Source organism: Rhizobium sp. BR 317 (assembly GCF_047445835.1).
Lineage (GTDB): Bacteria > Pseudomonadota > Alphaproteobacteria > Rhizobiales > Rhizobiaceae > Rhizobium > Rhizobium paranaense.
Genome location: NZ_JARWLB010000032.1, coordinates 1 through 46,706, shown reverse-complemented (window position 1 = coordinate 46,706; position 46,706 = coordinate 1). Strand labels below are relative to the sequence as shown.

General features: G+C 57.1%; 43 protein-coding genes and 11 pseudogenes. 27 read left to right on the top strand and 27 right to left on the bottom strand.

Annotated elements, in window-relative coordinates:
• The 6 genes and pseudogenes from QD357_RS29910 to QD357_RS29885 form a co-directional block, all read left to right on the top strand.
• A partial coding sequence (locus QD357_RS29910; RefSeq protein WP_414125700.1) for a hypothetical protein occupies positions 1 to 245 on the top strand: 245 nt, incomplete at its 5' end.
• On the top strand, positions 242 to 778 hold the full coding sequence (locus QD357_RS29905; RefSeq protein WP_414125699.1) for a TniQ family protein: 537 nt from the start codon (positions 242 to 244) through the stop codon (positions 776 to 778). The genes QD357_RS29910 and QD357_RS29905, both read left to right, overlap by 4 nt.
• A gap of 67 nt (positions 779 to 845) precedes the next feature.
• The gene (locus QD357_RS29900; protein WP_246451661.1) at positions 846 to 1,187 is read left to right on the top strand and encodes a hypothetical protein; all 342 of its coding nucleotides are present in this window, start codon (positions 846 to 848) and stop codon (positions 1,185 to 1,187) included.
• A 1-nt stretch (position 1,188) separates the two neighbouring features.
• The gene (locus QD357_RS29895; RefSeq protein ID WP_414125698.1) at positions 1,189 to 1,758 is read left to right on the top strand and encodes a type II toxin-antitoxin system VapC family toxin; all 570 of its coding nucleotides are present in this window, start codon (positions 1,189 to 1,191) and stop codon (positions 1,756 to 1,758) included.
• Between the two features lie 992 nt (positions 1,759 to 2,750).
• Positions 2,751 to 2,870 (top strand): annotated as a pseudogene (locus tag QD357_RS29890) (HU family DNA-binding protein); the annotation flags it as partial.
• A gap of 226 nt (positions 2,871 to 3,096) precedes the next feature.
• Complete coding sequence (locus QD357_RS29885; RefSeq protein ID WP_210319028.1) at positions 3,097 to 3,618, top strand: DUF2188 domain-containing protein; 522 nt, start codon at positions 3,097 to 3,099, stop codon at positions 3,616 to 3,618.
• Here the strand turns inward: QD357_RS29885 and QD357_RS29880 are convergent.
• The 7 genes and pseudogenes from QD357_RS29880 to QD357_RS29850 form a co-directional block, all read right to left on the bottom strand.
• Entirely contained in the window at positions 3,615 to 4,178 is a 564-nt protein-coding gene (locus tag QD357_RS29880; protein ID WP_414125697.1) for a hypothetical protein, read from the bottom strand. The two genes, QD357_RS29885 and QD357_RS29880, sit on opposite strands and share 4 nt — an antisense overlap.
• Positions 4,179 to 4,204: 26 nt before the next feature.
• A complete protein-coding gene (locus QD357_RS29875; protein ID WP_183941059.1) occupies positions 4,205 to 4,657 on the bottom strand; it encodes a transposase in 453 nt (150 codons plus the stop codon).
• 361 nt (positions 4,658 to 5,018) lie between these two features.
• Positions 5,019 to 5,545: pseudogene (locus QD357_RS29870) on the bottom strand (aldehyde dehydrogenase family protein).
• Positions 5,546 to 5,552: 7 nt separating this feature from the next.
• Positions 5,553 to 6,806, bottom strand: coding sequence for an ATP-binding protein (locus tag QD357_RS29865; RefSeq protein WP_414125696.1), 1,254 nt, complete (start codon positions 6,804 to 6,806; stop codon positions 5,553 to 5,555).
• A gap of 504 nt (positions 6,807 to 7,310) precedes the next feature.
• Positions 7,311 to 7,646 (bottom strand): annotated as a pseudogene (locus QD357_RS29860) (group II intron reverse transcriptase/maturase); the annotation flags it as partial.
• 642 nt (positions 7,647 to 8,288) lie between these two features.
• A pseudogene (locus QD357_RS29855) lies at positions 8,289 to 8,387 on the bottom strand (VapC toxin family PIN domain ribonuclease); the annotation flags it as partial.
• A 254-nt stretch (positions 8,388 to 8,641) separates the two neighbouring features.
• Positions 8,642 to 9,532 (bottom strand): LysR substrate-binding domain-containing protein, encoded by an 891-nt coding sequence (locus QD357_RS29850; RefSeq protein ID WP_414125695.1) that lies wholly within the window; start codon positions 9,530 to 9,532, stop codon positions 8,642 to 8,644.
• Positions 9,533 to 9,634: 102 nt separating this feature from the next.
• On the opposite strand from QD357_RS29850, the gene QD357_RS29845 reads away from it, so the two are divergent.
• From QD357_RS29845 to QD357_RS29830, 4 genes are all read left to right on the top strand, one after another.
• Positions 9,635 to 10,357, top strand: coding sequence for an SDR family oxidoreductase (locus tag QD357_RS29845; RefSeq protein ID WP_183940973.1), 723 nt, complete (start codon positions 9,635 to 9,637; stop codon positions 10,355 to 10,357).
• Between the two features lie 137 nt (positions 10,358 to 10,494).
• Positions 10,495 to 10,770: an Atu4866 domain-containing protein gene (locus QD357_RS29840; RefSeq protein WP_183940971.1), complete on the top strand. Its 276-nt coding sequence runs from the start codon at positions 10,495 to 10,497 to the stop codon at positions 10,768 to 10,770.
• A 368-nt stretch (positions 10,771 to 11,138) separates the two neighbouring features.
• Complete coding sequence (locus QD357_RS29835; RefSeq protein ID WP_414125694.1) at positions 11,139 to 11,429, top strand: CopG family transcriptional regulator; 291 nt, start codon at positions 11,139 to 11,141, stop codon at positions 11,427 to 11,429.
• 229 nt (positions 11,430 to 11,658) lie between these two features.
• Positions 11,659 to 11,913 carry a hypothetical protein gene (locus QD357_RS29830; protein ID WP_414125693.1) on the top strand — a complete coding sequence of 85 codons (255 nt, stop codon included), beginning with the start codon at positions 11,659 to 11,661 and terminating at the stop codon, positions 11,911 to 11,913.
• Between the two features lie 147 nt (positions 11,914 to 12,060).
• Here QD357_RS29830 and QD357_RS29825 read toward each other — a convergent pair whose 3' ends face one another.
• Positions 12,061 to 12,447, bottom strand: coding sequence for a response regulator (locus QD357_RS29825; RefSeq protein ID WP_414125692.1), 387 nt, complete (start codon positions 12,445 to 12,447; stop codon positions 12,061 to 12,063).
• Positions 12,448 to 12,849: 402 nt separating this feature from the next.
• On the opposite strand from QD357_RS29825, the gene QD357_RS29820 reads away from it, so the two are divergent.
• From QD357_RS29820 to QD357_RS29800, 5 genes and pseudogenes are all read left to right on the top strand, one after another.
• Positions 12,850 to 13,929, top strand: coding sequence for a sensor histidine kinase (locus QD357_RS29820; protein WP_414125691.1), 1,080 nt, complete (start codon positions 12,850 to 12,852; stop codon positions 13,927 to 13,929).
• Positions 13,930 to 14,464: 535 nt separating this feature from the next.
• The gene (locus QD357_RS29815; protein WP_183940967.1) at positions 14,465 to 14,635 is read left to right on the top strand and encodes a hypothetical protein; all 171 of its coding nucleotides are present in this window, start codon (positions 14,465 to 14,467) and stop codon (positions 14,633 to 14,635) included.
• Positions 14,636 to 15,027: 392 nt separating this feature from the next.
• Positions 15,028 to 15,353 (top strand): annotated as a pseudogene (locus QD357_RS29810) (CHASE3 domain-containing protein); the annotation flags it as partial.
• 159 nt (positions 15,354 to 15,512) lie between these two features.
• Positions 15,513 to 16,887: pseudogene (locus tag QD357_RS29805) on the top strand (methyl-accepting chemotaxis protein); the annotation flags it as partial.
• A complete protein-coding gene (locus QD357_RS29800; protein WP_414125690.1) occupies positions 16,887 to 17,363 on the top strand; it encodes a chemotaxis protein CheW in 477 nt (158 codons plus the stop codon). The pseudogene QD357_RS29805 and the gene QD357_RS29800, both read left to right, overlap by 1 nt.
• Positions 17,364 to 17,911: 548 nt before the next feature.
• On the opposite strand, the pseudogene QD357_RS29795 reads toward QD357_RS29800, so the two are convergent.
• Together QD357_RS29795 and QD357_RS29790 are read right to left on the bottom strand one after the other, a co-directional pair.
• Positions 17,912 to 18,406 (bottom strand): annotated as a pseudogene (locus QD357_RS29795) (GNAT family N-acetyltransferase).
• 1,031 nt (positions 18,407 to 19,437) lie between these two features.
• A complete protein-coding gene (locus tag QD357_RS29790; protein WP_414125689.1) occupies positions 19,438 to 20,382 on the bottom strand; it encodes an aldo/keto reductase in 945 nt (314 codons plus the stop codon).
• A 133-nt stretch (positions 20,383 to 20,515) separates the two neighbouring features.
• Between QD357_RS29790 and QD357_RS29785 the strand changes: the two genes are divergently transcribed.
• The 3 genes from QD357_RS29785 to QD357_RS29775 all read left to right on the top strand — a co-directional run bounded on the left by QD357_RS29785 (position 20,516) and on the right by QD357_RS29775 (position 22,391).
• Positions 20,516 to 21,397, top strand: a complete 882-nt coding sequence (locus QD357_RS29785; protein WP_414125688.1) for an AraC family transcriptional regulator — start codon at positions 20,516 to 20,518, stop codon at positions 21,395 to 21,397.
• A 423-nt stretch (positions 21,398 to 21,820) separates the two neighbouring features.
• Complete coding sequence (locus QD357_RS29780; protein ID WP_414125687.1) at positions 21,821 to 21,982, top strand: FCD domain-containing protein; 162 nt, start codon at positions 21,821 to 21,823, stop codon at positions 21,980 to 21,982.
• 211 nt (positions 21,983 to 22,193) lie between these two features.
• Positions 22,194 to 22,391 carry a hypothetical protein gene (locus tag QD357_RS29775; RefSeq protein WP_183940961.1) on the top strand — a complete coding sequence of 66 codons (198 nt, stop codon included), beginning with the start codon at positions 22,194 to 22,196 and terminating at the stop codon, positions 22,389 to 22,391.
• A 275-nt stretch (positions 22,392 to 22,666) separates the two neighbouring features.
• On the opposite strand, the gene QD357_RS29770 is transcribed toward QD357_RS29775, so the two are convergent.
• Positions 22,667 to 23,053: a hypothetical protein gene (locus tag QD357_RS29770; RefSeq protein ID WP_414125686.1), complete on the bottom strand. Its 387-nt coding sequence runs from the start codon at positions 23,051 to 23,053 to the stop codon at positions 22,667 to 22,669.
• A 425-nt stretch (positions 23,054 to 23,478) separates the two neighbouring features.
• A complete protein-coding gene (locus QD357_RS29765) occupies positions 23,479 to 24,504 on the bottom strand; it encodes a LysR family transcriptional regulator (RefSeq protein ID WP_414125685.1) in 1,026 nt (341 codons plus the stop codon).
• A 40-nt stretch (positions 24,505 to 24,544) separates the two neighbouring features.
• Here QD357_RS29765 and QD357_RS29760 point away from each other — a divergent pair, with 40 nt between their 5' ends.
• Positions 24,545 to 24,994, top strand: coding sequence for a cupin domain-containing protein (locus tag QD357_RS29760; RefSeq protein ID WP_414125684.1), 450 nt, complete (start codon positions 24,545 to 24,547; stop codon positions 24,992 to 24,994).
• A 488-nt stretch (positions 24,995 to 25,482) separates the two neighbouring features.
• Here QD357_RS29760 and QD357_RS29755 read toward each other — a convergent pair whose 3' ends face one another.
• Entirely contained in the window at positions 25,483 to 25,926 is a 444-nt protein-coding gene (locus tag QD357_RS29755) for a threonine transporter (protein WP_414125683.1), read from the bottom strand.
• 236 nt (positions 25,927 to 26,162) lie between these two features.
• A complete protein-coding gene (locus QD357_RS29750) occupies positions 26,163 to 26,327 on the bottom strand; it encodes a hypothetical protein (RefSeq protein ID WP_183940953.1) in 165 nt (54 codons plus the stop codon).
• Positions 26,328 to 26,393: 66 nt separating this feature from the next.
• On the opposite strand from QD357_RS29750, the pseudogene QD357_RS29745 reads away from it, so the two are divergent.
• Positions 26,394 to 26,612, top strand: a pseudogene (locus QD357_RS29745) (hypothetical protein); the annotation flags it as partial.
• On the opposite strand, the pseudogene QD357_RS29740 reads toward QD357_RS29745, so the two are convergent.
• The 8 genes and pseudogenes from QD357_RS29740 to QD357_RS29705 form a co-directional block, all read right to left on the bottom strand.
• A pseudogene (locus QD357_RS29740) lies at positions 26,604 to 26,848 on the bottom strand (alpha-ketoglutarate-dependent dioxygenase AlkB); the annotation flags it as partial. The pseudogenes QD357_RS29745 and QD357_RS29740 sit on opposite strands and share 9 nt — an antisense overlap.
• 201 nt (positions 26,849 to 27,049) lie before the next feature.
• Entirely contained in the window at positions 27,050 to 27,319 is a 270-nt protein-coding gene (locus QD357_RS29735) for a hypothetical protein (protein WP_183940949.1), read from the bottom strand.
• Between the two features lie 520 nt (positions 27,320 to 27,839).
• Complete coding sequence (gene rbsK, locus QD357_RS29730) at positions 27,840 to 28,769, bottom strand: ribokinase (protein ID WP_183940947.1); 930 nt, start codon at positions 28,767 to 28,769, stop codon at positions 27,840 to 27,842.
• Complete coding sequence (locus QD357_RS29725; protein WP_414125682.1) at positions 28,766 to 29,227, bottom strand: RbsD/FucU family protein; 462 nt, start codon at positions 29,225 to 29,227, stop codon at positions 28,766 to 28,768. The genes rbsK and QD357_RS29725 overlap by 4 nt, the downstream gene beginning before the upstream one ends.
• Positions 29,228 to 29,272: 45 nt before the next feature.
• Positions 29,273 to 30,298, bottom strand: a complete 1,026-nt coding sequence (locus QD357_RS29720; RefSeq protein WP_183940943.1) for a LacI family DNA-binding transcriptional regulator — start codon at positions 30,296 to 30,298, stop codon at positions 29,273 to 29,275.
• A 17-nt stretch (positions 30,299 to 30,315) separates the two neighbouring features.
• Positions 30,316 to 31,227, bottom strand: coding sequence for a carbohydrate ABC transporter permease (locus QD357_RS29715; protein ID WP_183940941.1), 912 nt, complete (start codon positions 31,225 to 31,227; stop codon positions 30,316 to 30,318).
• On the bottom strand, positions 31,227 to 32,345 hold the full coding sequence (locus QD357_RS29710) for a carbohydrate ABC transporter permease (protein WP_183940939.1): 1,119 nt from the start codon (positions 32,343 to 32,345) through the stop codon (positions 31,227 to 31,229). The genes QD357_RS29715 and QD357_RS29710 overlap by 1 nt, the downstream gene beginning before the upstream one ends.
• Before the next feature lie 65 nt (positions 32,346 to 32,410).
• On the bottom strand, positions 32,411 to 34,051 hold the full coding sequence (locus tag QD357_RS29705) for an extracellular solute-binding protein (protein ID WP_414125681.1): 1,641 nt from the start codon (positions 34,049 to 34,051) through the stop codon (positions 32,411 to 32,413).
• Positions 34,052 to 34,403: 352 nt separating this feature from the next.
• Between QD357_RS29705 and QD357_RS29700 the strand changes: the two genes are divergently transcribed.
• Positions 34,404 to 35,471 carry an ABC transporter ATP-binding protein gene (locus tag QD357_RS29700; protein WP_414125680.1) on the top strand — a complete coding sequence of 356 codons (1,068 nt, stop codon included), beginning with the start codon at positions 34,404 to 34,406 and terminating at the stop codon, positions 35,469 to 35,471.
• 612 nt (positions 35,472 to 36,083) lie between these two features.
• On the opposite strand, the gene QD357_RS29695 is transcribed toward QD357_RS29700, so the two are convergent.
• Positions 36,084 to 36,698 (bottom strand): hypothetical protein, encoded by a 615-nt coding sequence (locus tag QD357_RS29695; protein ID WP_414125679.1) that lies wholly within the window; start codon positions 36,696 to 36,698, stop codon positions 36,084 to 36,086.
• Between the two features lie 1,205 nt (positions 36,699 to 37,903).
• Here QD357_RS29695 and QD357_RS29690 point away from each other — a divergent pair.
• From QD357_RS29690 to ligD (QD357_RS29675), 4 genes and pseudogenes are all read left to right on the top strand, one after another.
• Positions 37,904 to 38,514 (top strand): annotated as a pseudogene (locus QD357_RS29690) (SLC13 family permease); the annotation flags it as partial.
• 543 nt (positions 38,515 to 39,057) lie between these two features.
• Positions 39,058 to 39,954, top strand: coding sequence for a Ku protein (locus QD357_RS29685; protein ID WP_183940933.1), 897 nt, complete (start codon positions 39,058 to 39,060; stop codon positions 39,952 to 39,954).
• A 12-nt stretch (positions 39,955 to 39,966) separates the two neighbouring features.
• A complete protein-coding gene (locus QD357_RS29680) occupies positions 39,967 to 40,785 on the top strand; it encodes a Ku protein (protein ID WP_414125678.1) in 819 nt (272 codons plus the stop codon).
• 4 nt (positions 40,786 to 40,789) lie between these two features.
• Positions 40,790 to 41,854: a non-homologous end-joining DNA ligase gene (gene ligD, locus QD357_RS29675; RefSeq protein ID WP_414125677.1), complete on the top strand. Its 1,065-nt coding sequence runs from the start codon at positions 40,790 to 40,792 to the stop codon at positions 41,852 to 41,854.
• Between the two features lie 200 nt (positions 41,855 to 42,054).
• Here ligD (QD357_RS29675) and QD357_RS29670 read toward each other — a convergent pair whose 3' ends face one another.
• Together QD357_RS29670 and QD357_RS29665 are read right to left on the bottom strand one after the other, a co-directional pair.
• Positions 42,055 to 42,306: a hypothetical protein gene (locus tag QD357_RS29670; RefSeq protein ID WP_414125676.1), complete on the bottom strand. Its 252-nt coding sequence runs from the start codon at positions 42,304 to 42,306 to the stop codon at positions 42,055 to 42,057.
• A gap of 54 nt (positions 42,307 to 42,360) precedes the next feature.
• Positions 42,361 to 42,828, bottom strand: a complete 468-nt coding sequence (locus QD357_RS29665; RefSeq protein ID WP_414125675.1) for an Hsp20 family protein — start codon at positions 42,826 to 42,828, stop codon at positions 42,361 to 42,363.
• Between the two features lie 467 nt (positions 42,829 to 43,295).
• Between QD357_RS29665 and QD357_RS29660 the strand changes: the two genes are divergently transcribed.
• Both QD357_RS29660 and QD357_RS29655 read left to right on the top strand, forming a co-directional pair.
• Complete coding sequence (locus QD357_RS29660) at positions 43,296 to 43,607, top strand: hypothetical protein (protein WP_414125674.1); 312 nt, start codon at positions 43,296 to 43,298, stop codon at positions 43,605 to 43,607.
• On the top strand, positions 43,532 to 43,831 hold the full coding sequence (locus tag QD357_RS29655; RefSeq protein WP_414125701.1) for a YidB family protein: 300 nt from the start codon (positions 43,532 to 43,534) through the stop codon (positions 43,829 to 43,831). Before QD357_RS29660 ends, QD357_RS29655 begins: the two co-directional genes overlap by 76 nt.
• Before the next feature lie 72 nt (positions 43,832 to 43,903).
• Here QD357_RS29655 and ligD (QD357_RS29650) read toward each other — a convergent pair.
• A pseudogene (gene ligD, locus QD357_RS29650) lies at positions 43,904 to 46,459 on the bottom strand (DNA ligase D); the annotation flags it as partial.
• Positions 46,460 to 46,475: 16 nt separating this feature from the next.
• Positions 46,476 to 46,706: ISAzo13-like element transposase-related protein (locus tag QD357_RS29645; RefSeq protein ID WP_414124880.1), on the bottom strand; the 231-nt coding region annotated here is incomplete at its 5' end.

Genomic DNA, 46,706 nt, shown 5'->3' with positions numbered 1-46,706 from the left:
CACTGGTCCTCGTTATCCGGGAGACACATCAAGATCAGGATCGCTGGAACGGCGCCGGGGCCGCGGCCCGCGAGCTTGTTGTACGCCTTGGACTTCATGCTCCATTGGACGTCGTCGCCGGCTACCTTGCGCTCAATGATCGTTCCGCATCCATTCTGATCGAACACCTTCGGGAGGCGGTGCGCACGAGGATCCGTCCGGGAGACGGCTTCGACTATTTTGGCTACAAGGCACCGCTACAATGAGCGCCCGCCCGTTTACGTTCTGGCGGGTTCTCCCTCTGCCCGGCGAACCGGCGAGCAGCTACTTCAGCCGCCTGGTGATGGACGAGTGCTCCTATCTTCCAGAAAACTACGCCTCCGAGATCGGGATCAATCGAATCTTCCGGTCAGACGAGCTGCTCGAGCTGATCTTCCTTCTGCCTATCTCCGAAGAGTACAAGGAGCGGCTTCGGTGGTGGACGCCTGTCGAGGCGAAAGGAAGCGTTCGCCTGGCAGGCCAGATATTCGCACGAGGCCAGTTTCGTTGGGCCCGGAATCTTCAGTGCCGAGAATGCGTAGCCGAGACGCCCTACCACCGCGTATGGTGGCAGCTCGAATGTTTCAGGACCTGTCCGGTTCATCATTGCGTGCTCGAACCCCTCGCCTACGCGCGGACCACGTCGGGGCGCCGGTGGCCGCGCTTTGATCGCGTCTTGCAGGAACGCGTCGCCCACGTCGAGTCGGGGGCCGTCCACATATGGGAATCGAACCGCAGAAGAATATCGCCAATGCCTTGATAAATTGGCCCTTTGGTAGTATGTTAGACAAAATTACATTCTGTTAGACAGCGGGAGCCGTGTGATCATGAAGAAAACTCCAGCGGAAAAAATCATTCGGGCAACATCGCGTGTTGCTTCGAAGGCAGGGCGAAAGGCTCATGCCGGCGAATTCGTGACCGTGAAAGGCCGCGTTAATGCCGTTATGCAAGCTGCTGAGCATTCCGGACTACTCGGTGAAAAGAGCAAACGCATTGGCGGCCGCATTAGCTCAGCGTTGGTTGAACAGGCTAAAAAGCACACCGGGATCGAGACGGATACGGACCTGATCGAATTTGCGCTCGCGAGTGTTGCTCTCGAAGATAAATTCGCCGAAACATTTCGTAAGACGCGCGCCACCGTCGATCCCACATTGAAGCTCGGGTTCTAACTTGTCAGTTTTCGATGTCGACTCTGCGTTACGATGGGCGCGCCTCGATCCGGGAAAGACGCTCGCCCGACGAACGGACGAGGACCTCCCCTTCCTTTCGGACGCAGCCGAAGCGGGATACGAGCTTCTTTTGGATACCTGTGTTTACATCGATGGAATGCAGGGTCGATCCCCCGACGCTGTCGCGGATCTCTTGGACATTCGTCAGGTCAATCACTCAACGGTCGCAATCCAGGAATTGATGCATACTGTCGGGGTTCTGGATCCTGGGCATCCCGGAACAAGGGGTGCTATTGGGCAGATTAAAACAACCATCGCAGCAATGCCAGAACATCGCATCTTCACACCGGATGCCGATATTCTCGGCCGCGGCGCAATGCTCTCGGGCATATTGTGCCGAATTCAGGGTTATCACCAGGATGCACGCTTGAAAGCGCTTCACGATTGCGTCCTTTTCCTCCAAGCACAAAAGCTCGGCTTAACTGTTCTCACGGCGAATGTGAGGGATTTTGACTACCTGCTGCAGTTGATGCCGACCTCAAGGGTTTTGCTTTATCGGGCGGTTGCATGACGAACCTCACTCTTGCTCTTGAAGGGAGTCGAACCGGCGGCCTGTGATTTCAAACGATCAGCAACCACCCGGCTCGTGAAAATTCCGGCTCTTGATCTTCAGCGTGTCAATATGCAAATCCCGCACTTATCCCAAGCCGGACATTATGCCGAGCACGTTCCCTAAAGCCCTAGATTTCCGGTAATTCAAGATCGAAAGCTCGGGATAATTCGAACGTGTTCGCAGACCGGGTTTGGACCCAGGTTGGACTTTAGACTGATCAGAATTGGGTCAAGGGGGTATATCCAAGGGAAAGGAACATACGTCAGCCACGGCGTAGTGCGGTGATTGACCTGAACGAAGACGAATACAACGACAAAGGGAAACCAACACCGGGAACGATCAATCTCGCACCCCTTGGGCCGAAACGCAGTGAAGGACGGCTAAGCCGAAGCTTTCTTGATTTCGCGAGGAATGACGGCGAAGCCGGCAGGGGAAGAAAACGAGCCGGCCTTTGCGGGAGCCGATCGAGCCGCGCTGAGAGGCGATTTCCGGTCAGACATGCCCCATCGAGAACGCGGTGGCGAGCCATTGCATGGGGAAGGACCGCGATGGGCTGAGCGCGACCTGCCGCGCATCCTCGACAAGTGCGGCGTACCGTCGGTCACATTCGCGTCGCTGTTGGCATAGCCAGCTCGCGAGCTCCGACGCTTCTCTTGGCTAGCCTTGGCAGGTTAAAAGCAACGGCAAGAGAGCCGGATCCATCAGCATCATGAATCGAACGAAGCCAATCGATTCAAAAGTCTCGTTGGACGAACATAGGCGGTGCGACGATGCTTCGCCTACCCTTGGAAACTACGGATCGGCCCGGTGAGACCGCACACTCTGCCGATCAACTGGAACTGGCGGCTCTGGTCACACAGGGCTTCGCGGAGGCTTGAGCCGTATGCGGGGAAACTCGCACGTACGGTTCTTAGGGAGGAGCGACCCGGCGACGGGTCGTTCCTACCCGACAAGACACGCCGGAGCGTGAAGCGCGCAATCCGGCAACCAGCGCGACGATCAAAGTGGCAGCGGCAAAGAAGCTCACCTTCCAGCCCGCCAAGGCGCTGAAAGATGCGCTGAACAAGTGACAACGGAAAAGCCTTGCTCGGTCGAGTAAGGCTTTTGGCTCTTGCTTATTGGCAGATGTGCCTGCTTCGGCCGCCGAACAGCTTTTGCCTCCTCAAGGCCGCGCGTTTGCCGTMAATCGGCTGTCAGGCCGAGATGAATGATGTCTCCCCTCGCCCAGCTTTCGGCGAGGCTCATCAGAAACTCCATCTCCCGTCTTAGCGTGACGGTCCGACTGACATCGCCTGCATGTTCGTTTTCGGCGCGGACGTGATAAAATTCACCGACCGCAATTCCGGCCGCTTTTCGCTTGTCCTCGAGCGAAGACTTCAAACCTGCAAGCTCCTGTTTGATCGCGAAGTAACGCCGCATAACGGCGATCAAACGCAGGTCGTTTTCTGCTCCATCCATATTAGCGCCTTCCAAAATGCTTTCATTAGGAAGAAGCAGATTCGCTCTCTCCTGTCACGCCTCGACCGCCAACGGTCAACATGGTACTTTAGTACGATGCAATATAAAGAGGGTGTGAGCTTCATCGCAAAACGGGAAGTCTTCCATTCATCGCCCTCACAGGAAGGCTGGAAAGTMACGTCAGGTGGAAAGACCATTTCCACCCATAAGACGCAAGCCGAAGCCGAAGGCGCCGCAACGGCTGCCGGCCGCGCTGCTCATAACAAGGGTGCGCTGGCTCAGGCCGTTTTGCATAGGAGCGACGGGACGATCCGTGAAGAGCGAACCTACGGCGATGATCCGCGAAAAACGCCCGGCTAAGCGACACCAAACCGTCGAAGCATTTTCATCAGCCTGGCGTTCTCAGCTCTGAGCTTCTCAGCCAACATTGCTTTGAGCCATTTGTTTTCAGCATCGAGTTCGGCGAGATCGTCCTCGGTGACGATATCCGGTCTAGCGGTTTCAGCGATCGGTGCGATGAATTCTGCTGCAGCGGTGCCCTTCGGCCGTCGGACAGCCTTTCGCTGAGCGCGTCGAGGATTTGAATTCTGCGTCAAATCGATGGTMGGCAGCACCGGCGGTTCGCTCGCGCGTGCCGCCTCCGCGATAACCTCGTCCGGAGGCTCGGCTTTGTCATCGCTGTCGGCCGGACCAATCTCGTCAACGATTGGCACCGATACAGCCGGTCCCATCGGAATTTCAGAGGAACCTACCGATCGCGTTTCCACAGCCAACGGCGCGCCAGATGTAGACGACGTTTCACTCTCGATCTCCTCCGCCAACGCTTTGAGATCGGTGTTGCCCCAGATTGAATTGGATTGGGTCTTGAGCGGCCGTCGATTGCTTTTGTATTCGACGACGAAGTTGCGCTTGGGATTCATTCGCTTCTTGGCATGACCATGTCGAGTCACTTCAGCCCGAGGCGCCGGCGAAGTTCCGCATTCTCGGCACGCAGCTTCTCAGCCAGCAGCTTTCGCAGACGGGCATTTTCCGCCTCAAGCTCTGTGAATTCGGCGAGATCATCGATCTCACCGGCAGGCGCCGCCTCGACCTTGTCTGCAGGCTTGGCTGCCTTTTTCCACTGATAATAGGTCTGATCGGAAATCCCGAGGCTCTTTACGGCATCCTTCAGCGTTGTGCCCGTTGTTAGCTGGGCCTCGATCTGGGCGAGCATCTCGAGTTTGTCTTCGTCGCTGAAACGCCTCGATTTGGTTGCGGAGGCTTTTCGAGCGGCAGGTGGAGGTTCAATGCTGGCCTTTTTCCGCCGAGGCTTGGTTACTTTCGTTGTCAAAGGTGCGGGTTCAGATATTGCTTGCACTGTTGCCGTTTCAGGGGTCGCAATCTGTTCTTCATTAGCCATGGGTGTTTGCTCCAGCAGACGACGTTCTTGTCAGCTGTTACCCATCGCAAGTCAAGTGAAGCAAAGGCCGCATCGGCGATCCGAGCTCAAAGCTCAAAATCGTGGTAGGTMATTCAACGCCGCTTTCACAGCTTCTGATTTATCTTTGCTTTCGCCTCTGTTACTTAAAGGCGGTGAAGGGACGGCTTTTCACCGAACAGCTTGTTCTTGGGTGTCTTTTATCACTTCTCGATCTTCTGGTAGGCCAAGCCTCATCATGCTGACTATGGCGCCGGGACCGGACACAGCGCCCTACCACGATCGGCAGATCGTCAACCAAGCGGCTCATGGGATCGAACTTGGCAAAGACAGGAGGGCAGGATCAACTGACGCCGTTTAATACCACCATCTTGTCGTCGGCCGTCTCTTCCATCGTCCATGGAATACCCCCGACACCATATCCCGACTGCCTGCGTCCGGCAAAAGGCATCCAGTCGGTGCGAAAGGAAATGTGGTCGTTGACGAGCACCGCGGATGCATCGAGATCCTTGCAGCCTTGAGAGCGACCGCTATGTCGGAGGAAAAGACACTCGCCTGAAATGCATACGGCAGCGAGTCGGCTATACGGATCGCCTCGTCAACCTCGGTATAGCCATAGACACAGGTCAGCGGTCCGAAGACTGCGATCCGCGATACCTCGGCGTCCGCCGGCGGATCGAGCAGGACGGAAGGCCGGAAAATGCAGCCCGGTCGCAGATGGACGCTTTCAATTGGCCGCCATATAGATTTCAATCGGTCATCTCTGCCATCCTTGCGCTCGCGATATGCAAAACTGGGCTTGCCGTACTGGTACTCCTGGCGATCAAAGATCGAACTGGGATGAGCGAATAGTCGCCCGACGCTCCTCACTTGCGGTTCACATTGTCCATAGAAGAGATAGCGGGGCGGCTTGGAGCTTTTCTCCAAATGGCGTCACTCGGTCGTGGTCATGTAAGACGAGCCCTCGCACGAAACGATCGCCGACAGCATCTTGCAACTGGCGCAACCCGCGAAAATCGTCAGATTTCACCGTTGCTGACGCCTTTACTTCTATCCCAACGATCCGGCCGCGACGATCCTCGATGATGACATCGACCTCATCTTGGTCTCTCGTCCGGTAGTGCGAGAACAATAAGCGCCGGTCTGACCAGGATGCCAACTTCAGCAGTTCTGACACCACGAAGCTTTCAAGCAGGGCGCCAAAACGACTTTTGTTGTCGCGCAACACATCCGCCTCATCCTCTCGCAAAGTGGCAAGCAACCCCGAGTCCAGAAAGTGAAGCTTTGGTGTCTTGACGAGTCGGCTCAAGCGGTTGTTGGACCACGGGACAAGTGTCCTGATCAGAAAGAGGCGCTCAAGGATAGCAACGTATTTCTGTGCAGTGATGCTCGACAATCCGAGCGCCGCACCGAAACTGCTATGATTGACCAATTGTCCGGCGTGCTCCGCTAGGACATCGAGCAGCCGCGGAAGCCGGTCCAACTGATCGATGTTGGCGATATCACGCACGTCGCGGTCGAGGATCAATTTCACGTAATCTTCCAGCCAAGCAGTCCGCCGGCCGGGCGTCGGCCGACGCAATGCTTCTGGATAGCCCCCCTGTAGCACCGCCAACAGCAGGTCGTCGCCGATGACGGCGTCCTCCCCGGCGGAAGGCTCCTCGCCGGCGAACAGCCGATCCAGGAGACGACCCGGGGTGGATCGGATCTCAGATTGGGCAAATGGCAACAATGGGACAACCGCCATACKACCGGCGAGCGAGTCTGCAATCGCCGGAACGGTGGCCAGATTGGCTGAGCCCGTGAGCAAGAACCGTCCGGGCTCGTCATCGCGGTCAACGCTTTCCTTGATCGCCAGTATCAGTTCGGGCGCCCGTTGCACCTCGTCGATCACGGCCCGTTTGATGCCTCGGATAAAGCCGATCGGATCGGTCCTTGCTGCGTTAAGCGTACCAACATCGTCGAGAGTGATAAATGGACGATCGGTGCCAGAGACCTGTCGCGCGAGGGTCGTCTTTCCGGCTTGCCGCGGGCCGGCGATGAGCACGACTCGTGTATCAGCCAGCGCGGTTTCCACAATCGGTCGGGCTTTTCGTTCAATCAACTTTTTCGGTGGCGGCGAGTCTGTCATCGGCTATCGTTAACCGAGTTCTCGGCCAATTTAAAGTGTAAGTTTGGCTAATTTTAATCTATGTTACGGCTAGTTAAAAGCGCGGCATTCATGTCAAAGCTGGTTAGAGGAGCGACGTGTTCAGCCAGATAGAAATGCGACACTGGTTCTGCCGGTAGCCCCCGATCCGACCGGCTGGGCCGGGTTATCGTTCCCACGCGTAGCCGGTGAAAGAGAGCACAACGAAGAACCCAAGCCGTTCGTCTGGAAAGCAGACCCTGACGACATCATCGCGGCCGTCAGACGTGGGCACCAAGTGTTGGAATCAAACCACTCTCTATCCACTCATCAGCATCGTTCACGGAATGGCGGGAACCGGTAGTCGGCAAGCCGTCAGCCTGTGTCGGACTATCGGGGAAGAAACCGTCGACCACGGCGAAGGTCTGAAATACGAAGCGCTTGCCTCCAGAAGTTGCCGGAACAGCAAATCATAGTCCCCATGCGCACGCTGCAGTTCTTCGGGCGCGTGTCCGGTTTGAAGATCTGATCGAGTTCCGGTTCGATGAGCCGCTTGACCACCATCTGCGCGATTCTGTCGCTCACGGTGGGCACACCCAAAATCCGCTGGCCTCCAGTCTTCTTGGGAATTGGGACGGCGCGCACCGGTGGCGGAAAGTAGCTTCCCGAGCTCATCCTGTTCCAGATCCTGTAAAGGTTCCTCCTCAGGTCGGCTTCGAATGCCTCGATCGTCTGCCCGTCCACGCCGGCCGCACCACCATTGGATTTGACCGCTTTGTAGGCTTCGTACACCAGCCGCTTATCGATCATAAACGGCTTGTCTGTCGCATCCGTCGACGTCATCCTGTCTCCAGTTATTTCAAAAGATACGACCACCTGACCCGACCCCTTCGCTCCACCGTCATTACAGCGCTTTCATCACTACTACGGGTCGGTCCGCCCCAGCCTCCTGCATCGGTACTCTCGCCTTGCGGCTTTCGGCCGCTTGTACTTCTCCCTTGGCATCAGCAAGCTGGTTCCTGCAGTTCCGCGCAAAAGCCTGTGTCCAACTCACGCCCCCTATACGCCGTCCACTGTCGGCCCAGTCATCAGGCTCCCGACCGACTTGTCCCAAGAGATCCAAACGCCCTTGGTTTTAGTGGCATCAAAGAGTGATAACGACGCGTCATCGAAGGGTTTGCTTGCGCTMATCTTCCGGATGCCTACCTGCCCCGGCCTGCTTGCTGCAGCACACTTTGGACGGGCACTAGCTAGTTTCGCCGCTCGCGAATAACATGTGCTGCAGCTTGTCTCGTGCATCTGGAGGGCAGCCATGCTGGGACATCTCCTCGCGGTACCTTACACAAACAGGGGTCGCAAACTTTTTTTGCCATTCAAGCTCTTGAATGGAAACGACCTTCGACCCTTAGTATCCTAGCAAAGTGGCTGAGGCGATCCCAGGAATTCTCCGAAAAAGACATCGGCTCGCGAAGCGCGCACCCGATGTTATTCCCGCCATGGATCGACGAGGATCACGCCGGTACCATCGAAATCTTGAACATTCCGTGTGACCACCGTTAAACCGTGAACCAGCGCTGTCGCGGCAGCAGGCTGCGGAGTAAGGCGTCGATCATATAGTCTCAAAGCTAAAGCCGAAGGGGGGTGCCCCACCCGCCCCGATCTGATCTTGCAACCCGGATCCGCTCAGATCGGGGCAGCTTGCCGTGTGGACGCCCAAACGGACATTTCTACTTTGCACCACAGCGGACATTCCAACTTCTCCGCCACATAGCTGTAGGGGGGTGGGTTCAAGGTTGAAGTGCGATTTGGGAATGATACCAATTGGTTATCAATTGCACTCAGCGAATGCCGCGCAAATGCTCCACCAGAGCTCTGAGTTTCGGCGCCATGTTGCGGCGGCTTGGATAATAAATATAAAAGCCAGGGAAGCGCGGGCAGAACTCGTCCAGAACCGGTACGAGTTCGCCACGTGCTATCGCCGGACGGAAACTGTCTTCCATGCCAAAGCTGATGCCGGCACCCGCAACCGAGAGCTTGATCATCAACGCCATGTCGGTCGTGGTGATCGTGTCCGGCACCGCCACCGAAAACTCTTGTCCGTCCTCTGAGAACTCCCACCGATACGGCGCAACATTTGCCGAGCGGCGCCACCCGATGCAGCGGCGGTTTGCAAGTTCATTTGGGTGCCGAGGTATTCCATGGCGTTCTAGATAGGCGGGCGATGCCACGGCCAGTTGGCGTTGTTCACCCGAAACCGGCACAGCGATCATGTCTTGTGCAATCACCTCCCCCAGCCTCACCCCGGCATCGTATCCCTGAGCAACGATATCGAATTCCTCGTCGGTAACGGTGATATGCATCTTCACGTCCGGGTACCGATCCAGAAAGGATGTKAGCAGGGGACCAGACAGAAAGCTTTCGGCAATAGACGACACCGCAAGTGTGAGCCGACCGCGCGGCGCTCCGCCCAGGCTTGCTGCTGCCTCAAGCGCGGCTTGCATTTCAAGCAACATCGGCGCGGCCTCAGCATAAAGCCTCTCGCCCGCTTCCGTCAGCGCCACGCTGCGGGTCGTGCGGTTTACGAGCGCTATACCGAGCGTCTCTTCCAGCTTACGGATCGTCTGACTGACGGCGGAACGCGTCACGCCTATGCGATCTGCGGCAGCGCGAAAGCTGCGTTCCTCTGCGACAAGGGCGAAAACCGCGAGCGCATTGAAATCCGGCAACATTGGTTAGCCTTTCTTTCCTCTGCGTGAACGAAAAGGTGACTTATCGCAACAATGTCGCATGGCTACGTTCCGTGCAATCGTAAAACAGCGAAAGGAAACGTTATGGACAAGGTCGTCCTCATCACCGGTGCATCCAGCGGCATCGGCGTCGGCATAGCCCACGAACTCGCGAAGGCAGGCGCAACCGTCGTGCTCGGCGCCCGTCGCACCGACCGTTTGGAAAACGTCGCGGAAGAAATCCGGCGGTTCGGTGGCAAGGTCAGGACCCACAGGGTCGATGTGACCGACCGTGCGGATGTCGCAGCCTTTGCAGACGCAGCACGCAGGCAACATGGTCGCATCGACGTCCTCGTCAACAACGCGGGCGTGATGCCGCTGTCGCTCATGTCGTCTGTGAAGGTGGACGAATGGGACAGGATGGTTGACGTCAACATCAAGGGCGTGCTCTACGGTATAGCTGCCGTGCTTCAGGACATGAACGAGCGCGGTTCCGGCCATATCGTCAACATTGCTTCGATCGGCGCCCTATCGGTCTCGCCGACCGCAGCTATCTACTGCGCGACCAAATTCGCTGTCCGTGCAATTTCCGATGGGCTCCGCCAGGAGAACGACAGGCTGCGCGTCACCTGCATCCATCCGGGTGTCGTAGAAAGCGAACTTGCCGACGCCATAACCGATCCGGTCGCGGCCGAAGCGATGAAATCCTACCGCACGATCTCGCTCACCCCTGACGCCATCGGCCGCGCCGTCCGCTTTGCCATCGAACAGCCTGAGGATGTCGATGTGAACGAAATCGTCGTCCGCCCGACACGGACAACGTTTTGATACGCAGCGCAGAACACGGTGAGACAAACCAGGGGAGGCTCAGCATGAACAATCGTCTCCCTATCACCGTGCTTACAATTATTGCCACTGCCACGTTTCTGCGCGCACTGGCCTAAATCGCGAAAGCAGAGGACGAAATGCCCGCCCAATCGACCATCCATTCTCAAACGCAGAACCATCCTTATGTCGGCCTATGGGTTACAGGGGACGGCCACATCCGTCACGAACTCCTACCAACAGGCCGCTATGATGAAGCCCGCGGCAATCGCCAAAGCGCTTATCAGGGCCGGTACGCCATCACTGGCAACCACATCGATTACTGGGACGACACCGGCTTCACCGCCGACGGCACGTTCGTCGATCATGATACGCTGCACCATGCCAGCATGATCCTATACAGGCAGAAACCCTAGCTTGGGCACGCACACGGTTATCACCTCCACCCGCCGCTTGCGATGAGAACTTTGCCTGGACCACACAAGACACCGACCTCTGGAATGAGCCATTGCCTTCATGCGCGCGATTATCTGAGGTGCCTTGATCGCTGCCGTTAGCTACAATCTTGATGGGACTCAAATGTCCGACTCTGCAGTATCCAGGGCGAGCGCCTTGAACGGAGTCGAATCGCCGACCTGTATATATTTAGTTTCTTCACGCAGTCGCAGGCAAGGGATGATCAACGGCCCCAAATACCTTCCTAAAGCAAGGCCCAGTGGAACAATCTTCATAGCGCATATGTTCCTCCATCGTTTGGGGCATGCACGGCGGAAGGAGAGTTCCGATGACGACGCGCGATCACGCCGCCCTACTTGAAGATGCCGCCAAGCACATCGCCGATATCTCGCGCGCAGAACTCCAGATTATGTTGAGGCGAACTGCGCCGATGCTCCGAAATTCCGCCCTGGTCGTTTTGGACGGCGATATGGAAGATGCGATAGCCGGCATCGGTGACGAAGTCGGCAAAACGAGAAACGAAATGATCCGATACGTCGTCCAAGAGTGGCTGGAGACGCACGGATATCTGCCKGCACGTCGGTTCGACGACGACAGCGAGGTAGATAGACAGGCGTAGAGCGGGACGCCTGCGCAGATTGCCTGATGCGAGTGCATTTCCAGGTCGTGCTGTCGATCGAGTGTGGCAGTCCCCAGGAACTCGCCGGGATTCTTGGCGCACCAATTCATTCTTTGCCCGGACCTAACGGTTCGCGCTATAGTCGTACACCTGTAGAAGCCTCGGAACGGAGGCTCGAGCTCCTAAAAAATCTTATTGTCCCATGCTCTGTTTGACGGAGAACGATAACGTGCGTCATCCGCTCAACGAAGGCATTTTCCAGCCTGGAGAAGTTGCCGCGTTGCGCGACATTTATCGCTATGTCTCTCGCCAACCTTGGTTCGCTGCCGATCGGGAAATGAAAAAGCAATTTGCCGCCTTCATCATCAGGATGTATCGCCACGGAGAAGTCGACATCGATAACCTGCGCAAGCTCTCCATAATGGCCGCGTCAAGGCATCTCGTAAATCGACGGAGTAGCTTCAACATTAATAGGGTGAAGTGAACAGGTCTTTTGCCAAGGAGCCGGCGTACAGATTTCGCCACATAGAAAATGATTGGGGGGCCGACTTTGCCATGGTTGCTCCTCGTGGATATGGTCCAATCGCAGCCTGATGCAGGTCATCCCGCATCAGAGCGCCGAGATTGATGTTTAAGCGTGTTTGAGACAGGTGGGTGGCACGACGGCTTCACCCTTGCGGCAGGCGATGGCATACTCGATCGCGCTGAGTAGATCAGGGCCATAGATGGGCTTGGGAAGCACACCGATTGCATGCGGATGCGCGACGACCATCTCCGGATTGGCAGTCGTGAATATGACGGTGACACCGTGCATTTGGTTCAAATAGGCAGCCGATGCGGGGCCGGTAGGTCCATCGCTGAGATTAACATCGATAAGGGCGATATCAACGTACGCGCCAAGCCGCAGAGCATCGGCGGCGTTGTTGACGGGCCCAGCGACGTCGTAACCCCATGAGCGCAAGGTGTACTCGGTATCAACTGCAATAAGAAACTCGTCTTCAACGACAAGGATTCGCATGGTTCTCTCAAAAAGGGACTGTGGAGTTTGTCAGAATTGCTACTCGTACTAAGGTCCGATCGCCGGCAGTCGGCCCCTATCTGCACTCCAAAGCCCAAGAAAAGGTTGCGGATACTGGAGCACTCGAACACTTCGCCGATAGAAAAGTTCCGCAGCGTCACTCGCTTGAATACCAGACGCTCCGTGCGCAACACCAGCTATGGAGGTTCGTAAAATTGGCGGCGCTCGATCACCTCTATGCGCCTTAGACTGGACTCCCAATATTCAACGCGTACGATAAGCTATCGCAGCCGTCGATCTTTCAGGCCAGCAGCTAGCCGCTGCAATGTATTGCGGAGAGGCTGCCATTGAGGCTCATTAGAGTTGCGTATCCTCTAACGAACAAAAAAGCAGGAGGAAGAATTGTCGCAAGAGCCCAAAAACGCGGATCCCGCGTGCACTGCCTCAGAGCCTCGTGTCAATGAGGCCCAGACCGGACGTCCGGCGATCGGTCTATTGTCGGCTGAGGCTTGGCTCGCAGCAATTGTCGAAAATTCCGAAGATGCCATCATCAGCAAATCCGTGGATGGCATTATCACAAGCTGGAACAACAGCGCCGAACGAGTTTTCGGATTCGCCGCGTCGGAAGCAGTCGGTCAGCCCATCACCATCATTGTTCCGCCCGAACTTTTGCATGAAGAAGCGACCATCATTGCCCACATCCAAGCCGGTGAGCGGATTGAACATCTTGAGACAGTGAGGCGCCGCAAGGATGGGACCCTGGTCGACATTTCGCTCACCGTTTCTCCTGTCCGAGACAAGGATGGCACCATTCTCGGCGCGTCTAAGATCGTGCGCGACATCTCGGAGCGAAATCGGTTGGTTGAGCGGCAGGACCTTTTGCTGCGGGAAATGAACCATCGCATAAAGAATCTCTTTGCTGTCATGAATGCCCTCGTTTCCTTGAGCGAAAGGACTGCAACAAGCGTCAAAAGCTTGGCCAGCGATCTGCGCGCCCGCATCAGCGCCTTGGCCGCAGCCCACAGTCTTACTCTGCCGGGCGCGGACAGCGTTTCGGAGTCGAGTGGTCCGGTACGCCTTTTTGCTCTTGTCGAAGCTATTTCCGCCGCTCATCAGGACAAGGGGAATGAACGCATTGCCGTGAAAGGAGATGACATTTCCGTGGATGTTTCCTTGCTTACTCCGCTCGCGTTGCTTCTTCACGAGTTCGTCACCAATTCGATAAAGTACGGAGCGCTTTCGACAGCCGAAGGCTATATCGAAGTTGACGTGCGGGAGGAAGATGGTCTCTCGTTGGAATGGAAGGAGACGGGCGGACCTCCCATTAAGGTCCCCGCCGGGCCGAACGGTTTCGGGTCACGCCTTGAGCGTGCGGCCATCGATACCATCAAGGGTTCAATCACGCGCGACTGGAAAACGCATGGGCTTAGTATAAAACTAAGGCTTCCGCAGCAATCGGGTGCGGAAAAACAATGCAGCTAGAGACGCGTCATTGCAGAGTGACTCTAAAGGAAAGCTGATCACTGCTTATTTTCGGCCCGGTAGACAGCCCAAATTCCGCCGTCGTTCAATCGCCACAAAGCTCAAGCGTTACGGCTGCTCCATCGATCAGGTCAGCTTTGTTGACCCCGACGAAAAAGTAATTCTCATAAGGCCTTGGATCGGGCCAAGCTTTATACGCCCTAGCCTTGATAACCGGTCTACCTGGAACATGAATCTCGGCTCGAAGCTCTTTTCCAATTGGAAGGTTTGATCTCCCTTCCAGGATCGCAGTGGCACCGAGGCTATCATCGATCGAAAAAACACCCAGAACACTTCGCATGCTGTCCTCGAGACTTGCATCTGCCTTGTTTCCGAAGACAGGTTAGCTCGAAACTTCTTCAACAACTTTGCTACTTAAGGGCGCATTTTAATCAACTTCTTGCCAGGCAAGGTTCGACGCGCCCAGGATGTGGAGAATGGAACTTTTGCGCGCCGCAGTATTTTTGGAGTCTTTCAACCGCGAAAGGATGAGGCAATGTCAGATGCTAAAATCGGCGAACCGAGTCCGGTCTGCGGTGTGCTCGGCAAGACGGTGCAGGTTGCCCTCGAGGGGATCAGTCGAGGCCACTCAAGAGTTCCGGATCGGGTGCATTGGTCAGCGCTCGGCTCGGGCTCGGCGCAGCCCTGGCCAAACGCGCTAGAGTAGGCATTCCTTTCAACCTTCCCGACCGACAAGACGTCGATCTCGCTATTCAGATGATCGATAAAATCTTCGGTGCTGTGGTAATGCGGCCGGCCAGGACCTTACTGTTGAAGATCTACAAAGATTCCACCTGTGCTCATCTCCGCAGCCGGCTGGTCCATGTACGAACTACCTGGAGGCGCTGTGCGCGCAAGCACTTCGTGAAACCAATTCCACCACGAAGCTATCGGCGACTGTGATCGAAAGTTCTCATCTGGGGGGTTCATAAAGCCTGAGCCCCGCTGCCGCGCAGGTTCTTCCTTATGATGAACCTCTGCGGACCTAAACTCTACTGGGAGTATTGACCGCTGGAATAATTCCTTCCGCAAATTTTAGATCCGCCGCTTCGAGCTTGCATGATGCTCTCCCTCAAAACTATCCTGCTGAGCATGGTCAATCAGGAGACCGGCGTTCGCGGTTATCTCGTCTCAGGCAAGGACGATTTCCTTGCGCCGTATCACAATGGCATCAAGGATTACGAAGCAGCTTTGCGCAAGTGAAGGAACTTACGGCCGATAACCCGGCGCAACAGACGCGGCTTGCGGCTTTGAACGACCGTGCACTGGGTTGGCGCAATGATGTTGCCGAAAAAGTTATCGCGCTCACGCGGGATTCCAAGACGGTCGAGGAAGCGCGAGCGATGGAAGCACGAGGCGCCGGCAAAACCTATATGGACGGCATGCGTGGGCTGATCAACGAAATTCAGGATGCGGAGCGTTCTCTCATGATTGAACGCAGCGCCGCCGGAAAGGCCGCAGTCTCTTCTTCCGATTGGATTAGCATTGGTGGTCTCGTGGGCATGTCCGCTTTCGCGCTGATCGCCGGATTTGCTCTCTATCGCGGGATCGCAGCGCCAATCGCTAATACGACGCACACGATGCGCGCCCTCGCCGACGGCAATCTCGATGTCGCGGTTCCATTCACGGATCTCAGAAATGAACTCGGTGAAATGGCGCGTGCGGTTGAGGTATTCAAGCAAAATGGCATCAAAGTGCGCGAGATGAATGCGCGGGAATCGGCACTGCAGGCCAAGAGCGCCGATTCTGCAATCAAGCATGGGGCAAGTTGTTTCTGCGGCGGTTGCCGGCGATTTTACCCGCCGCATTTCCAAGGATTACGACAATGCCGACCTCAACCGTTTCGCCGCTCAGGTGAACGAACTGGTAAGCTCCGTCGATCGCGGCGTTGCTGAAACCCGCCGGGTTATCTCGGCGCTGCCGGAAGGGGATCTGACGGAGAGCATGAAGGGCGAATTCCAGGGCGCCTTCGGCGAATTGCAGCAAAACGTCAATGCAACGATGGCCAATCTGAGGACGGTGCTCGGCGAAGTTCGTGCCGCGATCGACACGATCAACAGCGGCGCCGGCGAGATGAGAACAGCGTCCGGGGATCTGTCCAAGCGGACCGAGCAGCAGGCAGCATCGCTGGAGGAAACCTCCTCGGCATTGGAAGAGATCACGGTAGCGGTGAAGAGTTCGACGGAGCGGGCAACGGAAGCCAGCCACATGGTCGATGAAGCACGGCGCAGCACCGAACAATCKAGCCCCGTCGTCAAGGAAGCGGTTTCGGCGATGGGTCGCATCGAACAGGCCTCCGGCGAAATCGGCCAGATCATCAATGTCATCGACGAAATCGCCTTCCAGACAAACCTCTTGGCGCTCAACGCTGGTGTCGAAGCGGCCCGAGCCGACGAGGCAGGCAAGGGATTTGCGGTCGTCGCTCAAGACGTCCGTGAGCTGGCGCAGCGCTCCGCCACTGCCGCCAAGGATATCAAGACGCTGATCTCGCGTTCGGGCGGCGAGGTCGAAGCCGGCGTCAAGCTGGTGACGGCGACCGGTGAGGCGCTGACGCTGATCCAGGGCCATGTCGTCAAGATCAATGAACACGTGCATTCGATCGCTACCGCCGCCAAGGAACAGTCTACGGGACTTTCAGAGGTAAGCACGGCCGTCAACCAGATGGATCAGACGACGCAGCAGAACGCGGCCATGGTGGAGGAATCGACGGCGTCGACCAACCGGCTGGCCGATGAAGCAGCGAACCTTGCCCGGTTGATCGCCCGCTTCCAGCTCGAAGCTGGCCAATCGGTGCCGCGCGCTGTCACCTCCAGCAACCGTCCGATCGCCTCGCCGGCGCGCGCACTTGGCCGCAAGCTCTCAAGCGCCTTCGCCGGAAACACGGCACTGGCCGCCAAAAGCGACTGGGAGGAGTTTTGATGACCGGCACAGAAACAGTGATGACTGATCAGGAGACCATGGAAATTATCGCCTTTCACCCTGGCGATCAGCAATTCTGCATCAGGACCACTTCAATCCGGGAAATCCGGGGATGGGCAGCGGCAACGCCGCTGCCCCATGCGCCACCCGAGGTCATCGGTGTGATGAACCTTCGCGGCATGGTCATCCCGATTATCGATTTGGCCGCCAAGCTCGGCATGCGCAGCCATACCGACGCGAGCCGCAGCGCCATCGTCGTTGCCGAAGTCGGAAAGAGTACCGTAGGCTTAGTGGTCGATCAGGTTTCCGATATTTTGTCGATTTCCAGCGGCGACATTCAACAATTGCCCCTTCTTGCGCGGTCCTTCGATGCCAGTTACGCCTACGGCATCATCCCGCTTGAGCAGGGAATGGTCTGCTTCCTCAATCTCAATCAGATGTTCGAGGACATTGAAGGGCCGGTTGCGGCGGCCTAGCTCAACGTGCACCACACGCTGGATGTCTCCTCGGTTCGTCGCGAGATGAGCGACGAACCTATGTCCGGGACGGGTCGAGGTTGTACATAAGTGGGCGGCGGGCGTACATCGCAGGGCAAGGGCAGCGTCGCTCTGATCGAAGCCGCTTGAGAAAGCCGCTATTCGTGTGCACCGGCCACTCGGCCGCATTCAGCCGGCCTTGGCCAAACCTGGTGCTTCGATCACATATCCTCCAATTTGCCCTTGTTTAGCTAAGAAGTTCAATAAATTAATTCGAAATATTCGTTGAAGCTAAAATATCGAGTGATATCATCCAATCGTAGGCATTCCTTTCCGCCTACGTGGCTGCTCCTGCAGCCGGACTGGGTCGCCCATCCCCCCAAAGGCGGCCCAATTTTCATGAAGATGAATCGTCAATAATAGTTGTCAGGATACGGCAAACCATAGGCATAACAGTCGGCAAGCCTTGCTTCCGACGTGAAGAAGCGCAGCGGCTTTCCTGACGCTTCACACCAAGATCGGCCCCAATGTGAGAGCGAGCTGACGGGTCAGGAATTCAGCGCGCCGTTGAGATCATGCAGTCCAGCTATTAGCATCATCAGGCCGGACGGCGAAGGCAGGAAACCGACCGCCTCATAGAACGCTCGCACATTTTCAGAGAGCGCATGCACCAGTACGCCGCGGATACCGAGAACTTCAGCGGCATTGAGCAGGCGTAGGCCCGCGTCGCGCACCAGTGCCCTGCCGATACCGCGCCCGTGATAGGCCTGATCGATGGCGAGCCGGCCGAGGACGGCAACCGGAATCCGGTCGGGCATGTTGCGGCGGAAACGGCCCATTGCTTCCGGCAGCTTCGCTGCGGAAGGCAAGCGCATAGTAGGCGGTGACACGCTCGCCCTCGCACACGACGAAGGTGCGGGATGCGCCGCCTGCCTGATTAGCGCGGGCGCGACGACGCAGCCAGTCATCCAATTCAGGAATGCTGGAATTGAATTCAGCCAGTTCGTGATGGTCGCAAGTGGTGCCGGTGCGTTGAGGGTCACGCCTCATCCCACCGCGCTTTGGCCATAAACCTCCTCGGAGGGTCATGGCCTTCGCTCAACTATGTTCATCGGGCGCTTCAAAGTTGTATGGGAACATCTCAAGGGCAAGGACGTTGGGTTTTTGCTATGAGAGCAAGAAAGAAACCCGATCGGGAAAGCTGATCCCTTCCGCTTGAAAGTTTGCCGGAAGCCATCAGCGATCCGATCAAGGATACGAAAATGGAATCTCCAATCACGGTTCGCTACATCCTGCGCCCTGAACGACACAAGCTTTGGTCGGTCTGGGACACTAGCAGCGGCAAGCCCGCTGAGTTCAAGAGGATCGTCCTTACGGGCCTAGAGCGGCGCGCGGCCGGCTCCATGCTCAATGCGCTTATCAGCGAAGGCTCGCCCCGAGATCTATTCAACAAAGCCCGGTAATAGGATTTTAAGTCTCACTCCGTCTGTAAGACTTGGAGGCCTCGTGTTTGTCTGGTCCTCTTATGGACACCTTTGTTCCCTGTTAGTTTGTTTCATCTTAGCACGTCTTGACGCGACCGGCGGATGTGCTGCCTCGTGTCGGTGACGCAAGTAATCGGGTCCGTTTCGATCGATATTCCCTCAAACTCGACCCCGTACAGAGGCCCACCCGTACCTCGGCGCACACGCCGCCGGATCGGCAGCCGGCCGATGGCAAGCTGCATCGAACGGGATCGCGGCGGAGAGTTCGACCTTGCCTTTGAGCCCGCCGGAGTGGTTTTGCCGCATGTGTAGACCTTCTAAGCTGGCCCTGGGCTTTGACAAGAAGGAGGTTTTCTGGCGGCAGCAAACAATTTCTTTGCCACGACGTGATAGGAACAGCGAGAGGTCGCCAAAATTGCCAACCTCGTAGCGAAGGACAATCGGAGATCTTAATTGGGCTCCAGCTCGTCTGTCTTACTTCCGCTGTTTCCACAATGGATGACGTAGAGGTGCTTCCAGCTATGCCGCATTTGCGCTCGCTTCGAGGATATTGGCGAGCTCACCCCATCACAAATCGACTAACATGAATATTATTCACCCCAGACTAGTCCGCCAATTCCTCCCTTAGGAGCGATCTCATCAATCCGTTTGAGGTCCGCATCGGTGAGTACGAGTTCGGCAGCAGCAATGTTCTCCGCCACACGTTGAGAGTTACGAGAGCCTGGTATCGGGACGATGTAGTCCTTTCGTGCCAATAGCCAAGCCAACGCAAGCTGGGAGAGGTTGACACCTTTGGCCATGGCGAGTGAGTGAAGCTCCTCCGCGATCTCCACGTTCTTGGCGAAATTCCCCGGTGCCCACCATCCGAGATTCTGCCGAAAATCATCGGCGCTGTACTGGTCGCGAGACTTGACACCCCCGGTAAGGAAGCCACGCGCCAGCGGCGAATAGGCAACCAGGCCGATGCCCAGTTCTTCAAGGACAGGCAGGAGCGACTCCACCTCCCGGGCGAAGATAGAATACTGATATTGCTGAACTGAGATCGGGGCGACGGCACTGGCGCGACTGATGGTGTCCTCGTCCGAGTTGGAGAGACCGAGATATTTCACCTTGCCGGCCTGGACAAACTCCTGCATCACGCCCACTACGTCTTCGATCGGGACGTTGGGGTCGGGGATGTGCTGGTAGAGCAGATCGATTGTCTCGACGTTCAGATTCTTTAGGCTGGAGTGCACGATCCGGCGGATGGTCTCCGGCCGGGAGTCGGGGGCGTAGCTTTCAGTCAGACCGAACTTCGTTGCGATCGTCACCTGATCGCGAATTGGCCGCAGGGCAACACCAAGCAGCTTCTCACCTTCACCCCAGCCGTACATGCGGGCGGTGTCGAAGTGGGTGACGCCGAGTTCATGGGCGCGGCGGATCGCATTGATCGATTCCTGGTCGTCGCTGGGGCCGTAACCGATGGCGGTACCCATGGCACCGTAACCGATGGCGCCGACCGTAAGGCCGTGCCGCCCAAGCTTGCGTTGCTGCATTGTAATATCCCTCCGTATGCGATACCCCAATGTGACTGTCGCGTGTCAGCGAGACGATGCTCGATTCTGCTGATTGCTTGCCTAATCCTGCCGATCGCTTGACGTTTCCAGGCGCACGGCAGCAAATGGTCTCATGACCGATCTTGCTCAACTCCAAGCCCTTGTTCTGCGCCATATCGGCGAGTCGCAACCCATTTTGCCGCGGGTCAGAATCAGCACCTTCGACCGACCCTCCGAGCCCGGATGGCTAGTCTACGATCCCGTAGTCTGCTTCGTGCTGCAAGGCTCCAAGCAGGTCTTCATCGGCGACCAGGTGCTAGATTATGGTGCTGGCGATTGCATGGTGGTTGCAGCCGAACTTGCTGCCATGGGGCAGATCAGCGAGGCTTCACCGGAGCGGCCCTATATTGCGCTCAACCTTTCCATCGATCCGGACGTCATTTCGGCGCTGCTCCAGGAGATGGGCGGCATGCCGGCACCACCACTGGATAAAGGGTTCGGATATAGCCCCGCTGGGCCGGCATTGATCGAGGCGTGGCGGCGCTTCGCGGAACTGCTCGACCATCCAGCTGAAATCCCGGTCATGGCGCATCACAGGGAGCATGAACTGATGTTCCGCCTCCTCATGGGGCCACAGGGCCCGCTCCTCAGGCAGATTGCCGGCACCAGCGGTCACCTGTCGCATGTCCGCAGATCCATGGCTTGGATTCGGAAGCGCTACACGGAGCATCTGAGCATTGAAGCTATGGCCATGGTGGCCGGCATGAGCGTGTCGGTGTTCCATCGCCGCTTCAAGGCGATCAGCGGATTGAGTCCGCTTCAGTACCAGAAGCAAATTCGACTGCATGAAGCACGTCGGCGCCTCATCGCCGATCGCTCGGAAGCCGCGAGCGTGGCGTACGCGGTTGGCTACGAGAGCGTTTCGCAGTTCAGTCGCGAATACAAGAGGCTGTTCGGCGCACCACCACGCAAGGACGCCGGGAAATTGCAGAATGCTGTCAATCTCGGACCTTAGGTATAGCGCGACGATCAGGTTAAGACGCGGTATTGCCTCATTTGTGAATGTTCCTGATCTTTTGGATCATTGCCTCACAAGATTGCTCCTTTCTGCTGCAAGCATTCGAGTCGCCGAGAGTTGACCTGTTTGAGAATTCGCGCCGAAGATCATGGCATGGGCTTTATTTCGACGCCATTCCTTCACGCCCCCTTGCAGCCGACTGGACGTCGGCCGCACGCCTGTGCGAGAGGCGTTCCTGCCTTCAGCGTGATGGCTTTGTGGATGTCAACGCGCGTCGCGGCACATTCGTCAGCAGGATCGACATTAGCGACCTGACGGCCATCTATGAAGCCCGGGCAAGGATCGAATCCTGGGCGACCCGATTAGCGGCAGAACGCATGCGAGCCGGAACGTCTGGAAGCCGGCAAGCTGATCGAAGCATTGAAAGCCCTGTCCCTGTCCTCGGACCTCGACGCCCTGCTCGCGCTCGACCGGCGCATTCACCGCTTCATCTATCGAAGCGCCAAGAACCGCTATCTCTTCGACACGCTCGACGATTACCACAATCTCTCACTGCGGACCCTTCACGTCGCAATGAGGTAATTTCCGGAACTCTCGCCAGAACACGACAAGCATGGCTGCCTAGAAGGGCATCGCCGGGGCAGACGGCCGAGCATGAGGATCTGCACCTGCACGAGGTTTGCCGCAGAAGCCCGTGTCGCCCATCGGAAAACCCTTATCGTCTTACTCCACACTTGCGGCAGGTGGTGAAGGCATCCTGCGGCCGCATCGGATCCACCACTGGGATCCAGCCGTGATCGCACGCCTCATCGTGCCGCGGCTCGACGGCGGAGTCGATTTTGCATTTGACGCTGCCATTGAGCGGATATGGGAGCGTTTTGATGAGCAACAACCTGGGCGGGTCGCACATGAAATAGGCGTAACGGCGCTGAACTCGGATACTACTCGTGGTGGTCCTTCGGTATATTTCTGCGATGCCGAAATTGAATGATGTGCGCCATATCGAACTCGGGATCGACGCCCAGAATACTCGACAAAGGCGACGGGGAACTTGGCAGAGGGTGTTGATAGCAGTCACGCTAATAAGCATCGAAAACTCCTTCGAACGTGCCGCCGATCATGGGAGCTCGGACAGACAAAGAGGGTTCGAGTTGGATCGGAACAGGAAATTACGGCCCAGGGCGACTTGGTAGCGCCTTCAGCTATAATCTGAAACAAGAGGGGCTCAGCGAGAAGACCCGCCGATCGCCAAGGCGCTTTGTGGGCTCAGACCACTGCGGTATTCGGGGGGTGCTGAATGTCTCGCGGGTCGGATGGAGAAGGCATCGGCTGTCGCGACGCGAAAAAGGGGTGCCCGTTCCTGGGTTGTGGCGCGAGATACAGCGAGCCGACAAAGCCATAAACAGCACAGGCGACGTGGCAGCATTTGTGGCGCTTGGTTGGCAGGTGCTTCTGCTTGCTTCCGATGTCGTGGTCGATGCCGGCGCAATCACCAACCCTGTCGGGCAAGGTGATCGAAATCACCATCCCGTACAGTTCATCATGCCCCGTACCCGACGGCACATCTGGGATGTTCACGGCGACGGCCAAAGTCGCCAGAAAGCCGACGACCATGAGGAGCATCTGGACGAAATTGATCCGCAGCTTCTTCATACGCACATTTTAGTAACGTTCGACTTTCCACTCCATTCGGCAAATAGGATCGATCCTGCGGGCTGAATGGAGTAGGCGCTACCCAAGATTCCTCGCCGTTAAGTCGGGCCATGTGCCGCCTTTCCTCTGGCGAGAGGATTCCAACTACGCGGGTTTTGAATGATTAAATTGAATCCGGTMGGGGTTTTGAACGTGTGATCTGTGCACTCAGTTGGTGACGGTGCCGTAAGCCGCGGTGGTCTATCTAGGCTTTGGCGGAGTGAGTATGGCAAGTCGGCTGGTGGCCCTCAGTTCCACCAGTGAATCAAGTTCTGCCTCCGACCTTTCGCAGCTTCTTCAGTTTGTAATTTGACGCGTCTTCCGGTTCCGAACTGTCGGATTTACGCGGTGCCCACCACGGCGCTGATTGGCAGCGGAAAGCACCCTCAACGCGTTTCGTTTGGTAGAGGTTGCTCCCCGACATTAAGCGGCAGCAATATCTCTGCGATCAGGTTACGGATCCAGCGATGAGCCGGGTTCCCGGTAGAGCGCTTGTGCCACACACCGACAATAAGCGCCGGCGGAAGCGGCATAGGCGGTGTATAAAGGGAGAGCCCGAAAAGATCGGCCAACCGCTCTGCCAGTTGGCGCGGGACGAGTGCAATATGATCGCTCTCGCTCACAGCCCGGCAGACGCCGAAGAAAACGGGAACCGTCATCACTACCTTCCGGGAGCGTCCGATCTTGGCCAATGCCGCATCACCCATGGCCTTCGTTTTTCCTTCGGGCGAGAAGAGGATATGTCCGAGATCGCAGAACAGATCGATGGGCAAGGTTTCGCCGAGCTTTATTCCGGCCGCTTCTATTGAGGCGTTTCCTCTGCGGGCGATAGTTGTGAAGGACGATCGGAATAGTGGACTTCGGTCGATCCAGTCTGGGAATTCTGCATCAGGAATGAGAGCCATGTCGGCTTCATACCGTTCAAGAGAGTCGATGTAGCTGTTTGGGACGAGGTCGACCAATTGTACCCGAATACCCGGTGCACGTTCGTGAATTTCTCGCGCCAGCCGTGGCATCAGCATCTCGGCAAAAAAATCGCTGCCTGCGAGCTTAAGAGTGATGCTGGCGCTCCTGGGATCAAAGGAGGTGGTACTCAACATCGCCTCCATTCTGTCGAGCGTCTCGCGAAGAGGCATGGCCAAACTTCTCGCATAATCCGTGGGACGCAGACCTTGGCCGTGACGAACGAACAACTGATCATCGAGCGCATAACGCAGTCTGGAAAGTGCGCCGGAAACGGCCGACTGCGATATTCCAAGCTTTTGGCCGGCCTTCACGGTCGACCCTTCCCGCAACAACGCGTCAAGTACCCGCATCAGATTGAGATCAAAGGTCGCAAAATTCATTTCACCGATAGCTTCTATATAATCAAACGATTTTTCCAATAATGGTCCAGATGCTAAGAACTGCAAGACGAAAGCGCTTTCGTTTCATTCGACAACGGAGGAAACGATGATTGACCTACTTGAATACCCCGATACGATTGAATGGCTCGGGGTTCATTACCGAACCATTCTTGCGACCACAGCAACCGGCGGGGCGATGTCCATCGTTGACAGCTTCTCGCCGGTCGGCAGTGGGCCGCCGCGACACATTCATGAAAGAGAGGAGGAAACCTTCATCCTTCTTTCCGGCTCTTGCGAATTTTGGATCGCGGGTGAGACATTTACCAAGAAGCCGGGCGAGACCGTCTTCGTGCCGCGCGGAACGGAGCATACCTTCAGGGTTGTTGGCGACCGACCTTCACGGCATCTCGTGATCCTGACGCCGGGCGGCTTCGAGGGCTTTTTCGCCGATATGGCTGCAGGCCAGTTCCAAATCCCGCAGGACATGGACCAGATCGCGAAATCTGCCGGCAGGTACAGCCTCCGCTTCACAGGACCGCCGCTTGGCGCAGCCTAGGGCGCTGCGGCCAGGGAGCTCAATCGCCCTGGCCTTTTACCAGGTGAGCTACCGGTTGGCCAAGATCGCAAGGATTTTGAATCAGAAAAGCGTGACGTTGATCCTTTCGTAATCAAGCATGAAACGCCGCTTCGATATTGCTGCAAATTTTGCCGGAACCAGCCGAGGCCGCAATCTTGCTGCAAATCATGCGAAGTCAACGTGACCATCGCTGGGGTGGAAAAGGGAATGCGAGCTCTTGAAGAGACTCGAACCACGGTAACTCTTACAGTTCCATGATTTAATCCGAAGAGCGGACGAAGCTCGGTTTTGTGCTTTTCGATGGTCAGCGATCACAGGCGCAGAAGGTGCTGCGTGCATAGCTGGCATAACATATTATCCGATGTCATATCATGGGCGCCACTAAGGCCGGTCGTCGATGGAGAGGCTGCCGTCTCGCGAGCTCGGGCAGTTTGACCCCAGTAGCCCCACCTTCTCGCCCGCGACGTTCAGATGGATAACGCACTCGCAACCGCTGCCAACGAAAATCCACCCAGCACCAGCGATGCCAGTTTGTACGTGTGACGACGCACACTGAACGGTAGGCTCGCCCCGAATGCGACCCATCCCAAACCGGCGACTGTCGAAAGAAGCGCATAGGTMAATACCCAAATCGCAAAATGAACCGCCTCTACAGGAATGAGAACGGTACCGACCAGGATCGCCTTCGGATTGACCAGTGTTGTCAGGAAGATTCGAATAAACGCCTCCCGCGCCGGCCGCGCGTCCGTGTGGAACAACATCCCCCAGAGCTTGAAAGCCGAGTAAAGCAGCCAGCCTGCTGCCGTCAGCTTTATCGTGGCAAAAGCCACAGCGCTCCCTCGAAGCGAATCCGCGACTGTCGCAAACACTGACACCGCGACGATATACCCCATCGCCTCTGCGAGGGGCATGATGGCCGCTCGTCGCAACCCGAGCGAGGCACCGCACGCAGCGAGGACCGTATTGGTCGGGCCCGGCGAGAGCAGAATGATGATGGACGTCAGAACAAACGATAGAGTGATCATAGGAGCGACTAACAGGATGAAACCCAAACTGTGTACAAGCTTTGCTCGCTATCACACTTGATACATATCAAGCACCGTTTCGCTGCGGACGCATAGTTCGTCCTTTCAATTTCTAACTCGTTTCAAGCAAAGACGCGCCCGACCTGGCCAAGCAGCTCGAAATAGACAGCAAGATGTTGCTCGGGCAGAACCTGAAGGATCGTCGTACAGGATCCCGTCGCTACGACGTCGTTTGGCTTGAGCCGCTTGCCGTTTGCCGCGAGCTGGGCGACCGAGCGGGTTGCCATGACCGACGCCGAGCAACAGGAAGGCCGTGAGGTCGCAGCGGTCGCCACGTCGGCGGCTTTTTTGACACATGGGTCGGATGGGCCGCAACGGTGCTTCATCACGCCTTCTGCGTGGCGCAGGCCTGCATCGGATTCGTAGCGAGCTACGGCTGGTTCGGTATCGCGCCATATCATGTCGTGGGGTCAAGCATCATCCTTGCGATGGTCGCACTGCACCTTTCCGCAGCGGCCTGGCACACGCTGATCGCCCGTGACGATGCGGTCGCCCAGATGGCGCGGGACCGAGAGCACGTAGGCCGAGCCGAGCGCTGCAACCGTCGAGCCGCGGTCCCATTTGCTGCAGATCCGCCGTCGCAGCCTGAACGTACAAGCCGACAGCAACGAAATGCCCACGACCCTGCCGAACGCTTTCTCGTCCTTGTGCCAGCGGTCAGCGCCCGGTGCATATTCGGTKACCAGAGCTTGCTGTAGCCGTTCCGATGCGAGCCTGCAAATGCCACAGCGATGCTCCGCACCGGCAAAAAAATAACATGGAAAAGTCTTGCTCCGTCGAGCAAGACTCTTTGCTTCTGCTTAACGGGATCATGCTGGTGTCAGTATAGGCGCCCACTTCGTGGTCGATGTCATTGACCACAAGTGGGATAACCAGGTCTTCACGGGCGACGGCGATCTGGGGCGCATGAGCCGCCGTCATCATCATCGAAGCTGTTCTTTTATCGGCCTCACCGAATCAACGCATGTGACTCCTGATTTAACTGGATGAGATAGATTTTGAGTTCCTTCTCTAAATTGACGCAGATTTCCTCGTATTCTCGTAAATCGTCAGTGATCAATGCCACCGGTAACCGATCCCGATGCATCACCGCGGAGGCATCGTTCTTGTATAAATCCCGGAACCAAGGAGCATTGGCGGGATGCGAGCGAAGGCCCGGGCGTCTTGTCGCAAGCAAAGCCCAGGCATATCTGAAAGGATTGATATGTGCGTTCTTCATGCTCGTGATCGTAGATCAGCACAGCCCAATATTGCAGTTGGCCAATTGGCGTCATTCGTAAGCCGATGGAACTACCCACTCTCTTTAGTGTTCACCCGAACGATGAGCGATGCCAGCTCGCCATTATGGTTTCCGAAGGAGCTCTGAGAGGACTGGCGCCAGATTGCGACATCACCAGTTTAAATAAGCCAAAACCGCATGCATTGGGACTGCTGCCTACGGGATTCTCGTCGCTTGGACCGCCTTCTTTTTCGGAGGTGGAGAATGGCTTGTGTAAGATATAGTGCGGTGCAGTAAGGAAAATGCTGATCAGTCATAGAGGTCAGCACTGAGGATGCAGTGACCTATTGCGTCGTCGTTCTTGCCGGACTGGGTAAACGCGTGTTGCGAAGGATTTGGCGGAGTTGCTCATTTGGAACATGACAAACACGACACTCGACATTAGGTACGAGAGCCAAATCGTCCTATGCGTCTGCTGAGGACTTCAAGTTGGCGTTCGCCGCACCCGCGGTTAGGTCATTCATGAGGAGCGCAGCAAAGCCTCGATTTCGACTCGTGATGGCATCGCGGGGGCGGTGCCCGGTCGCGTTACAGCGATGGCCGCAGTCGCGCAGCCGTATCGAACGGCCTCGACTGGTGCCCGTCCTTCTGATGTCGCCGTCGCGAAGCCGCCCAGAAAGGCGTCCCCGGCCCCAGTTGTGTCGATCGCAATGCCCGCCGAAAATGCAGGTACGAATTCACTGTGCCCCGCCGTGTGATAGAGTGCGCCTCGTGCGCCGAGCGTGATAATAGCCGCCCGCGCTCCACGCTTCAACAGGATGTCGGCCGCCGCACGCGCCTGTTCATCGGTTTCGATCGCGTGGCCTACAAGTTCGGCGGCTTCCACTTCGTTCGGTACGATGAAATCGCATAAGCCATAAATACTGTCCGGAATGGCGTGGGCGGGTGCTGGGTTGAAAATCGTCGTCGCCCCTGCTTTTTTTGCTATCGACAGCGCGTGCATGGCCGCCTCGAGTGGCTGCTCGAGCTGCGTCATGAAAATCGCGGCGCGTTCGATCTCTGACCGGTTGGCATCGACATCTTCGATACCGATAAGACCTGCCGCACCTGGCACGACGATGATGGCATTGTCGCCGCTCACTTCATCGACGAAGATGAAGGCGGCGCCTGTGGAGGCGCCTTCCATCTTCATTACATTGGCCTTAACACCTGCTGCTGCGTAGGCCGCAATGGCCATTTCGCCGAACGGGTCGTTTCCGACCCGCGAAATGAACGTCACTTTGCCACCAGCCCTGGCTGCGGCAATCGCCTGATTGGAGCCCTTGCCTCCTGGCCCGAGTGTGAAACCCGATCCCATCAGCGTCTCGGCAATGTAGGGCAGACGCTTGGCCTTATACGCAGTGTCCGCGGCAAAAATACCCAGAATGACGATTCCGCTTTTTTCGCTCATCTGACGACCTCCTCCACTGAAATGACGCCTTTAGTCAGAAGGAAGCATCCGTAGAACCGCAGCTCGCCCGTAGCAATGACGCAATAGGCTTTCTTAGCGATGTCGTAAAATGCCATCCGTTCGATAGGATACATTGGCGAAGGTTTACCTTCCGCGCGGTCGACAATAGCCTGGACCTCCTGTTGAATAGGCGGAATTTCCGCCGGCTTGCCTATCACTTCCATGCGCCCTACCGATGGCTGGATCGGTGTATCCAGCGGAAAGACTGAAAGGATCGCATCGACCGCTTGCGACGCGGGAATGTTTTCCATGGTTAGCAGTTTACCCAGCCGGGTGTGGCTGGCTATCGATTCCGATGGAAAATTCATGTCTGAAATGACGAGATAGTCGCCGTGTCCCATGTTGCAAAGCACTTGAAGAATGTCGCCGTTAAGTTCGACCCGAATTCCCTTAAGCATTGATCTTTCATCCTTTTCAGGTAGCCGAAGAACCGGCGCTGCGCTTCAATTTATGTCACCCGCAATAACCTTTAGTTGCGGGCACGGGCCGCTTGAACCGCGTACCACCAGCGATCCATCAACCATTTCGTCTTCCGTGCCCGGCGGCTCCTCCAGGAGAAGACTGACCGCGCGCCGTGCAAGCGTGTCGGCCGGCTGGCGTATGGTTGTCAGCCGCGGCACGACAAGATTGGCGAGCGAGATATCGTCGAAACCCGTAACAGAGAGCTTTCGCGGCACGTCGATCTTCAGGTCTCGGGCAGCGCGTAGCGCGCCGATAGCCTGCTGATCGCTGGCAGCCGCAATCGCCGTGGGGCGGTCCTGGGGCGGGCGCGAAAGCAACTCGCGGGCTATTCTCTCACCGGAATCGTAATCGAATTTGCCATGGGCGATTTCCAGTTCGACGGACTCGCCAACCTTACCAAAGCCGGCGATTCTGGTGACGAAGCCCTCCTTGCGCATGCGTCCGGCCTCAGTGTCGGTTGGCCCGGCGATATAGGCGATGCGGCGGTGACCGAGCCTATAGAGATGGTCCGCGATCAGCGCAGCCGCTTGCGCATGGTTGGTCGACACCAAAGGAAAGGTGCCAAACCGCCGGTCCAGCGATATGACCGGGACCGGTGCTTCAAAGTGGAGGCCCGGGCTGTCGCTTGAAGCCACCACGATGATGCCGCGCACCGATCGGTCGAGAAACGCCGTTACGTGGCTCTGTTCCGCCTCGCGATCGTCATGCGAGCTTGCCAGCATAAGGCTATGCCCGCATTCGAGCGATGCACGCTCTACGCTTGCCGCAAGCTGCGCGAAGAAGGGATTGGTGATGTCGGGAACAATGAGACCGATGACATCAGTTCTGCTGGTACGCAGAGCTCTCGCCGTGACATTCGGCCGGTACCCTAGCGCATTAACGGCGTCGTTGACCTTTTCGCGCAGGATGGATTTGACCGCGGTTTCGCCAGACAGCACGCGCGAAACGGTGCCCACGGAGACGCCCGCATAGACGGCGACATCCTTGACGGTGGGCATCTTTGACATTTCCGACGGTCCCGGAGCTACTTCACCGCGCCGGCGGTCATTCCGGCGATGATGTGCTTTTCCAGCACGACGCCGACAAAGACCAGCGGAACAATGCCGGCGGTGGAAAGGGCGGCCATCGACCACCAGTTGATGCCCTGACTGCCTGTTTGGCTGGCGATCATCACCGGCAAGGTATTAGTATTGGTGGAGGTCAGTAGTGCTGCGAAGAAATATTCGTTCCAGCACAGGATCAACGCCAGGAGGAAGGCGGCCACCATGCCCGGCAGGACGAGTGGCACGATAATGCGGGCAAACGCACCCCATATCGATAGGCCATCAACAAGCGCAGCTTCCTCGAGCTCGACAGGCACAGTGGCGAATTGGTCGCGCATGATCCACACGACGATCGGAAGGACCATCAGAGTATAGACGGCGATCATACCTGCATAGGTGTCAAGCAGCGCCAGCTCCTTATAGAGAACCAGAAAGGGAAGTGCCAAAACGACCGGTGGCATGATGAGCTGCGACAGGAAGAAAAAAGAAATATCGGAGTTTCGCATATATCCGAACTTATAGGAAAAGCGGCTGAGGCCGTAAGCGGCGAGCGATCCGAGCACTACCGCGAGAGCTGATGCCGTCACCGAAATGACGACGCTGTTCCACAGCCTGCGCATAAACTCGTCACGCACCGTCGATATTTGGAAAATCGTATCAGGGGAAAGCCCTAACGAACGCCAGCCGAGCCAGCTGGGACTAAAATTGAACCAAGGCACAAGATTGCCCCTCATGACGTCCGCTGCAGTCTTGAACGAGGTCGAAACCGTCCAGAACAACGGGAAGATGCAGACAAACGCCCAGATGACGAGGAGGCCGTAGACGACGAAACGCATGGCCCACCACCGAATGCGTTGGCCGCGTGCGTATTTTTCGAAATCGATCGAAACCATCAGAGCCTTCCTGTCATACGCTTCACGACACGGTCTGAAATCTTCATCAGCAGCGTCATGCCGAAAACGATGATCACGAGATAGACAAGCGCGAGCAGGGTTCCATATCCGACATTTGAACGGTCGCGATATTCGCGATAGATGAAGCTGGTAACGGAATCAGTCGCCCCGCCGGGACCGCCGGCCGTTACCGTGATAATGATGTCGGCGAGTTTCAGCTTGAAGATTATGCGGATCATCACCGTCGTGACGGAAACCGGCAGCATCAGCGGGAAAATGACCTGCCAGAAGCGTTGCCACTTTGTGGCGCCATCAACTTCGGCCGCCTCCAGCACTTCCTTCGATAGGGCCTGCAATCCGGCGAGCAGCATGATCATCATGAAGGGAATGAAGGTCCAGGCATCCATGATGATGATCGATAGCCTCGCCGTCAGCGGATCGCCGAAAAAGGAGGGATTTTCCCAGCCAAGCCAGCGGGCAAAACGCGCAACCGGACCAAAGCGGGTCTCCAGCATCGACTTGCCGACCATCCAGCTCACGGCAACCGGCGACAGCATCAACGGCACCAGGAAGGTTACGCGCCAGAACTTGCGGGCGACGATTTCCTGGTTGAGAAGCAGCGCCAAGCCGAACGCGATCGCGTATTCGACCGCAATCGCCAGGCAATAAAGGATCATGTTGAGCAGCGCGTTGGCATAGAACGGATCCGAGATCATCCGGCGCACATTGTCGAGCCCGTTGAAGCGCCGCCCGGCAGACGAGGCAAGGTTCCAGTCTGAAAAGCCGATCCAGAGCGCGAAGAGCAGCGGGAAGACCACCATTGACACGACGAAAAGCGCGGCCGGCAGCACAAAAAGCGCCTTCTTGCCTGTCTCACCATAAATGACGACGCGAGTAACGCAGAGAACTGCTGCCCAGAGAAAATAGGCATAAAGAACCGGGCGCCAATTCTCGAAGCCCCAACTGGTCCAGCCCAATTCGTGGAAAGCCTGCAATACAAACGATGCTATGAACCATATGGCGCTGAGCCACAGAGCCGTGCGGCCCCAGAAACGACGGCTCGCGGAAATGAAACCGGCTTCGACCGTATGAAGCAGATCGCCTTGGACTGTAGACATGATATTCCTCGCAGAATAGGCGCCGGCGGAGCCGCTTCCGGCCCGTCGGCGTTTTCTTCAACCGGTCACAGCCCCAGGCTTGTCCGATAGAGTTTCAGCTGGTTATCGCGGCCGATCTGGTCGGTGATCTTTTCCCACGCGGCGGCAATCGCATCAGCGGTTTCCTGGGCCGACTTGTACTTTCCGGCATAACCTTTGGCCAGCTCGTCCTCGGCAACAGAATAATATTGGAAGATGCCGGGGATGCGCGGTTCGATGGCGGCGTTCGGATGGTTGTAGCTGTCGGCGTTCGAACCCAGATAGTCCTGGATATAGGCTCGGTCGTAGCCTGCTTTTTCCCATTCATCATAGTTGAAATTGGACTGACGGTAGGGCTGGAAGCCAGACGGATAAGCCGAAGTCCACAGGGACAAATCCTTCCCACCGAGATGGGCCGCAGCTGACCAGGCCGCCTTGCGCTTCTTTTCGTCGCTGGAGACTCGCTTGGTGACATAGATGCCCCAGCCGAGGTAGGCCATATTCGGCGCTTCGTTATATTTGTTTTCCCACTGCCCGCTCTTGCGGTTATAGACACGATCCGAACCGCGGTTAATGCCGAAGCCGACTACGTCACCTACGACGGAGGTGTCCGAAGTGCGTGCGCTTGACCCAACGTCGCCCCACCACATCAGCATTGAGCCAGTACCTGCCAGGAACTGCGAGAAGGCCGTGGTGCCGGGGTCCGCATTGATCTGATCAGCCGGATAGGCTTTTGCCGCGATCAGATCCAAGACATCCTGGATCGCTTGGACCCATCCGGGGTTGTTGACCAGCGGCTTCATGTTTTCCGGATCGAACAGCCAGGCTGGGTCGCCCGGATATTTGGTGTAGGCCGTCGCGCGGTTCTCGATGAAGTAGAAGCCGAAGCCGCCCCAGCCCTTGAGTGGGTCGAGATAGCCATAAGCCGGCTGGCCCGTCAGCGGGTCCTTCTTGCCGATCAGCTTTTTGGAAACTTCATTGATTTCCTGCCAGGTCTTCGGCGGCTTGGCCATGCCGCTGATCGAGCCTTCACCGAAATAATCTTTACGATAGGCGAAGGTGTGGCAATCGCCGTCGATGGTCACTCGATAGGTTTTGCCACCCCAAGTGCCGACCGGTGGCTTCAGATAACTCACCAAGTCGTCGGACTCGATCTGCTTTCCAACCCAATCTGGCATTTCGTCCAAAAGCCCGCGGCCTGCCGTGTCGCCTTCGAAGGGCGCGCCCATTTCGAGTATGTCGAAGTCGACTGTGCCGGTCGCAATCGACTGCTGAAGGCGGGCATTGTAGTCGGCCTGGGCAAGATCGATCCAATTGATCTTGGCGCCCGTATAGGCCTCCCACGGCTTCAGGAAGCCGCGGAATAGGAAGTTGTGGAGGTTCTGGTTGTTGAGACCCATAAAGGTTAGCTCGACACCGGCAAACTCGCCCTGCTTGACATTGGTCTTGGTCGGGCCGAGACAGAGTTGCCCCACCTTCTGCCAATCTGCATCCGTTGGGGAACCCTTGCCAACACCCGGAATTTGCAGGATCTGAGCGCGCACATCATCGGCCGCGAAAGCCATGCCAGGAATTCCGGCCAATGCGCTCKACACGCCGAGTAGAGCCGCGGCGCTGGCGGTTCCGCGCAAGACGTCGCGGCGGCTTGCCTGATGGCGCATCAGTGCATCATATATTTCCACTTTCATGTCATCCTCCACGTTTATTTGCACTGCCGCCTGATCGGTCTTTGCCGATCGGGCTCCGCCAGTTTTTAAGACTGGCCTCAAGCAGAACTATCTGGTAAGCAAGAAATGAAACGTTTCATATCCTGATTTTGAAAACCGCTCCTCTCAGTCTCCTCGTTGAGGATGAGACGGCGGCCGTAAAAAGTCAATACGAAATGAAACGTTTCACGGAGGAGGTTGCCAGTGCTTTTGAAGCAGAGAAGTCGGGTTGTTTTGCCCGGCTAGATGCACGAAAAATGCACGGCAAGAACAGTGCATAGTCCCGCGACCGCCCGCACAAGAGGTGGTCGCCGGACAAGCAAGTGGGAGCGAGATGGCTGAGGTAGTTATTTCAGGAGCGCAGAAAGCTTACGGCGGCTTAAATGTCCTGCATGGTGTCGACATAGAAATTCGCGACGGCGAGTTTGTGGTGCTCGTCGGTCCGTCTGGTTGCGGCAAATCGACTTTGTTGCGCATGGTCGCAGGGCTCGAAAGCATCACCGGCGGCACCATTTCGATCGGGGCAAGGATCGTCAACAATCTACCGCCGAAGGACCGTGATATCGCGATGGTCTTCCAGAGCTATGCGCTCTATCCGCATAGGACGGTTGCCGAAAACATGGTTTTCGCGCTGCGCCTACAAAGGCAGCCAGCCGACGTCATTAAACAGCGCCTGCAGGCGGCGGCCGAAACACTCGACCTCGTGCCCTATCTGGACCGTTATCCGCGTCAGCTTTCGGGTGGCCAGCGGCAGCGCGTGGCGATGGGCAGAGCGATCGTCAGGTCGCCGCAAGTGTTCCTGTTCGATGAGCCGCTGTCGAATCTCGACGCGAAGCTGCGCGTACAGATGCGCAAGGAGATCAAGGAACTACATCAGCGGCTGAAGACCACCACCATCTATGTCACCCACGACCAAGTCGAAGCGATGACGATGGCCGACAAGATCGTGGTGATGCAGCGCGGCAATGTCGAGCAGATCGGCACACCTCTGGAACTTTACGATCGGCCTGGTAACACGTTCGTCGCAACCTTCATCGGCTCGCCATCGATGAATCTCCTGAAAGGTCGATACAAGGCTGATGGCGCAATCTTCGTCACCGAGACCGGCGATGAGATCGCGCTCGGTTTCACCCCGGACGCCTCCGACGGCCAATCAGTGCTCCTGGGCGTGCGGCCTGAACACTTGTCACTCAATGAGAGCGGCCTGAGGGCGTCTGTCAACGTCACCGAACCTACCGGCCATGAGACGATGGTTTTCTTGCGCTACGGACCTGGCGAGCTTGTCGCAGTGTTTTCCGAACGCCACGATTTTGAACCAGGCCAAGTTGTGACGATAGCGCCCCGCCCAGGCAAGCTTCATCTTTTTGATGCGACATCGGGCAAGACGCTGCGGCCGAGTTGAGCCCAGGACTTTCCGGGCAGCCCGGCAAGCTATCGTCGGCGTCACATAGATTTGCCGCGGGTCCTTTTTGGGGACTGACTTAGCAGGCTTGATCAATTGGCTCTGGGACCGGGCATCGTAAGGTCGGCGCCGTTTTCTCGTTGGGGTCGCGCGATCGGCGAGCTTGGCGCGTTGCCGACCACCTTGCTTCATTGAAACCATTCTCCTCTTTGCGGGTTACAGCTATCGGCAGCTAACGTGATCCAAGTGCTCATCAGGTGTCGTATGATTACGCGGCGAATACTTTTGGCGATGATTGCGGCCATTCCCGCTCTAAAGTATGAGGTTGCCCTCGGAACCAAAACTAGTCGCGAGACCATTGTCCAACTGTAATACCCGCCGCCCGGGCCGCTACACGAGAGCGGCGGGTGCGAGGCGACCCGGCAGTCCGTCGCCTTTAGAAGCTGCTTAGCGATGTCCTTGTCGAGTGCGGCCGCCGCCTAGACTTTGAACTTCGCTGATTTCAACATCCATATCGCCGAGCATGTTTCTGGACACGCTGTGTGTCGCCATCGACCGCCGGCACCCGGCACCCGGCACAGGAAATCTTGGACTAATTGCCATGACTATGGACTATTGTTCTTCTTTAGCTTTCATGAAAACCGCGGCCTCGACATCACAGACACGCAAGCTGTCGCGGAGAGTGCTTTCAAGGTCGGACGATTGCTGCAGTAACTGCAAGAGCTGAAAGCAATCCTGAAGGAACCGGGTGTAGCCCACATTGCTATCGAGATAACCGATCCGGCTCCTGATTACGCTGTCGAGGACGACGCATTTATCGGGAGCAAGGAAACGAGCGACCTTTGAAGCGAACGAAAACCCAAGATGCGGCAGCCTACTTAGCTCGCCGATTGCGAGCGTTACGTCACCGCCTTCGATTGCCTTGGTCGCTGATGCAAGCGATTGCGCAATTCTTGCCCCTCCGGCGACTTCAATTCGGCTGAAGTTTCGCTGGCCCCGTCCCAATTTACAGACTGCCTCGATGAAAGCCAGGGAATCAGCAACCGGAAAATTTCCCGCAATTAGTTTCGTCGCGCGCTGCTCGACCTTGTCGCTACCTTTATAGCGGTCTCGATGCCGCTCCAAAAGTTTTGGCACCTCACAGGGCGCAAGGCTCATCCGAATGAACGAGAGCTGCCCATCAAGCCGCACAACTGGCATGGTCATTAGCACCAGAACAAAACTCAAATTGGCCCGACGGCCAGTTTACCGCGCCCGGAAATGCGCCTGTAAGTAAGAACACCAGCTCACACACCTCCAAGATCGTATCCCGACAGGACTGCATCGCTACGGATAAGCGTTTACCTCGTGCGAAAGCGCCGGTCACTCAGAGACGTTAATTCACCACGAGGACTTAGACGTGTGAATTAGGGGCCGAGGTAATATTTACAACCCTGCGCTTTTAATTGAGAGATCGTGATTGGAAATCTGCCGTCGTCCAAGCGCATGCTTCGTATCCGAAGCAAACTTCGTGATTGATCCAGTTCGGGAGCCGACGGGTTCGCCGCGCGAAGGCTTTGGGAACCTTTTCGGTGCAACCTCCTCTGGAGCGGCTCGTTTCGCCTTCCACATCCGGCACGACCGGCAACAATGTCTCGTCTTACGCAACCGCGTTCGAGCCCCGATCGACCTTTTGCGCTCGGTGTAAACCTGCTGCGGCAGGCAAAACCTGTGCTCGGGAAGGCGGTTCAGGTTGCACTTGAGAGTTCAGATTTGCTCTACATGGGCCGGCCCCGGGATGGACGGAGGGGCGGCCAACCTGATGCTCCCATCAAGAGAGTTTTCCCCTGTTTAGGTAAGGAGTTCAATTACATCACAATATTCGTTGAAACGAATATATCGAATGGTATTATACAATGGTAGGCACTTCTTTCCACCTACGTGGCTGCTTCTGCAGCCTGACCGGGCCGCCATGTCACACCGAAGGTGGCCCAATTTCTTCATCAAATTCGCCATGAGAAATTGCCAGCGCAGTTTTGGCTCGTCAGCGCAGTGGACCAATTCCTTGTCTGATGGCAGCGGCCATTGGCGACGGTCTCTCGATGCGCAAGAAAGACGGCGTGTTGGTCGACATCAATCCGACGGCGCCCAGGATAATCCGTGGAATGCGTTCCAGACGCTAGCAGCTCGCCTTCGCGACCATGGGGATCAAACACTTGTCGGCGATCGCAGATCTCGCAAGTAAAAGTGTGTTGAGGCGAACTGCTGGCCCCTGGTCCCATTCGCGGAAACCATGGACAGATATCTGACCGCTATCGAGCGCAAACTTGCACCGATCACTACTGGACCCATCTCAACGAGAGAGAGTCACGAGGGAAGCAGAAAGCGTCGGCTTGCGTGGAACTTTTGCCGGCGCACAACATTGAACGGACGCCGCAAGCCTTTGGAGCAGCATGTCTACACAGCAAGCTCTTGCCTTCGGCGTTATCGGTCTCGTGATGATCGTCTTCATCTGGGATCGATTCCGCTATGACATAGTGGCCTGCTGCGCGCTGATCCTGTCGGTTGCGCTCGGAATTGGTCCCTTCGATAAAGCCTTTTCCGGTTTCAGCGACGACATCGTCATCATCGTTGGCAGAGCACTGGTGGTCAGCGCCGGCATGGCTCGCTCAGGTATCGTAGATTCCGCCATCAAGTGCTTTTTTTCCGCGCCTTGAATCGCTTCACATGCAACTGGCGCTCCTGCTGATCGTCGTCGCCCTGCTCTCCGCATTCATCAAGAATATCGGCGCATTGGCGATCATGATGCCGGTCGCTTTCCAGTTTTCCAGGAAGATCGGTATTTCGCCGTCCCGCTATCTGATGCCGATGAGTTTCGCCGCGCTGATCGGCGGATTGATGACGCAGATCGGCACTTCGCCCAACATCGTCGTCTCGCGACTGCGGCAGGAAATAACCGGCACATCGTTCAGCATGTTCGACTTCACGCCCGTCGGTGCGATGCTGAACACTGGTCGGCGTTGCCTTCCTGATCTTCTTCCATTGGCTCGTACCGGAGCGCACTCGACTCCGGTGTTATACTGTTTTTCAAAAACAGTATAACGGTCGAGAGGATGGGTCGCAAGATAGGACGGAGGTCCAGGAAGCGGTGGGTGAACCCACAAGGGCCGATCGAAGCTTTGACGGCAGAAACCCCAAGGCTCTGACAAATATGTGACGTCTGGCCCGCTACGAAAAGGGCCCGTTCAAAGAGTGGGATAAGGTCGGTGGTTCACTCTCTGCCGACTGCGCCATAAGGCGAAAAGGGCTAAGCCTGCTGAAGGGGATCGCGGCGACCCTATAGTAAATACCCCTTGATCTAGGACAAAGCGCTTGTCGGCTCCGGTGTCGATGAGTTCGCGCTTGGTCATATGTTAGTTCTCGTGGTTGCTGTCCCATGGAAAGGCCTTCGGCGCCAAAAAATACCTCCGATTCAAAGACATGATAGGACTCGGAAAGCGAGCGGTGGACAGGCGCCAAGCTATTGACTTTAGATTCTTTTTGACTCGGAACAATAAGTGGAGTGATTCTGTTGACTCGCATTGGTTGCTGGAGGAGTGCGAGTAAAATGGTAGCGCCGAGGGCAAATTGGAAAGGGTACATAAAGTTCGGTGAAGTGGCGTTTCCGGTCGCCCTTTATACTGCCGCATCCTCGTCCGAACGGATCGCCTTCAATACGCTGAATCGGAAGACGGGCAATCGCGTCCGGCGTGAATTCGTCGACAGCGAAACCGGTGATCCGGTCGAGCGCGAGGATCAGGTTAAGGGTTTCGAGATCGAAGATGGGCGGTATGTGGTCCTTGAAGCGGAAGAAGTCGCCGCCGCCGTTCCCGAAAGCGACAAGACGCTGAAGATCGAGGCTTTCATTCCTTGCGACAAAGTCGACGACGTCTATTTCGACAAGCCTTACTACTTTGCCCCCGACAAGATGGGCAGCGATGCGTTCAAGCTGCTACGCGATGGCATGAAAAAATCCAACGTCGCCGCGATCGCCCGGACGGTCCTCTTCCGCCGTTTGCGTACGCTCCTGATCCGTCCGCACGGCAAAGGATTGGTCGGTTCCACCTTGAACTTCGACTACGAGGTCCGCTCGTCCGAAAAGGCCTTCGACGAAATGCCCGATCTGAAGATCGAGGGCGAGATGCTGGAGCTTGCCAAGCACATCCTCAGCACTAAGAAGGGCATCTTCGATCCGAAGCAGTTCGATGACCGCTATGAAGAGGCTGTCGCCGAACTGGTGAAGGCCAAGATCGAGGGCCGCACACTGCCGAAGAAGAAGGCGCCCCCGGCTTCGAAGCCGAGCGACCTGCTGCAGGCGCTGCGCGAGAGCGCCGGCATGTCCGCACCCGCAAAGACAAAGCCCACGGCCGCCAATGTCAATGCCGGCAAGAGCAGACAAAAGACCGCGCGGGCAACTGCATCGAAACCGCGCAGCTCCGGCGGCCAGCACCGGCGCGCCGGGTAATAGGAGGATGCCATGGCGATCCGTCCCTACTGGAAAGGTTATCTGAAACTCTCGCTCGTCACCTGCCCGGTGCAGATGATGCCAGCCACCTCCGAAAACGAGAAGGTCCGCTTTCACACGCTAAACAGGCAGACGCAGAACCGCGTCGTCAGCCACTATGTCGATTCCGTCACCGGCAAGGAGGTCAAGGAGCAGGACGAAGTCAAAGGCTACCAGCGCGGGGAAAATGAATATGTGATCCTCGAAGACGAGGAGTTGGAGAACGTCGCGCTCGAAAGCACCAAGACGATCGACATCGAGATCTTCGCGCCGCGCGACAGCGTCGAATGGATCTGGCTCGATACCCCGTATTATCTTTCGCCAGACGATCCGGTCGGCCTGGAGGCGTTTTCGGTCATTCGCGACGCGATGGCGGCCGAGAACATGGTTGGCATTTCTCGGCTGGTCATTTCCCGCCGCGAACGGGCCGTCATGCTGGAGCCGCGCGGCAAGGGTATCGTGCTCTGGACGCTGCGTTACGGCGACGAAGTACGGGATGCGAACACGTATTTCGAGCAGGTGGACGATGAACCTGCCGATAGTCAGATGATGCCGCTCGTGCTGCAATTGATCAAGAAACAGACTCAGCCCTGGAGCCCGAAAATGGCCTCGGACCCGGTTCAGGATAAGCTGCTCGACATTATCGCGGCCAAGAAGAAGCAGATGAAGAAGCCGGTCAAGTCGAAGCCCAAGGGCAAGGAAAAGGCTGAACCGGAACCGAGCAATGTCATCAATATCATGGATGCTCTGCGCAAATCCGTAGACGCTGAAAACCGCTCCGGCAGGCACTGAAGCAATGATCCGACCGCGCCTGCCTTCCGCCGCCCTTCTGCGTGACGCGAATTCGACAATTCAGTCGCGGCCAATCCGGCGGCGCGACCCCGATCAACCAAGCCTGCCCTTTGATCCGATGCCTTCGCGCGTGGAGCCCTGCCTGGCGCTGCTAAAGCCAACCGTGCCGCAAGGCCCGGATTGGCTTTACGAGGTGAAGTGGGATGGTTACCGGTTGGCGATCCACATCGAACCGAAGAGTATTCGGATCCTCACGCGTGGCGGCCATGACTGGACGCACCGCTTTCCAGCAATCGCAGCCGCGGCAAGAGACCTCGGGCTTACAACGGCTATTCTCGACGGAGAGGCCGTTGTCCTTGACGAACAAGGCCGGTCGGATTTCGGTGCCCTGCAGCACTCGCTCGGCGGCCGCGGCGGCAAACGCATCTCGACCGAGTCGATCCTCTACGCCTTTGACTTGCTTTATCTGGATGGTCACGACCTCACCCTCACCGAACTCTCGCTGCGCCGTCACCTGCTTGAAGGTTTGATACCGGAGAACGCCGATGGTGCCCTGCGGCTTTCGGAGGAACTACAGTTCGATGGCGAGGCACTACTGGACTACGCATGTCACCATGGTTTGGAGGGCGTCATCGCCAAGCATCGCGATCGGCCCTACCGCAGCGGCCGCCTCGGCGACTGGCTGAAGATCAAATGCGTTCAGAGCGAAAGCTTCATGATCGTCGGTTACGAGCAGTCCGCCACCACGCGCGGGGGTCTCGGAAGTCTTTTGCTTGCCGGACGGAAAGCTCACGACTGGATCTACGTCGGATCCGTCGGAACGGGCTTTAATCGGAAAGAAGCCGAAGAGCTGCGCAGGACGTTGGATAGGCTCAAGACGAACAAGCCAGTCGTGCCGGTGAAAGGCAAACGCCTGGTCTTCGCGCAACCGACATTGATTGCCGAGATCGAGTTTCGTGGCTGGACGAATGAGGGGAACCTGCGTCATCCGTCCTACAAGGGCCTGCGTGAGGTTCAGGACAATGCCGCCGTCTTCAATATGACGAATGCGCCGTCTACGGCAAAATGACGTTCTGAAATTCGTCCCCAGCTATGATGGGCGTGCGTACGATCCGTTCACGGTCCGTCGCTTTTGGGTGATACAGAAGTCCCCGCATCACGATCTGCAACCGCGCGCCGATAGATCGCCACAGAGCGCGCGTGCGGCAAGTCCGTGGTTGCGAGGAGGCATCGAGAAGGTCGCCCGGCATCCCGGGCGACCCCGTGACACTATCTTGATACAGTTGTCCTCGGCTTGGCGCGTCCGAACAGGCCGCGTGCGCTCTCGACCATCAGTTTGAGGTGAGCGGGATCATGGACACCCTGCCGATAGAGCTCAATCACGATGGCTCCGATGCGCTCGGCCTCTTCGCAGTCCTTGGCCATCCCGATCTCCCTTAGCAGTTCGTCGAAGACGACCTGGCAGACAGCGAGGTCGCGGGCATCGAGGAAAACCGCCTTTTGAATGTCGATCGTTTTCATTTCGAGGTCTCTGACTGAGAGGTGCCGCCCGAGAGCGAGCGGCACTCACTGTCCTTAGGCAACCTGTTTTTCGGCTTCGATCTGAAGCGGCGTTGCCTGCGGCTGGCTGCCGATCTCGATCTTGCGCGGCTTCATAGCGTCCGGGATTTCGCGCTTTAGATCGATGCTCAGAAGGCCGTTCGTCAACGCGGCATTCTCAACTCTGACATGGTCGGCCAGTTCGAACCGGCGCTCGAAAGCGCGCCCGGCAATGCCCCTGTGCAGATATTCGCCGTCTTTCTGTTCGGCCTTTTGACCCTTCACGATAAGCACGTTTCGCTCCTGCGTGATGTCTAGGTCGGCATCTGCGAACCCAGCGACAGCCATCTGGATGCGATAGTCATCCTCACCCGTCTTGATGATGTCGTAAGGCGGCCAGGTCTCGACGGCCTGCAGGCGCTGGGCACTGTTGAGGAGATTGAACACCCGGTCAAAGCCAATGCTGGACCGATAGAGCGGTGCGAAGTCGAAGTCGTTTCTCATAACCAAATCCTCCGTAAAGCGAGATGGAAAGGAGACGCGTCGGAAACCTGCGTCTCCGGCTTTCCGGCCCCCACCTGGGCTGCCGGTAGTATCGATTTGGTTTGTGCTTTTTTCAGATTCAAGACGGTCCTCGAAAATTTTTTATCACCGGATTGCCGGACTGATGCACGTCCCTTTTCGCCATTCGATTGTGGGCCCGCTTGTCTAGCAGACCCCTCTCAACTGACGGTTTTTCATTACGAAAGCGGCAGCCTCGCCGGCACTTAATCTAAGCGATGATGATGTGAACGTGGGGCCACAGCGGAAACGACGCGCCATCTTCGTAGCGTTCGGCCATCGAGCTTCTAAGGCATCCAGGAACGACGCCGCAGTCTTCGACATGGGCGAGAAGCCGAGCGGAACATTGTGACCGACGACTAGTTTCCTGAGAACCCATCCCAATCGCTTAGGAGATGTCCCGTGGACCATTGACCGCACTGCTCGCCGTGTTGGCCCTCGCCGGCTACCAGAACCACGATAAGATAGCGGAAGTTTTAAAGGGAATTGGACAGCGCGCACAAAGCGGCCAGACCGGCGCAGAAGGAAAGCTGTCTGGCACTGGCGGGATTGGCGACCTGCTCGGCAATCTCGCGCGMGGCGGAGGGCTCGGCGATCTTTTTGGCAGCAGTGCGGCCGGAGGCATCCTGAGCGGCTCGGAGGTCTTCTGGAGCAGTTCCAACGCAACGGTCAGGGCGACAAAGTCGAATCCTGGGTMAGCACAGGCGACAACAAGCCGATAAATCATCAGGAGCTGAGCCAGGCACTCGGCGACGAAACTCTCAACGAGCTTGCAGCCAAGACCGGCCTCTCGCGGCAGGAAATTCTGAGCCGATTGTCTCGGGATCTTCCGCAGGCGGTGAACGAATTGACCCCGAACGGCAACGTGCCGACGGAAAAGCAGGCTGATGCATGGACCTCAGCGCAACCTTCGTCCGACCCCAATCCAGGCGGCACCTTCGCCTGACGTTTGTAGCAAAGGTGAGCGGCCGACCCCGTCGCGAGTGCTCGCGCGCCGTTCCGCAAGGCACGTTGAAAATTACGCTGCCGGTCTTGATTTGCCGAGACGCTTAATGGCCTGTTCGAGCGGCCGCTCGCCATCACAATAGTCCTTCCAGGCCGAGCTTTTGGCAAGAAGCGTCGGCACCGTGCGGATGGTGAAGCGCTTTGGATCGAGATCGGATTTCACTTGCGCCCAGGTTAGCGGCATCGACACGGTGGCACCGGCCCGGGCGCGCGGCGACAAGGGCGCAACAGCGGTCGACATGCGATCGTTGCGCAGATAGTCGAGGAAGATGCGGCCGCCTCTCAGACTCTTCGTCATCTTGATGAGATAAAGATCGGGATTGTCCCGTGCCATCTGCTGACAGACATCGTGGGCAAACCCCTTTGCTTCAGCCCAGGAGAGCGGCTTGCGCTTATTGACGCTCAGCGGGGTGACGACATGCAGGCCCTTGCCACCCGTCGTTTTGCAGAAGCTGATCAGTCCCAATTCGTCCAGTCGGTCGCGCATTTCGCGGGCAGTGGCAACTACCGTCGAGAATGGCACGTCCGGACCCGGATCAAGATCGAAAACAAGGCGGCCGGGCACTTCTGGCTGACCGGGTTCGCAGTTCCAGGGATGGAGCTCGACGGCGGCGACCTGCGCAACAGCAGCAAGCCCCTCGATTCGATCGATCTGTAGATAGGGCTTCTTGTCGCCGAACACCTCGACCAGATCGAGCAAGTTCGATTGCCCCGGCATTGCATGGCGCTGAAAGAATTGCTCCCCGGCAATTCCATCCGGCGCTCGGATGATGGAGCATGGCCTGCCCCTGATATGCTCGATCATCCACGATCCCACCGCCTCATAATATCGCCCAAGGTCCTCCTTACTGACGGGTTTATCATCGTTGGCGTCAGGCCATAGTGGCTTATCCGGATTGGAGATCAGCACGCCCATGACGTCGGCCTTCGCCCCTTTCCGTCGCGCCGGCTTTGCCTTGGCATGCGGAGCCGGTTCTGGAACGTCTGCCTCCGCGGGGGGCGCCGGCCGTTCGGCCTCGACTTCTTTGGCCGGCTTGTCTTCGCGCAGCCCTTTGAACGCTGCCTGGCGAACGAGACCGTCGGTCGTCCACCCCGCGAACTCGATTTCGGCGACGAGCTCTGGCTTCAGCCAGACGACTTCGGGTTCTTTCTTCGGCGCCCCGATGCCGGTGAACGGCGATTTCGGGGCCTCCAGCGCCTTCAGCTTCGGCAGTAGCGTTTCGACTTTCTTTACGCCGTAGCCAGTTCCGACGCGGCCGACGTAGACGAAGCGGTCGCCACGATAAACACCCGCCAATAAGGACCGGAATTTGCCGTTGGTCTTAGCATAAGCGCCGATCACCACCTCATGGCCGGCACGGCATTTTGACTTCGCCCAGGTGTCCGTGCGGCCAGACTGATATAGCGCATTCGCCTTCTTGGAGATGATGCCTTCGAGCGAGAGTTTGCAGGCGGACCGCAAGACAGCATCGCCGCCGGTCTCATAATGTTCGACGAACCGGATTCGCAGATCGCCGCCTGCTTTGATGAGCAGCTCCTGCAATCGCGCCTTGCGCTCAATAAGAGGCCGGGAACGTAGATTCCCGCTGCCGTCATAAAGCAGATCAAAGGCAAAGTAGACGAGACTTCCGGTCTTCCCCTCCGAGAGGGCCGCCTGCAGGCAGGCGAAATCCGGCGCACCATGATCGTCGAGCGCGCAGATCTCACCGTCGATGATGCAGTCCGGCAGCGTCGACGCTGCTTCGGCAATCTCGGGATATTTGCCGGTCCAGTCGAGCCCTTTTCTGGTCTTCAGCGTAACGTCGCCATCGAGCACACGCATCTGGATGCGGTACCCGTCGAACTTGATCTCATGGATCCAGCCCGAGCCGGGCGGCGGACGCTGCTGGGTTTCGCAAAGCTGCGGCGCAATGAAATCCGGAATGTGGACAGGCGTGACCGTGTTGGCCTTTTTGCCGCTCCTCGCTTCCGATCTCCGCTTTTCGGCGGCAAGGCCATGATTGCTGTCCCACACCGCGTCGGCCTCGATAGTTCTGCCTTCGACCATGAACGGTCGCGGCTTTCGGCCCTTGCCCGCGGCGATCATCTCCATCGTTCGTCCCGACGCCACCGAGGTGGCATTCTCCTCTAAGATCTCGGCGCCATCCTCCTCGACGGAAAATTCATCGTGGTGCTTGATCAACAGCCAGTTGGTGCGTTTGCCGCGATCACGATCGTTGCGCATCCGCACGAGCACGAAACTTCCATGCAGACGTTTGCCCTCCAGAGTGAACTTGAAGTCGCCTTTGACCAGCGCCTGTTCTGGGCTCTTTCTCGCTCCAGGCTCCCAATAGCCGCGGTCCCAGAGCATCACTGTGCCGCCACCATATTGACCTTTCGGGATGGTGCCTTCAAAGTCGCCGTAGTCGAGTGGATGGTCCTCAACCTCGACCGCCAGCCGCTTGTCGTGCGGATCGAGGGATGGTCCTTTAGTGACGGCCCAGCTTTTGAACACGCCATCGAGCTCGAGCCGCAGATCGTAGTGCAGGCGTGTGGCGTCATGCTTCTGAATAACGAAGCGCCGGCGGTTAGGCACTGTTGATAAATTATCGCACCGGTGGTGGGATGATTGGGCTGATTGTGTAGTTCCAATCGCCATGGAATTGATGACGGTTGATGTTGATCGCATCCATCTCGGCATCGCTGACCTTGATGCCGGCGGGGTAGATATTGGTGTCGATCTCGGACTTGACTGTGAGACCGGCTTTGGTCGTGGTTGCGGCAATCAGTTGGACAATGGTCTGGTAGCTGACAAGCGGTTTGCCACGCCAGTTCTT

Excerpts from the sequence above, each read along its gene's own strand:
- QD357_RS29665 (WP_414125675.1), bottom strand. The coding sequence starts at position 42,828 with ATGAGAAACGACTTCGACTTCGCACCGCTCTATCGGTCCAGCATTGGC.
- QD357_RS29785 (WP_414125688.1), top strand. The coding sequence starts at position 20,516 with ATGACCGATCTTGCTCAACTCCAAGCCCTTGTTCTGCGCCATATCGGC.
- QD357_RS29845 (WP_183940973.1), top strand. The coding sequence starts at position 9,635 with ATGGACAAGGTCGTCCTCATCACCGGTGCATCCAGCGGCATCGGCGTC.
- QD357_RS29670 (WP_414125676.1), bottom strand. The coding sequence starts at position 42,306 with ATGAAAACGATCGACATTCAAAAGGCGGTTTTCCTCGATGCCCGCGAC.
- QD357_RS29680 (WP_414125678.1), top strand. The coding sequence starts at position 39,967 with ATGGCGATCCGTCCCTACTGGAAAGGTTATCTGAAACTCTCGCTCGTC.
- QD357_RS29710 (WP_183940939.1), bottom strand. The coding sequence starts at position 32,345 with ATGTCTACAGTCCAAGGCGATCTGCTTCATACGGTCGAAGCCGGTTTC.
- QD357_RS29815 (WP_183940967.1), top strand. The coding sequence starts at position 14,465 with ATGTCAGATGCTAAAATCGGCGAACCGAGTCCGGTCTGCGGTGTGCTC.
- QD357_RS29800 (WP_414125690.1), top strand. The coding sequence starts at position 16,887 with ATGACCGGCACAGAAACAGTGATGACTGATCAGGAGACCATGGAAATT.
- QD357_RS29900 (WP_246451661.1), top strand. The coding sequence starts at position 846 with ATGAAGAAAACTCCAGCGGAAAAAATCATTCGGGCAACATCGCGTGTT.
- QD357_RS29720 (WP_183940943.1), bottom strand. The coding sequence starts at position 30,298 with ATGTCAAAGATGCCCACCGTCAAGGATGTCGCCGTCTATGCGGGCGTC.
- QD357_RS29790 (WP_414125689.1), bottom strand. The coding sequence starts at position 20,382 with ATGCAGCAACGCAAGCTTGGGCGGCACGGCCTTACGGTCGGCGCCATC.
- QD357_RS29750 (WP_183940953.1), bottom strand. The coding sequence starts at position 26,327 with ATGGCAACCCGCTCGGTCGCCCAGCTCGCGGCAAACGGCAAGCGGCTC.
- QD357_RS29715 (WP_183940941.1), bottom strand. The coding sequence starts at position 31,227 with ATGGTTTCGATCGATTTCGAAAAATACGCACGCGGCCAACGCATTCGG.
- QD357_RS29700 (WP_414125680.1), top strand. The coding sequence starts at position 34,404 with ATGGCTGAGGTAGTTATTTCAGGAGCGCAGAAAGCTTACGGCGGCTTA.
- QD357_RS29770 (WP_414125686.1), bottom strand. The coding sequence starts at position 23,053 with ATGAAGAAGCTGCGGATCAATTTCGTCCAGATGCTCCTCATGGTCGTC.
- QD357_RS29905 (WP_414125699.1), top strand. The coding sequence starts at position 242 with ATGAGCGCCCGCCCGTTTACGTTCTGGCGGGTTCTCCCTCTGCCCGGC.
- QD357_RS29825 (WP_414125692.1), bottom strand. The coding sequence starts at position 12,447 with ATGCGAATCCTTGTCGTTGAAGACGAGTTTCTTATTGCAGTTGATACC.
- QD357_RS29875 (WP_183941059.1), bottom strand. The coding sequence starts at position 4,657 with ATGGCTAATGAAGAACAGATTGCGACCCCTGAAACGGCAACAGTGCAA.
- rbsK (WP_183940947.1), bottom strand. The coding sequence starts at position 28,769 with ATGAGCGAAAAAAGCGGAATCGTCATTCTGGGTATTTTTGCCGCGGAC.
- QD357_RS29685 (WP_183940933.1), top strand. The coding sequence starts at position 39,058 with ATGGTAGCGCCGAGGGCAAATTGGAAAGGGTACATAAAGTTCGGTGAA.
- QD357_RS29725 (WP_414125682.1), bottom strand. The coding sequence starts at position 29,227 with ATGCTTAAGGGAATTCGGGTCGAACTTAACGGCGACATTCTTCAAGTG.
- QD357_RS29735 (WP_183940949.1), bottom strand. The coding sequence starts at position 27,319 with ATGAAGAACGCACATATCAATCCTTTCAGATATGCCTGGGCTTTGCTT.
- QD357_RS29840 (WP_183940971.1), top strand. The coding sequence starts at position 10,495 with ATGCCCGCCCAATCGACCATCCATTCTCAAACGCAGAACCATCCTTAT.
- ligD (WP_414125677.1), top strand. The coding sequence starts at position 40,790 with ATGATCCGACCGCGCCTGCCTTCCGCCGCCCTTCTGCGTGACGCGAAT.
- QD357_RS29760 (WP_414125684.1), top strand. The coding sequence starts at position 24,545 with ATGATTGACCTACTTGAATACCCCGATACGATTGAATGGCTCGGGGTT.